The 57,671-nt window shown below is 57.7% G+C and carries 44 protein-coding genes and 1 pseudogene (1 of these 45 running past the window's edge); 40 read left to right on the plus strand and 5 right to left on the minus strand.

Going from position 1 to position 57,671, the window contains the following annotated elements:
• Window positions 1-499 precede the first annotated feature (499 nt).
• From E0E20_RS11625 to E0E20_RS11635, 3 genes are all read left to right on the plus strand, one after another.
• The gene (locus E0E20_RS11625; RefSeq protein ID WP_130838361.1) at window positions 500-2,005 is read left to right on the plus strand and encodes a radical SAM protein; all 1,506 of its coding nucleotides are present in this window, start codon (window positions 500-502) and stop codon (window positions 2,003-2,005) included.
• 301 nt (window positions 2,006-2,306) lie between these two features.
• Entirely contained in the window at window positions 2,307-3,011 is a 705-nt protein-coding gene (locus E0E20_RS11630; RefSeq protein ID WP_207302873.1) for a sulfatase/phosphatase domain-containing protein, read from the plus strand.
• 246 nt (window positions 3,012-3,257) lie between these two features.
• Window positions 3,258-4,676 (plus strand): family 43 glycosylhydrolase, encoded by a 1,419-nt coding sequence (locus tag E0E20_RS11635; protein WP_130838363.1) that lies wholly within the window; start codon window positions 3,258-3,260, stop codon window positions 4,674-4,676.
• Here E0E20_RS11635 and E0E20_RS11640 read toward each other — a convergent pair.
• Entirely contained in the window at window positions 4,646-6,850 is a 2,205-nt protein-coding gene (locus E0E20_RS11640; RefSeq protein ID WP_130838364.1) for a hypothetical protein, read from the minus strand. The genes E0E20_RS11635 and E0E20_RS11640 overlap by 31 nt on opposite strands.
• Before the next feature lie 108 nt (window positions 6,851-6,958).
• Here E0E20_RS11640 and E0E20_RS14650 point away from each other — a divergent pair.
• The 21 genes and pseudogenes from E0E20_RS14650 to E0E20_RS11740 all read left to right on the plus strand — a co-directional run.
• Window positions 6,959-7,042: pseudogene (locus E0E20_RS14650) on the plus strand (LacI family DNA-binding transcriptional regulator); the annotation flags it as partial.
• A gap of 121 nt (window positions 7,043-7,163) precedes the next feature.
• Window positions 7,164-8,027, plus strand: a complete 864-nt coding sequence (locus E0E20_RS11645; RefSeq protein ID WP_242622777.1) for a substrate-binding domain-containing protein — start codon at window positions 7,164-7,166, stop codon at window positions 8,025-8,027.
• Between the two features lie 127 nt (window positions 8,028-8,154).
• Window positions 8,155-9,066: an ABC transporter permease subunit gene (locus tag E0E20_RS11650; RefSeq protein WP_130838365.1), complete on the plus strand. Its 912-nt coding sequence runs from the start codon at window positions 8,155-8,157 to the stop codon at window positions 9,064-9,066.
• Window positions 9,067-9,080: 14 nt separating this feature from the next.
• On the plus strand, window positions 9,081-10,007 hold the full coding sequence (locus E0E20_RS11655; protein WP_130838366.1) for a carbohydrate ABC transporter permease: 927 nt from the start codon (window positions 9,081-9,083) through the stop codon (window positions 10,005-10,007).
• 117 nt (window positions 10,008-10,124) lie between these two features.
• Window positions 10,125-11,897 carry a sugar ABC transporter substrate-binding protein gene (locus E0E20_RS11660; RefSeq protein WP_130838367.1) on the plus strand — a complete coding sequence of 591 codons (1,773 nt, stop codon included), beginning with the start codon at window positions 10,125-10,127 and terminating at the stop codon, window positions 11,895-11,897.
• A 222-nt stretch (window positions 11,898-12,119) separates the two neighbouring features.
• On the plus strand, window positions 12,120-13,622 hold the full coding sequence (locus E0E20_RS11665; RefSeq protein ID WP_130838368.1) for an alpha-N-arabinofuranosidase: 1,503 nt from the start codon (window positions 12,120-12,122) through the stop codon (window positions 13,620-13,622).
• A gap of 176 nt (window positions 13,623-13,798) precedes the next feature.
• Window positions 13,799-15,442 (plus strand): spermidine synthase, encoded by a 1,644-nt coding sequence (locus E0E20_RS11670; RefSeq protein ID WP_130838369.1) that lies wholly within the window; start codon window positions 13,799-13,801, stop codon window positions 15,440-15,442.
• 89 nt (window positions 15,443-15,531) lie between these two features.
• Window positions 15,532-16,512 (plus strand): serine O-acetyltransferase EpsC, encoded by a 981-nt coding sequence (gene epsC / locus E0E20_RS11675; protein ID WP_130838370.1) that lies wholly within the window; start codon window positions 15,532-15,534, stop codon window positions 16,510-16,512.
• Between the two features lie 72 nt (window positions 16,513-16,584).
• A complete protein-coding gene (locus E0E20_RS11680; RefSeq protein WP_130838371.1) occupies window positions 16,585-16,842 on the plus strand; it encodes a heavy-metal-associated domain-containing protein in 258 nt (85 codons plus the stop codon).
• 160 nt (window positions 16,843-17,002) lie between these two features.
• Window positions 17,003-17,548, plus strand: coding sequence for a glutathione peroxidase (locus E0E20_RS11685; protein WP_130838372.1), 546 nt, complete (start codon window positions 17,003-17,005; stop codon window positions 17,546-17,548).
• Window positions 17,549-17,593: 45 nt separating this feature from the next.
• On the plus strand, window positions 17,594-18,025 hold the full coding sequence (locus E0E20_RS11690) for a MarR family winged helix-turn-helix transcriptional regulator (RefSeq protein ID WP_130838373.1): 432 nt from the start codon (window positions 17,594-17,596) through the stop codon (window positions 18,023-18,025).
• 36 nt (window positions 18,026-18,061) lie between these two features.
• The gene (locus E0E20_RS11695; RefSeq protein ID WP_130838374.1) at window positions 18,062-18,991 is read left to right on the plus strand and encodes an NAD(P)/FAD-dependent oxidoreductase; all 930 of its coding nucleotides are present in this window, start codon (window positions 18,062-18,064) and stop codon (window positions 18,989-18,991) included.
• A 213-nt stretch (window positions 18,992-19,204) separates the two neighbouring features.
• Window positions 19,205-20,995 (plus strand): ABC transporter ATP-binding protein, encoded by a 1,791-nt coding sequence (locus E0E20_RS11700; protein ID WP_130838375.1) that lies wholly within the window; start codon window positions 19,205-19,207, stop codon window positions 20,993-20,995.
• An 8-nt stretch (window positions 20,996-21,003) separates the two neighbouring features.
• Window positions 21,004-21,966, plus strand: a complete 963-nt coding sequence (locus E0E20_RS11705) for a LysR family transcriptional regulator (RefSeq protein ID WP_130838376.1) — start codon at window positions 21,004-21,006, stop codon at window positions 21,964-21,966.
• A 9-nt stretch (window positions 21,967-21,975) separates the two neighbouring features.
• Window positions 21,976-23,889, plus strand: coding sequence for a sensor histidine kinase (locus tag E0E20_RS11710; RefSeq protein WP_130838377.1), 1,914 nt, complete (start codon window positions 21,976-21,978; stop codon window positions 23,887-23,889).
• Window positions 23,807-24,550, plus strand: coding sequence for a response regulator transcription factor (locus E0E20_RS11715; protein WP_165444097.1), 744 nt, complete (start codon window positions 23,807-23,809; stop codon window positions 24,548-24,550). Before E0E20_RS11710 ends, E0E20_RS11715 begins: the two co-directional genes overlap by 83 nt.
• Before the next feature lie 209 nt (window positions 24,551-24,759).
• Entirely contained in the window at window positions 24,760-26,145 is a 1,386-nt protein-coding gene (locus E0E20_RS11720; RefSeq protein WP_130838379.1) for an ABC transporter substrate-binding protein, read from the plus strand.
• A 148-nt stretch (window positions 26,146-26,293) separates the two neighbouring features.
• Window positions 26,294-27,190, plus strand: coding sequence for a carbohydrate ABC transporter permease (locus tag E0E20_RS11725; protein ID WP_130838380.1), 897 nt, complete (start codon window positions 26,294-26,296; stop codon window positions 27,188-27,190).
• Window positions 27,191-27,452: 262 nt separating this feature from the next.
• A complete protein-coding gene (locus E0E20_RS11730; protein ID WP_130838381.1) occupies window positions 27,453-28,313 on the plus strand; it encodes a carbohydrate ABC transporter permease in 861 nt (286 codons plus the stop codon).
• 76 nt (window positions 28,314-28,389) lie between these two features.
• Window positions 28,390-30,420, plus strand: a complete 2,031-nt coding sequence (locus E0E20_RS11735; RefSeq protein WP_130838382.1) for a glycoside hydrolase family 31 protein — start codon at window positions 28,390-28,392, stop codon at window positions 30,418-30,420.
• 66 nt (window positions 30,421-30,486) lie between these two features.
• A complete protein-coding gene (locus E0E20_RS11740) occupies window positions 30,487-31,764 on the plus strand; it encodes a DNA polymerase Y family protein (protein ID WP_130838383.1) in 1,278 nt (425 codons plus the stop codon).
• Window positions 31,765-31,769: 5 nt separating this feature from the next.
• Here E0E20_RS11740 and E0E20_RS11745 read toward each other — a convergent pair whose 3' ends face one another.
• Window positions 31,770-32,717, minus strand: coding sequence for a helix-turn-helix domain-containing protein (locus E0E20_RS11745; protein WP_130838384.1), 948 nt, complete (start codon window positions 32,715-32,717; stop codon window positions 31,770-31,772).
• Between the two features lie 174 nt (window positions 32,718-32,891).
• Here E0E20_RS11745 and E0E20_RS11750 point away from each other — a divergent pair, with 174 nt between their 5' ends.
• The 5 genes from E0E20_RS11750 (at window position 32,892) to E0E20_RS11770 (ending at window position 39,451) form a co-directional block, all read left to right on the plus strand.
• Window positions 32,892-33,938, plus strand: a complete 1,047-nt coding sequence (locus tag E0E20_RS11750) for an NAD-dependent epimerase/dehydratase family protein (RefSeq protein WP_130838385.1) — start codon at window positions 32,892-32,894, stop codon at window positions 33,936-33,938.
• Between the two features lie 174 nt (window positions 33,939-34,112).
• On the plus strand, window positions 34,113-35,480 hold the full coding sequence (locus E0E20_RS11755; protein ID WP_130838386.1) for a hypothetical protein: 1,368 nt from the start codon (window positions 34,113-34,115) through the stop codon (window positions 35,478-35,480).
• 12 nt (window positions 35,481-35,492) lie between these two features.
• The gene (locus E0E20_RS11760; RefSeq protein ID WP_130838387.1) at window positions 35,493-36,662 is read left to right on the plus strand and encodes an aminotransferase class V-fold PLP-dependent enzyme; all 1,170 of its coding nucleotides are present in this window, start codon (window positions 35,493-35,495) and stop codon (window positions 36,660-36,662) included.
• A 25-nt stretch (window positions 36,663-36,687) separates the two neighbouring features.
• Window positions 36,688-37,047 carry a hypothetical protein gene (locus E0E20_RS11765; protein ID WP_207302874.1) on the plus strand — a complete coding sequence of 120 codons (360 nt, stop codon included), beginning with the start codon at window positions 36,688-36,690 and terminating at the stop codon, window positions 37,045-37,047.
• Window positions 37,007-39,451, plus strand: a complete 2,445-nt coding sequence (locus E0E20_RS11770) for a glycoside hydrolase family 31 protein (protein WP_242622782.1) — start codon at window positions 37,007-37,009, stop codon at window positions 39,449-39,451. The genes E0E20_RS11765 and E0E20_RS11770 overlap by 41 nt, the downstream gene beginning before the upstream one ends.
• Window positions 39,452-39,456: 5 nt before the next feature.
• On the opposite strand, the gene E0E20_RS11775 is transcribed toward E0E20_RS11770, so the two are convergent.
• Genes E0E20_RS11775 through E0E20_RS11785 form a run of 3 tightly spaced genes read right to left on the minus strand, consistent with a single transcriptional unit; the run spans window position 39,457 to window position 44,635 of the window.
• Window positions 39,457-40,212 carry a response regulator transcription factor gene (locus E0E20_RS11775; protein ID WP_130838389.1) on the minus strand — a complete coding sequence of 252 codons (756 nt, stop codon included), beginning with the start codon at window positions 40,210-40,212 and terminating at the stop codon, window positions 39,457-39,459.
• Between the two features lie 4 nt (window positions 40,213-40,216).
• Window positions 40,217-42,748, minus strand: a complete 2,532-nt coding sequence (locus E0E20_RS11780; protein ID WP_130838390.1) for a glycosyl hydrolase family 95 catalytic domain-containing protein — start codon at window positions 42,746-42,748, stop codon at window positions 40,217-40,219.
• Between the two features lie 18 nt (window positions 42,749-42,766).
• A complete protein-coding gene (locus E0E20_RS11785; RefSeq protein ID WP_130838391.1) occupies window positions 42,767-44,635 on the minus strand; it encodes a cache domain-containing sensor histidine kinase in 1,869 nt (622 codons plus the stop codon).
• Window positions 44,636-45,053: 418 nt separating this feature from the next.
• Here E0E20_RS11785 and E0E20_RS11790 point away from each other — a divergent pair, with 418 nt between their 5' ends.
• The 11 genes from E0E20_RS11790 to arfA form a co-directional block, all read left to right on the plus strand.
• On the plus strand, window positions 45,054-46,517 hold the full coding sequence (locus E0E20_RS11790; protein WP_130838392.1) for an ABC transporter substrate-binding protein: 1,464 nt from the start codon (window positions 45,054-45,056) through the stop codon (window positions 46,515-46,517).
• A 29-nt stretch (window positions 46,518-46,546) separates the two neighbouring features.
• Window positions 46,547-47,431: a carbohydrate ABC transporter permease gene (locus E0E20_RS11795; RefSeq protein ID WP_242622778.1), complete on the plus strand. Its 885-nt coding sequence runs from the start codon at window positions 46,547-46,549 to the stop codon at window positions 47,429-47,431.
• Window positions 47,428-48,249 carry a carbohydrate ABC transporter permease gene (locus E0E20_RS11800; RefSeq protein WP_130838393.1) on the plus strand — a complete coding sequence of 274 codons (822 nt, stop codon included), beginning with the start codon at window positions 47,428-47,430 and terminating at the stop codon, window positions 48,247-48,249. The genes E0E20_RS11795 and E0E20_RS11800 overlap by 4 nt, the downstream gene beginning before the upstream one ends.
• A gap of 41 nt (window positions 48,250-48,290) precedes the next feature.
• Window positions 48,291-49,085 carry a Crp/Fnr family transcriptional regulator gene (locus E0E20_RS11805; RefSeq protein ID WP_242622779.1) on the plus strand — a complete coding sequence of 265 codons (795 nt, stop codon included), beginning with the start codon at window positions 48,291-48,293 and terminating at the stop codon, window positions 49,083-49,085.
• Window positions 49,086-49,312: 227 nt separating this feature from the next.
• Window positions 49,313-50,053: a pyruvate formate-lyase-activating protein gene (gene pflA / locus E0E20_RS11810; protein WP_130838394.1), complete on the plus strand. Its 741-nt coding sequence runs from the start codon at window positions 49,313-49,315 to the stop codon at window positions 50,051-50,053.
• A gap of 178 nt (window positions 50,054-50,231) precedes the next feature.
• Window positions 50,232-52,496 (plus strand): formate C-acetyltransferase, encoded by a 2,265-nt coding sequence (gene pflB / locus E0E20_RS11815; RefSeq protein ID WP_130838426.1) that lies wholly within the window; start codon window positions 50,232-50,234, stop codon window positions 52,494-52,496.
• Between the two features lie 223 nt (window positions 52,497-52,719).
• Window positions 52,720-53,709 carry a LacI family DNA-binding transcriptional regulator gene (locus E0E20_RS11820; protein ID WP_130838395.1) on the plus strand — a complete coding sequence of 330 codons (990 nt, stop codon included), beginning with the start codon at window positions 52,720-52,722 and terminating at the stop codon, window positions 53,707-53,709.
• 192 nt (window positions 53,710-53,901) lie between these two features.
• Window positions 53,902-55,239, plus strand: a complete 1,338-nt coding sequence (locus E0E20_RS11825) for an ABC transporter substrate-binding protein (RefSeq protein WP_130838396.1) — start codon at window positions 53,902-53,904, stop codon at window positions 55,237-55,239.
• A gap of 111 nt (window positions 55,240-55,350) precedes the next feature.
• Complete coding sequence (locus tag E0E20_RS11830) at window positions 55,351-56,238, plus strand: carbohydrate ABC transporter permease (protein ID WP_130838397.1); 888 nt, start codon at window positions 55,351-55,353, stop codon at window positions 56,236-56,238.
• Complete coding sequence (locus E0E20_RS11835) at window positions 56,235-57,071, plus strand: carbohydrate ABC transporter permease (protein WP_130838398.1); 837 nt, start codon at window positions 56,235-56,237, stop codon at window positions 57,069-57,071. Before E0E20_RS11830 ends, E0E20_RS11835 begins: the two co-directional genes overlap by 4 nt.
• 80 nt (window positions 57,072-57,151) lie before the next feature.
• On the plus strand, window positions 57,152-57,671 hold the 5' portion of the coding sequence (gene arfA / locus E0E20_RS11840; RefSeq protein WP_242622781.1) for an arabinosylfuranosidase ArfA. It continues 1,010 nt past the right edge of the window; only the first 520 of its 1,530 coding nucleotides appear in the window; it begins with the start codon at window positions 57,152-57,154; its stop codon lies beyond the right edge, outside the window.

A 57,671-nucleotide genomic window follows, 5' to 3' on the forward strand; every position in this document is an offset into this window, starting at 1 on the left:
AAGGTATAGTATTTCAGATATAATCATTATACTATATAGTACCATAGTACGCAATGTAAGAAAATAAATTTGACACAAAAAATAAAGTCCTGCAAGGCTTTGCGGACTTTGGGGTGTTAAAAACCCGGGCTGCCCGGATAAAGATCCCGGATCCATCATGGATGAATTTTGCAATCTTCGTCGGATCATCGAAGAAACTTTCCTGGATTTGTACCAGTTCAGGAATCCCGCTCTGGCCAAACTGTAGTATACTTTCAAGCATAGGGGGTACCTCTTTTCTGTGCCGGATTGTTGTGTGGTGCATTAATCTTAGCACAAAAGGGGGTATCCCTTTTTATATACTGTATTCCTACGAAAACTTTACACTAGCTATAATGACCGACAGTTCAACTAGTCTCACAAATTCCGCTATTTGTCCCGTGACTTTGCCGGCTTCGGCCGATACAATGCAGACATAAGATAAAGAATATTGTGTCTGCGGGCAGGGAGGAAGGAAAAAATGGCGAATATTGCAGAGAGTGTAAGTCATGCGGCGGAACGGAAAGCGGTCAGCCTGTTGATCGATCAGTTTCTGAAGCACAGGGAAACGGCGGAAGACAGGAATAAGTTCTATCTGCAGATTCTTGATTTCGCGCAGACCTTTTATGGAAAAGCGGCAAAAAAGGAGACGCTGGAGGCGATCCGTGCGGCGATTACCGATCCGGATAACCGATGGTTCCGCTTCATCAATAAGGTAATCGACGAGGCGGATCCTCATTACGCGAAGATCACCCTCCTGAATCTGGGATATGAGGCGTTTTTCCGCGGGACGAAGACGATCCGCGCGAACCGGGAAAAGTACCACTGCAATATCCCGTGGCTCATCCTGTTCGATCCCACGACAGCCTGCAACATGCACTGCGTGGGCTGCTGGTCCGGAACCTACGGGCCCAAGCACAACCTCTCCTACGAGGATATGGACAAGATTGTCACGCAGGGCAAGGAGCTCGGCACCTATCTGTATATGATGACGGGCGGTGAACCCACGGTCCGCATGAAAGACATCCTGCGCCTCGCGGAGAAGCACAATGACTGCGAGTTCGCCCTGTTCAGCAATTCCACGCTGATCACGGAGGAGCTCTGCAAAAAGCTTGTGGAGCTCGGCAATATCACGTTCCTCCTCTCGATTGAGGGAACGCCGGACACCAATGACGCCCGCCGCGGCATCGGTCATTACGACGCCGTGATGAATGCCATGGATCTGTTCCGGAAATACGGTATCATTTTCGGAACGTCGATCTGCTATACCCGGGCCAATATCGAGGCGGTCACCGACGAGAAGTTCCTGCGCTTCATCGCGTCGAAGGGGGCGCGCTACGGCTTCTACTTCCACTTTATGCCGGTGGGGAACAATGCTGTGCCGGAGCTGATGCCGACGCCGGAGCAGCGCAGGCTCATCATCGACCGGCTCCGGTATTACCGCTCAAAGGAGTGTGATCTGGAGTTCTATCCGATGGATTTCCAGAACGACGGCGAGTTTGTCGGCGGCTGCATCGCGGGCGGACGCAATTATTTCCACATCAATGCGAACGGCGATGCGGAGCCCTGTGTGTTCATTCATTTTTCCAACGCGAATATCCACAGCAGCTCGATTCTGGAAATGCTGCAAAGCCCTCTGTTCATGGCGTACCATGAGGGGCAGCCGTTCAACCGCAATCATCTGCGCCCCTGCCCGATGCTGGAAAATCCTGAGCTGCTGCGCGAAATTGTCGAAACGACGGGTGCGCAGGGCACAAACCTCGAGTCGGAGGAGTCCGTGGAGCATCTGTGCGAAAAGTGCGACGAATACTCTAAGGTGTGGGCGCCGGTCGCGGAGGAGATCTGGGCGGGCCAGACGCACAAGCATCCCTCCTATGAGAATTTCACGAAAGAAAAGAGAGAGCATCCGGAGCTGGCGGCGTTTGAACACGCCGACGGCAGCCGTTCCATCGATCTGAGCCCGGAATATGTGGAGAGCCAGTTCTGACACCGGAGGTTCGGCCCGGCCGCGCGCGGCAACGTTCATCGCGCGGCCGGGCTGTTTTTTTATTCCCGCGTAAAAGACGCTGTTGTCTTGCCATCACGCGCAATGAGATTGCCCGTTTGCTGGAGTTCACGCTGCCCACCATCAGCACCAGCATTCAGGAAATGATCAATGAGGGATTTGTGGAGAGCGGGAGCGGCCGCATCAGAAGCAGCCGCAACAAGGACTGGAACGGGAAGCGGCCGGCGAGCTGGGGCAGAATGCGATACGGGCCGTCACTTATCTCGGGATTGCACTGTCGCAGGTGGTCAACATCATCAATCCGGGTCTGGTCGTGGTGGACGCGGCTATTTTTTGCAGCGAGGAGCGCTGGCGCGAGGTCATCACCAAATTCTGGGGGTATATCACGCTGATCGACGACGCCATCGGGGACTTTCTGGATTTCCTTGAGGAAAACGGCCTGTACGGGCAGACCTTTATCGCCCTCACGGCGGATCACGGCGACGCCATGGGAGCCCACCGCATGATTGAAAAGGGCGAGTTCATGTTCGACAGCACCTATCATATCCCGCTGATTATCAGGGACCCTGCCTCCGGACGGAGCAATGTGCGCGACGAAAATCTGGTCTATCTGCATGATCTGACGCCGACGGCCTACGACGCCGCGGGCAAGGCCATCCCGGAAAGCTTTGAAAGCCGGTCACTTCTGCCCATCGTAAGGGAGGGCGCGGATAACGGGCGAAAGGGGGTACTGTGCCAGCTCGCGGGGCACTTTGTGTCCTTTGAGCAGCGCATGTGGCGGAGAAAGGATTACAAGCTCGTATTCAACGCGTCCGATCTGAGCGAGTTATACGATGTCGTCCGGGACCCCGGCGAGCTCGACAATCTGTTCTATGATCCGGACTATGTGGCGGTGAAAAAGGAAATGCTGGAGGAGATGCGGACCGAGATGGAGCGCATCGGAGATCCTCTGGAAAACTGGCTGTATCGGGTGATTGAGGAGATATAATACACGGAAATATGATCAACGAAATATGAGCAGACGCAGGGAGCATCGCCCGCTTAGACGGGTGATGCTCCTTATTGCGATCAGTCGATCCGATCGAAAAAAATAGGAAGTTTATCGTTTTACCTTGTAAAAACAAAAGAAACGCGGCATGATAAAGAGCAGAGAGGAAACGGGGGACGCCGGCGCGCCTGCGCGGATTTTGCGCCGCGTGCCTCGCAAAAAAACGCTTCGGCATTGGGGGTATTTATGAAAAACAGGAAGCAGGTTGTGAATCCGTATCTTCCGTCGTGGGAACATATCCCGGACGGCGAACCGTATGTGTTCGGGGACCGCGTCTATGTGTACGGCTCGCACGACAAATTCGGCGGCGAGCTCTACTGCATGCTGGACTATGTCTGCTGGTCGGCGCCCGCGGACGATCTGGCCGACTGGCGCTGCGAGGGCGTCATCTACCGGAAAGATCAGGACCCGGGAAACGGCGACCTGCAGGGGAATCTCTATGCCCCGGCCGTCACGGTCGGGCCGGACGGGAGATATTATCTGTATTATGTGCTCAGCAGCTGGGGCGTGGTATCGGTTGCGGTCTGCGACAGTCCGGCCGGCGCGTACCGCTTCCTCGGCTACGTCCATTATAAGGATGGAACGCGTCTGGGAGAGCGGCCCGGCGATGAGCCGCAGTTTGACCCGGCGGTGCTCACGGAGGGGGACAGAACCTATCTGTACACGGGCTTTTCGGCGGTCGGGGATACGTCGAGGCACGGCGCGATGGCGACGGTGCTCGGGCCGGATATGCTGACGGTGGAGGAGGACCCGGTGTTTGTTGCGCCGAGCGAGTCGTACAGCGAGGGGACGGGCTTTGAGGGACATGCGTTTTTTGAGGGCCCGTCGATACGGAAGAAAGGCGAGGAATATTTCTTTATCTATTCGTCGCAGCTCTATCATGAGCTGGCCTACGCCACAAGCCGCAACCCGGTCGGAGGGTTCCGCTACCGGGGCGTGCTGGTCAGCAACGGCGACCTTGGCATCGACAGCTACAAGCCCGCCGGGAAGCCGATGTGCTACTGCGCGAACAACCACGGGAGCATGGTGCGGATCGGGGACGACTGGTACATTTTCTACCACCGTCATACGAACGGCACCAATTACAGCCGGCAGGGCTGCTTTGAGAAGCTGACGGAGAGGGAGGACGGAGGCTTTGCGCAGGCGGAAATCACATCCTGCGCCGGGGCGGCGCCTCTGCGCGGCGAGGGAGAATACCCGGCCTATCTGGCCTGTCACCTCTTCTCGGAGCTGGATGTGACCTATATTCCGTGGTCAGGCTGGATGGACGACCGCTTCCAGAAGATCACGCAGGAGGAGACGGACAGCGGCGAAAGCGTCAGCTATATCGCCAACATGCGCCCGGGAACCTCCGCGGGCTTCAAGTATTTTGACTGCCGCGGCGTGAAAATGGTCGCGGTCAGCACGAGAGGCTATGCCTCCGGTGTTCTCGAGGTTCGCACGGCGTGGGACGGCGAGCCCATAGCCGGGATTCCGGTCGGCTATGCCAACGTGTGGAAAACGACGTCGGCGCCGTGCCGGATTCCCGACGGGGTGCAGGCTCTCTATTTCACATTCCGCGGAGAGGGACATCTTCAGTTCCGTTCGTTTACGCTCGTCCGGTAAATGCGGTTCCGGCGCTGCCGCTCCGGGAGGCTTTGCGCCTCGGCCTCGTCGATCTCATAGACGCCGAAGAGATCGTACAGTCCGGCGGTGGGCTCGGCCTCCACAAAGGTGCACCACGGGAGCCAGTGATAATGACTGTTCACGGTCTGCGTCCAGAAGCCGGAGGCCTCGTGGCCGAGGGCGGGCATGGCATAGCCGGTTTTTCCCCCGACATCCGTCGACTGCTTGGTGTTTTTGTGGAGAAAACGGGCAAAGTCCAGATAATGGCGGTCGCCGGTGCTCAGATAGAGGCGGTAGTAGCTGAGCGAGCACGCGGCCATGTAGCAGTCCGCGCCGCCTCCGAGGTAAATGATGCTCTGCCCGCTGATGGAATACTGATTGAACGGGTGCTTTTTCCATGGGGTCTTTACGGGGAAAGACCATACATAGGTCCAGCTTTCCGTGTAGTCGGCGGCCTTTTGGGCGGCGTCCAGCCATTTCGCATCGCCGGTCAGATCATGGAGAGCCATCATTCCCCACATGGCGTAGATGCCGGCCTCCTTGTCCTGCACGTCGGCGTTGTCGCAGGTTCCTCCCCGGTATTCCAGCGCGGGGACGGCCTGCGTCAGCGTCCATTCGCCGGCGCGCAGCGCCGCATCGCGCAGGGCTTCCTCGCCGGTCTCGAGAAAGAGCTCAATGAGGAAGCGTATGATGGCCGGCGTATTGGCCCGGGAGCTCATCCGCACGGAGCTGTCGGGATAATAGGCGCGGAAATAGCTGCCGTCCGGGTTCTGGAGCCGGACGAGACGGCGGCCGGTCTTCTCGCAGAAGCGGAGCCACGCCTCCTTTACCGTGCCGTGCTCCTTGAGGAGGCGATAGGCCCGCAGGATCGCCTCCATGCCGTCCGCGAGCATGCGGATATAGACCGGATAGGGCTCAAAGCCGGACATGGACGGGTTATAGCACAGCGGCGGCAGACCGGACTCCGTGTCGGCGGCGCGCGTCCAGAAATCGAGGATATCCGTTCCGGCCCGCAGGAAATCCTCCCGCTTCTCCAGAAGGCCGTAGCGCAGGCACAGACCGCCGATCGCCGGCTGCTGGCCGACAAAGCCGAACTGGAAAGAAACGGAATTGATATCCATATCCGGGAGCTGCGCGGCGAAAGGGAGGCCGACGGAGCCGTCCGCAAAGCGCTCCGTGTAGCGGAGAAAAATATCCATGCAGTCCCGAAAATGCTGCTCTGCGCTGACCGCAAAGAGCGGCGCGCGCATCCTGTCGTAGACGCTCCGCCAGCTTTCGCGCAGGAAGCCATAGTAGGAGCTGTGGTATTCCGGCGAGACGGCGATCGAGTACTCCTGCGCAAAGCCGGGGGTCACCGGATGGTAGAGGCGGCTGAAGCCCATGGGCCGGTTGTGAAAATCGAGCCCCGCGTAGGCGCCTGCATAGAGAAACTGTCCGTCGCTTCCCGGGTAGACGTAATCGAGAGAAAGACCTCTTTTCTGTGCGGGAGCCGGGTGTGAGACCTCGTAGCCGTAGTAGGTGTAGTTGAGCGTCCGGCCCGGCCGGCGGCTGACGCCGAGGCCGCCGATGGTCAGCAGCGGATCGGTGCTGTTTTCCGACAGATTCTGTTCCAGATTCCGCAGGGTGATATCCGGCGCCCAGCGGGAAAAGACGAGGCTTTCGCCGCTGTCCGGGTTCCGCACGCCAAAGAGCGGGAGCGCGCAGTGCGTCTCCATGAACCAGATGAAATCCATGTCCGGCGAGCTGCCGATGGCCTGCGCCGGAGCGAAGCGGTTGTGCAGATAGTAGCAGCCGGGGGCGAAGCCCTCGATGTCCTCCATGCTCTTTGCCCCGCAGAGAACGAGGCTGAACAGGGAGGCGAAGCCCTTTTCCGTGCCGGCCTCCTCCACGGCGACGCGGCGGCGGAGCCGGATGTCGGTGCCGGAGAGCAGGTAGTCGTCCCGGAAGCAGAAGCGGCTCCCGCCGGGCGTGGACAGTGAGCCCTCGCAGCGCACGCCGTCGGAAAGCGCCGAGACGCTCTCGTAGATTCCGTCGCAGAACTCATTGGAGACGGCCTGTGTTTTGAGCTGGAGGGACAGCGGGGCCGGATTGGCGTAGAGCATGCGGTCCCCGCGGAAGACGGCGATGCCGCCGTCCTCAAAGAAAAAACGATAGGAATGACAGAAAATATTCATAAGAATCCTCATTCCGAAGCACTTTGCGGCGCGCAGAACAGTTAAACGTTATATGAAATTATAAGAAATCCGGAGAGAAAAGACAATTCCGGATATGGGAGAGGCTGGATGGTCACACTCAAGGAAATTGCGGAAATATGCGGCGTTTCAGCGACGACGGTGTCCAATATCCTGAACGGAAAATGCAAAGCGAGCGAGGAGACGCGGCAGAGAGTGCTCGCCGTCGTCGGAGAGCAGGGCTATCGCCCCAATTATGTGGCGCAGGGACTGCGGCGGCAGAAGACGCACACCGTTTCCATCATCGCGGAGGACATTGCGCAGTTCACTTCGCCCCCCCATCATCGAGAGCATCATGGAATACTGCGAGGCGCAGGGCTACCGGGTGACCGTGCACAATCTCCGCCTTTATGCGAGGTGGGCGGACACATGGTACAACCAGGAGGAGGCGTATCACTCGATACTTGATCCGGTGCTGAGCGATATTCTGTCGGCGAGGGCGGACGGCGCGATCTATATTGCGGGACACGCCCGCGTCATTCACTGTTTTGACGAAAATTTCCCGATTCCGGCGGTCATGGCCTATGCACGGTCGGGCGCGGCGGGGATTCCCTCGGTCGTCATCGACGATGTGCGGAGCGCGCGCGAGGTGGTGGATTGTCTTCTGGGAATGGGGCACCGCAGAATCGGCTTTATCGGCGGACGAAAGGACAATCTTCACACGCAGCTCCGTCTTCAGGGCTACCGCGAGGCGCTCGAGGGAAAGGGGATTCCCTTTGATCCGGAGCTTGTCTATTACGGAGACTGGAGCCGGGGCTCAGGCTGTCAGGGCGCGCGGACGCTGTCGGAAAAGGGCGTCGGAGTCTTTTTCAGCATTTCGGATCAGATGGCCGGAGGCATATACGATTATGCGGACGAGGCGGGAAAGGAGATTGGAAAGGATATCTCGGTGGGCAGCTTTGACAATCAGGAAATTGCGCAGTTTTTCAGACCGGGGCTTACGACGACGGCGCTGCCGCTTACGGAAATCGGCAGGGAGTCGGCAAAAATTCTGATCGGAAGAATCGAGTGGCAGAGGCAGAAAACGGGGCCGTCGGGGGAGAGAAAGCTAGTGGAGATCCCTTGTACGATGGTGCGGCGAAGCTCCATAGCTGATGCAAGATGCACAAAAACGGGATGAAAAATTCTACTGATATCTACAAAGTTGAATGATAAAGAGCAAAAGCTGTTGACAGCGGACGGGCAAAAGGGGAAAATATTAGCATCATAGGTTAAACGTTAAACAAAAACAAAGGAGGCTTTGCTCCGTGACGAATAAAAAGAAACTGTATTCGATAAAGCTTTTCCTGCTGGTTCTGCCGTTTATCGTTCTGGTCCTGCTGTTTGCCTATTATCCGCTGTACGGCTGGATGTACGCTTTCTATGATTACAAGCCGCCGAAGACGCTGGCGAACAGCCCGTTCGTGGGATTCAAATGGTTCCTGAGTCTGGTCCAGAACGACGTCAAGATCAATCAGCTCCTGCAGGTGCTCAAAAATACCTTTGCCATGAGCGCCCTGACGCTGGGGACGAGCTGGCTGCCGATGATTTTTGCGGTGTTTCTCAATGAGATCCGCTGCCTCCCGTTCCGGAAGTTCGTGCAGACCGTGACGACGCTGCCGAACTTTGTGAGCTGGGTCATGGTGTATTCCATCGCGTTCAGCCTGTTCAACAGCACGGGCATGATGAATTCGTTCCTGCTGAAGCTGGGGCTTATCGACACGCCGATTCTGTTTCTTCAGTCCACCAGCCATGTGTGGTTCACGCAGTGGCTGTGGCTCACATGGAAGAATCTGGGCTGGGCCGCGATCATGTACATCGCGGCGATCTCGGGGATCGACGACGAGCTCTATCAGGCGGCCAAGGTGGATGGGGCGTCGCGGATGCAGCTGATCCGCTACATCACGATTCCGAGCCTCCTGCCGACGTATTTCGTTCTGCTGATGCTGAATGTCGCGAATTTCCTCAACAACGGCATGGAGCAGTATTACGTGTTCCAGAACTCGTTCAACAAGGATTTCATTCAGGTTCTGGATCTGTACGTCTACAACATGGCGATGGGGAACGGCGGCTATTCCGTTTCCGTTGCCGTCAGTATGCTTAAGAGCCTTGTGAGCGTCGTTCTGCTGGTGGCGGTCAACGGGCTGTCCAAGCTGCTGCGCGGAGAGAGCATGCTGTGAGTCGGAGGTGGCGTATGAGTCGTTTGAATGAACCGAAGAACCGGATCCGGATGAGCGCGGGCGACCGGATGGTCGGCGTGGTCTGCTATATCGTGTTTGCCGTGGCGGCGCTCCTTTGTCTGTATCCGTTCTATTATGTCGTGATCAATACCATTAGTGCGAATGATATCAGCGCCAGAGGCGACGTTCTCTTCTGGCCGCAGGAGATTCATTTTCACAACTATATTTCGGCGTTCCGTATCGACGGGCTGCTTCAGTCCTTTAAGATATCGCTCCTGCGCACGGTGATCGGAACCTCGCTCACGGTCTTTGCCTCCGCGTTTCTGGGTTTCATGTTCACGCAGGACAAGATGTGGCACAGGAAGTTCTGGTACCGTCTGATCGTTGCGACGATGTACTTCAACGCCGGCATCATTCCATGGTTTCTTGTGATGAAGAATATGCACCTGACGAACAACTTCTGGGGCTATATTCTTCCGGCGATCGTCTCGCCGTTCAATCTGATCCTGACAAAAACCTTTGTGGAATCCATTCCGAAAGAGCTGCAGGAGGCGGCGGAGATCGACGGCGCCGGAATACTGAGCGTCTTCTTTCGCATCATCGCGCCGGTCATCAAGCCGATCATGGCGACGGTGGCGATCTTCTCGGCGGTCGGCCAGTGGAATGCCTTTCAGGACACGCTGCTCCTCATGACCGATACGAAGCTGTATCCGCTGCAGTTCGTACTGTACCAGTATCTGAATCAGGCGAGCTCTCTGGCTTCTCTGGCGCAGAGCACCACAAGCACCACCTCGCTGGCGGCCGCGGCGGCGACGACGCAGACGACGACCAGCGTGCGCATGACGATCACCGTGATCGTCGTACTTCCCATCATGCTGGTGTATCCGATCTTCCAGAGATATTTTGTCAAGGGAATCATGATAGGGGCCGTCAAGGGCTGACGGGCAGTTCGCTTAGTGCAGCGGCCTCTATACTGCATTTTTCTGCGGCGGCAGGCAACGTCGCTCCGGGACAAGGCGCCCGGAGTGTCTTTCATAAAAAAGAAGGAGGATCATTTTATGAGAAAGAAACAGTTCCTATCTCTCGCGGCGGCGTCCGTGCTTGCACTGTCAGCACTGGCCGGCTGCGGAAACACGGCAGCTGCGCCGGCGCAGAATGGAGGGGCGGACACCCCGGCTGCGGCGGAAACCGGCGAGGGAGCCGCGGAGACGGCCGCCCTGCCGGAGGCGAATCATGACGAGCTCTATACCGTCGACTTTTATGATGTCGCGGCGAACTTTCAGGGGATTCAGCCGGGCTGGTACGGCAAGATCGTCAAGGACAAGTTCAACATGGAGCTCAACATCATCTCCCCGCAGGTGTCGGGCGACGGTGCGGCTCTGTATCAGACGAGAACGGCGGCGGGCGCGTTGGGTGATCTTGTGATTCTGGACAATGCGCAGATGCAGGAGTGCGTCGACGCGGGACTGATCTATGATCTCAGCGGGATTATTGAAAAGTACCCGAATCTGATGAAGTTTGACGCGCAGATCGACGCGTTCAACAAGCTCCTCGGCGACGGAACGAAGACCTATGCGATTCCGCTCGAGATGAACAACAACGGCCCCACGGCGTTCAGGGATCTCCATGTGTATTCCTATCCCAGAATGGGCTGGGATATGTATCAGGAGGCCGGCGCGCCCGATCTGAAGAACATGGATGATCTGCTTGACTGCCTTGAAAAGATTCAGAAAGCGCATCCCATGAACGAAAAGGGCGATCCCGCTTATGCGATCAGCCTGTGGCCAGACTGGGACAGCCAGTTCAGCGAGAATGTGGCGCAGATCGCAAAGTGGTACGGGCAGGAGGTCAATGGCTCGGTTCTGATCGGAACGGACAACAGCATTGTTCCGCTGACGGACGAGGCCGGTTCCTACTACCGCATGTGCAAATTCCTCTTTGATGCGAACCAGAGAGGTCTGGTCGATCCGGACTCCGCGACGCAGGACTGGAACGCGGTCGTGTCCAAGATGCAGGATAAGCGGATCTACCTGTACTGGTACAGCTGGCAGTACGGCTTCTGGAACAGCCCGGCGAGAGGGGAAGAGGGCGTCAATTATGTTGAGATTCCGGTGGCTGATACCAATCTCTTCCAGACCGGCAATACCTACTACGGCGACGGCCGCGTCATCGGCGTCGGCGCACAGGTCAGCGAGGAGAAGCTTGCCAGACTTATGGAATTCCTTGACTGGTATGCCTCTCCCGAGGGTGCGCAGATTCAACATGCAGGAACTGAGGGCCTGATTTATACCGTGGGTGATGACGGCAAGTATGTCATGACCGATGCCGGACTTGTGCGGTTCGCGGAGGAAGTGCCTGTTCCTGAGGACCAGGGCGGCGGCAACTGGAATGACGGCAACAACATGATCAACCAGTGGATCGTGGCGGGCGTCGATGTCAATCCCGATACGGGCGAGCCGTATTCCGGAGATCTCTGGGCATCCACCATCAGGAAGAACCAGACCAAGACCACAAAGGAGTGGTCTGAGAAATTCGGTGCACCGGATGATGTGCATTATCTGGCAGACAAGGGCCTGATGACGACAGTGGCCAGCATCAACATTCCGCTTGACGTCGACACCACCGACATCAGCCTGATCCGCAAGCAGTGCGGTGATCTCATCAAGGACACCTCATGGAAGATGGTTTTTGCGGCGAATGAGGAGGAGTTCAAGAGCCTTTGGGAGGATATGTGCACCAAGCTCAATGGCTTCGGCTGGGACGAACTGGTAAAATTTGATACCGAGAAGTATACGCCCGTGATCGAGGCGAGAAAAGCAGCGGCGAAGTAATTCGGAAGCGCTGTGTTCTTTGAAGAATTCGGGGAGGCCGGCAAAACCGGCCTCCTTTTTCAGGAAAAATAAAACCGCCTGCGCGGACCTTTCAGCAAACGAAAAATGCTGTCAGGTAAAGGGACGGCACGAGCCGCTTTGCGGCTCGGCACCTTGTGCGCCGGCGCAGGGTGCTTTGCGTCGCGTGCCTCGCTGGGAAACGCTTCGGCATGGGGGAACAGTATGAAACTATATATCAATGAGAATCACAGACAGGGACATATCCGGCCGGAGATATACGGGCATTTCTCCGAGCATCTGGGGAGATGTATTTATGAGGGCATCTTCGTGGGAGAGGATTCAGAGATTCCGAACGTGAACGGCATGCGCCGGGATGTGGTGGAGGCGCTGCGGGAGATATGGATTCCGGTGCTGCGCTGGCCGGGCGGCTGCTTTGCGGATGAGTACCACTGGCGGGACGGCATCGGCCCGAAAGAGAGCCGCAAGCGGATGATCAACACGCACTGGGGCGGCGTCGTCGAGGACAACAGCTTCGGCACGCATGAATTTTTTGAGCTGTGCCGGCAGCTCGGCTGCAAGAGCTACGTGAACGGCAATGTCGGCTCGGGCACCGTGCAGGAGATGAGCGAGTGGGTCGAGTATATGAGCTTCGACGGCGTATCGCCGATGGCGGAGCTGCGCCGGAAAAACGGGCAGGATGCCGCGTGGTGCGTCGATTATTTCGGCGTCGGCAATGAGAACTGGGGCTGTGGCGGCAATATGACGGCGGCGCAGTATGCGCAGGAATATCGGCGCTATCAGACCTATGTTCGCAATTACGACAGGAACGCGCCGATTTTCAAGATCTGCGGCGGAGCGAATGCGGATGATTACGAGTGGACGCGGACGGTGATGGAGGAGTGCTTCCGGAGCCCGGCGCCGGAGGAGGCGCACGGCTATATGGACGGCTATTCGGTTCATTACTATGTCGGCGTTGAGAAAGGGGAGCACAAGGGGAGCGCGACGGAGTTCGACGAGAACGTCTGGTATGAGACGATGAAGCGCGCGTTCGGGATGGAGGAGCTGATTTCACGCCACGGCGCGATTATGGATCAGTACGATCCGGAGCGCCGCGTCGGCATGATGGTAGACGAGTGGGGCTGCTGGCATGATGTGGAGCCGGGCACCAATCCGGGCTTCCTGTATCAGCAGAATACCATGCGGGACGCGGTGGTCGCGGGCCTTACGCTGAACATCTTCAACCGGCGCTGCGACAGAGTCCGGATGGCCTGCATCGCACAGGCGGTCAATGTGCTGCAGTCTGTTCTCCTGACGGACGGGCCGAGGATGGTGAAGACGCCCACATGGTACGTCTTCCATATGTATCGCTTTCATCAGGACGCGGATCTGGTGTACAGCTGGCTCTCCGGAGCAGAGGAGACGGGCCTCGGGGAAAACCGCGTGCCGGGCATTGTGGAGTCCGTATCGGCGGACGCGCAGGGTATCATTACGGCGACGCTCAGCAATCTGTCCCTTGACAGGGATGAGGAGCTGGAAATCGTGCTCACGGAGAAGCGTCCGCAGTCGGTGCAGATCACGCGGCTTTCGGGAGCGATGAATGCGTACAACAGCTTTGAGGAGCCGGAGAAGCTGAAAGAAGAGGAGATCCGGGAATATGAGCTGACGGAGCGGGGAGTGAGACTGACGATTCCCGCGTGCAGCGTCACCACGGTGCGGATCGCGTAGAAAGCCGAAGAACACAGCGGGGAGGGACGCGCGGCCCTGCTTTGCCCTGTCTGCGGAGGAGGACCTCGGCGAGGAGCTCCGCGGGGGCGAAATCATTATGGAGGCGGAGGACGGCGGCCTGTGATACAATAAAGCGGCAGAGCATTTGTGGCCTGCATGAAAGGAAGACGACCGCTATGACAGAGCCGGGAGGAAACAGGCTGCTTCGCAGCAGGAGCTATCTCTATATCACGGAATTTTTTGCCGGAATGGGAGTGATGGCGGTGGAGCTGGGTGCGAGCCGTCTGATGGCGCCGTATTTTTCCTCCTCGCAGATCGTGTGGACGATCATCATTTCGACGATCATGATTGCGATGGCGCTCGGCAATCTCTACGGAGGCAGGGCCGCGGACCGGGACGGGAACCCGGACCGGCTCTACCTCCGTATTCTCATTGCCGCCGTGTGGATCGCGGCGATCCCCGTGCTCGGAAAATATGTGATCCTCGCCGTCTCCGCGGCGCTGATCTTCACCGTGTCTGAAAACCTGCTGATCGTCGCGGCCTTTGCGGCCTGTATGCTGATCTTCGTGTTTCCCTGCTTTCTGCTGGGGACGGTCACGCCCTCGCTCGTGCGCTTCGCCGTGAACCGCCTCGACAACAGCGGCAGCACGGTCGGCCGGCTGAACGCGTTCAATACCGTCGGCAGCATACTGGGAACCTTTCTTCCGACCTTCGTCACGATTCCGGCTGTCGGGACGGCGGTCAGCTTTCTCATTTTCTCGGGGATTCTTCTTGCTCTCGCCCTGATTTACTTTGCGGCGGGACGCACGAGGCGGAAGAGCTGCGCGGCGGCGGTGCTCCTGTTTCTTTTCTGCACGGCGGCCGGAAATGACGGCAGCTTTGCGTTTTGGGAAAAGGGACTCGCCTATGAGGGCGAGTCGATCTACAACTATCTTCAGGTAAAGGAGGATGAGCATACGACGGTGCTCTCCACCAATGTGCTCTTCGGCGTGCAGTCGATCCTGCGAAAGGACGCGGCACTGACCGGCATGTATTACGACTACGCGATGGCGGCGCCGATCATGGCAGGGCTCCGGCAGGCAGAGGCACCGCGGACGGTGACGGGAAAAGAGACGGACAGGCTCACGCTCCTCGTGCTCGGCATGGGGACCGGAACCTACGCGCGGCAGTGCTCCCGCTATTTTGAGGATATGGAGATCACGGGCGTCGAGATCGACCGGAAGATCACGGAGCTCGCCCGGACATATTTTGATCTGGAGGAAGCGATCCCCGTCGTGACCTACGACGGGAGAGCGTACCTGCAGGCCGACCGGGGGCGATACGACGTGATCATGGTGGACGCCTATCAGGACATCACCATCCCGTTTCAGATGTCCTCGCTGGAGTTCTTCCGCATCGTGGAGGAGCACCTGAACCCCGGGGGCGTCATGATCGTCAACATGAACCTGCGATCCGGCTCGGAGGGTTCGATTAATCAGTACCTCGCGGATACGATCGCAGCTGTTTTCCCGTATGTGTATACGGCGGATGTGCCGGGCAACACGAACCGCGAGCTCTTTGCCTCGCGCGAGGTGTTCGACCGGGATGCGTTCGAGGCGTATCTTGCGGCGCGGGGCCCGGGAGCGCTGCGGGAGGTTATGACGGCGGCGGCCGCGGGGCTCGTGCCCTATGAAAAGGGAGACTATCTTCTCACGGACGACCGGGCGCCGGTCGAGCTTCTCGGCATGCGGGCGATCGATGAAATCATCCGCGAGGAGGTGGAGATATACAGAAAACGCTTTGAGGAGCAGGGGTTTTCGGGAGTTCTGGACGCCCTGTGAGAATCCTGCGGGAGCCACGGCGACGCCGCCTGTGTTTGCGCCCGGGCGGAAAGCGTCTTATCATCAGAGGAGAACGGGGGCCTTGAATTATGGGAAGACTGGAAATGGAAATGCAGAGCGTCGTCAGCGACATCCTGCGGGACTATGACAATGGAAGAACAATCGACAGCCTGAATCCGCTGCTGGAGCCGAATAAGGAGATTATTACGGGGATGCTGGAGCAGCTCTTTCACATCGTATATCCCGGATACTTCAAGGACGGAACCTACCGCTACTATAATATTCAGAACATGCTCGCCGCGTCGATGGAGGACATCGCTTTTCATCTGAACCGGCAGATCGGCATCGCGCTCCGCGCCGAATGCGGGGGACGCAATCAGGGCTGCCGGGAGTCGGAGTGCACGATGGCGGAGAGTATCGACGCCCGCGCCGAGTGCATGACCATCCAGTTTTTCCGCCGCATCCCGGAGGTCCGGGCGATGCTCTCAACGGATCTGGAGGCCTTTTATGACGGCGATCCGGCGGCGGAGAATGTGGATGAGATCATTCTGGCCTATCCCGGCTTCTATGCGATCACCGTGTACCGTCTGGCGCATGTCCTGTACCTCCTCGGCGTTCCGCTGATTCCGCGCATCATGTCGGAGCATGCGCACAGCCGCACCGGCATCGACATCAACCCCGGGGCGAGCATAGGGCGCTACTTTTTCATTGATCACGGCACCGGCATCGTGATCGGCGAGACGACCTCGATCGGCGAGCATGTAAAGATCTATCAGGGCGTCACGCTCGGCGCGCTCTCGACCCGCGGCGGCCGCCAGCTCCAGAACAAAAAGAGACACCCCACCATTGAGGACAACGTCACGATCTATTCCGGCGCGTCGATACTGGGCGGCGATACGGTCATCGGCCATGACTGCGTGATCGGAGGAAACGTATTCATCACCGGTTCGGTGGAGCCGGACACTCGGGTCAGCGTCAGAAGTCAGGAGCTTCGCTTCGACAGGGAGCGGAATACGGTTGAGGCGGTGGAGTCGGCGGTGATGGACGCGAGCTGGTGTCAGGAGCTCTGAGCCCGCGGCGGCGGAGCGGAAACGAGGCCCGCAAAGAGGCCCGGAGGAAGAAAGACGAAAGGAGGACAAACGATGTACAGAACGACAGTGAAGATCGACGGAATGGCTTGCCCGATGTGCGAGGCGCATATCGCGGAGGCGATCCGCAGGGGGATTCCCGCGGCATCCGGGGTCTCTGCCTCCTTTAAGAAGAAAGAGGCCGTTTTTCTCAGCGAGGAGCAGCCGGAGGAGGAGACGGTCCGGGGCGTGGTGGACGCGACCGGTTACCGCTATCTTTCCTCAGAGAGCGTGCCGTATGTGAAAAAAGGGCTGTTTGGCTTCCTGCACTGAGACGGGTGCCGCCGGCATTCGGCCGGATCGGACGCCGCGCGAAAGAATGTGAAAAATAATTTTGATTTAAGGCTTGACAGGGCAAATATATTGTGTAAAATATAGTTGTAAACGATATTAGTAGGGGATTTCACAAGGTGCTTCGGCATGGAGGATTGTTATGGCAGGCTTTTATGATTATTCCGTATCGGACAGCAAGGGCGGCGAGGTCTCTCTGGAGCGGTACCGCGGCAAGGTGGTCATGGTGGTGAACACCGCGACGGGCTGCGGCTTCACCCCGCAGTACAAGGACATCGAGGAGATGTACGAGCGTTTTCACGAGCAGGGCTTCGAGGTGCTCGATATCCCCTGCAATCAGTTTGCAGGGCAGACGCCCGGAACGGATGAGGAGATCCACGAGTTCTGCACGCTGAAATATCACACGCAGTTCCCGCAGATGAAAAAGAGCGATGTGAACGGCGAGACGGCGCTTCCTCTGTACGGCTTTCTCAAGAGCCGGCAGGGCTTTCAGGGCTTCGGCAAGGGCGCGCAGGCTCTCATGATGAGCGCCATGCTCAACAAGATCGACAAGGATTACAGGAACAATCCGGAGATCAAATGGAACTTCACGAAGTTCATTATCGACCGGGACGGGAACGTCGCGGCGCGCTTTGAGCCGACGGCGGACATGGCGGAGGTTTCGGCCTTTGTGGAGAAGCTCCTGTAAGGGAGCCGGAGCCGCCGGAGCCACGGCGGAGAAAGGGAGACGGATATGACAAAGGGGCAGGATGAGCGCTTAAAGCTGGATCATCAGCTCTGCTTTCCCCTGTATGCGGCCTCGCGGAATATTGTGAAGCGCTACACGCCTTTCTTCAGGCCGCTGGGGATCACCTACACGCAGTACATTGTGTTCATGGCGCTGTGGGAAAAGGACGGGGAGACCGTCGGCGAGCTCGGGGAGCGCCTCTTTCTCGATACCGGGACGCTGACGCCGCTTTTGAAAAAAATGGAGCAGGCGGGCTATCTTACCCGGACGCGGGAGAGCCGCGACGAGCGGGTCGTCACCATCCGTCTGACGCAGCAGGGCCGTGATATGAAAGAAAAATGTGCAGAAATTCCGGAAAAGATCGGAGGTTGCATCCGGCTTTCTCCCGAGGAGGCCGGAGCGCTGTACCGTCTGCTGCATAAGCTGCTGGAGACGTAACAGGCGCCGGGCAGAGCCTGGGAAAGGATGGGAACTATGGCGGACAACAGATATGATATTGTGATTGCAGGAGCCGGCCCCGCCGGACTTTCCGCTGCGATTTACGCCCTCCGGGCCGGCAAGAGCGTCATGCTGCTCGAGGCGGCGCAGTTCGGCGGACAGATCGTCAACACGCCCGAGGTGGAGAATTACCCCGGAATCAAGCATATTTCCGGCTTTGATTTTGCCTACGGCCTCTATGAGCAGGCAATGGCTCTCGGCGCGCAGATCGCGTTTGAGCGGGCGGAGTCCGTGGAGGATCTCGGGGACCGGAAAATTGTCCACGGTGTCAAAAATGATTACGAGGCCGGGGCGGTGATTCTTGCGACCGGCGCGAAGAACCGGCCGCTGGGACTGGAGGCGGAGCAGCGCTTTATCGGTCACGGCATCTCCTACTGCGCGACCTGTGACGGCGCGTTCTTCCGCGGCAGGGTCGTGGCCGTGAACGGCGGAGGGAATACGGCCATTGAGGACGCCGCGTACCTTGCGGGGATCTGCGAGAAAGTTTATCTCATTCACCGCCGGGAGCAGTTTCGCGGGGAAGAGAGAGCTGTCGAAGCTCTCCGCGGGCGCGGGAACGTCGAATTTGTCCTGAACGCGACCGTGACCGATCTTTTCCCGGATGAGGCGGGAGAGCGGCTCGGCGCGGTGGAGGTGACGGATAAGAACAGCGGGGAAACGCGGCGGCTGGACGTCGCCTGCCTCTTCGTCGCCATCGGTCAGATTCCGGAAAACAGCGGCTTTGCGGATGTGGCAAGGCTCGACGAAAAAGGCTATATCGCGGCGGGCGAGGACTGTCTGACAGGGACGCCCGGCGTTTATACCGCGGGAGACTGCCGGACCAAGACGGTTCGCCAGCTCGTGACGGCGGCATCCGACGGAGCGGTGGCGGCGCTCGCTGCGGCGTCGATGCTTGACGCGAAATAAAACGGGCGGGAATAAAAAACGAACAGAAAACGGGAAATGTGATTTGCCGGCAGGCGCCGAATCGGGCGTCCGCCGGTATTTTTTTCGGGAAAAAGAATGCGGAAAAAACGGAGCGGTGTACAAAGAATGCTTTAAGAATGTTTTTCTGCGCTGTCCGCCGTCAGGTTTTGCGGTAGAATATCCGTATAGCGGTTTTAAGTCAGAGGAGGAGTAATGTCACGGACGATTACAAAAACCTACGGCACAGGGGAGCTGATCAGGAGATTTCTTCCCTATCTCATGAAGTACAGGAAGCTCCTGCTGCTTGATCTGGGCTGTGCGTCTCTCACCACGCTCTGCGATATTGTGCTGCCCCGCATTATGTCCACGCTCACCAATACGGCCATGTACCGCCCGGCGTCTCTGACCGCGGGGCTGATCGGGAGGCTCGCGCTGCTGTATACCGTGCTGCGTCTGCTCGATGCGGCGGCGTATTACTATATGTGCTCGCAGGGACATATCATGGGGGTGTATATCGAGACCGACATGCGAACCGATGCGTTCCGGAAGCTCGAGACGCTGAGCGACAGCTATTACAGCAATACCAAGATCGGGCAGATCATGGGAAGAATCACCGCGGACCTGTTTGACATAACGGAGTTTGCGCACCACTGCCCGGAGGAATTTTTCATCGCGGCGATCAAAATTACGGTGAGCTTTGTGATTCTGTGCTTTGCGTCGGTGCCGCTGACGCTGATTATTTTTGCCTGCGTGCCGTTCATGCTGCTGGCGTCGGTCAGGCTGAACCACCGCTTCCGGTCGACCACCAAGAGCCAGAGAGTGGAGCTCGGAGAGCTGAATGCACAGGTGGAGGACGCCCTGCTTGGCGAGCGGGTGGTGAAAGCGTTCACGGCGGAGGACGAGGAGCTGCGGAAGCTGGAAGCCGGCAATCAGAAAATGCAGAACATCAAGAAAGAGCGCTACTATGCCATGGCGGACTTCAACATGTCCACACGGTTGTTTGACGGTCTGATGTACTCGGTGACGATCATCGCCGGCGGGCTCTTTCTGGTGCGGGGGAGGATACAGGCCGGTGATCTTGTGGCCTATATTCTCTACGTGACGACGCTGATCGCGACCATCCGGAGGATCGTGGAATTTGCGGAGCAGTTTTCGCAGGGAATCACCGGCGTGGAGCGCTTTCTGGAGATCATGGATACGCCGGTGGACATCACGGACCGGCCGGGTGCCCGCAATCTGGTCATCCGGGGCGGGGACATTCTCTTTGATCATGTGACCTTTGAATATCCGGACGATCACAACCGGGTGCTGCACGATCTCTGCCTCGAGATTCACCCCGGGGAAAATCTGGCGCTTGTCGGCGAGAGCGGGGGAGGGAAGACGACGCTCTCCGCGCTGATTCCGCGCTTTTATGACGTCACAGATGGGGCGGTGCGGATCGACGGGCAGGATGTCCGGGATGTGAAGCTGTACAGCCTGCGGAGCCAGATCGGCATCGTGCAGCAGGAGGTCTATCTCTTCTCCGGCACGGTGGCGGAAAACATCGCCTATGGAAAGCCCGGGGCCTCCCGCGAGGAAATCGTCCGCGCGGCAAAGCTCGCGGGGGCGGATTCGTTCATCCGTGACTTGAGAGACGGCTATGATTCCTATGTCGGGGAGAGAGGGATCAAGCTGTCCGGGGGCCAGAAGCAGCGGATCTCGATTGCGCGGGTCTTTCTCAAGAATCCGCCGATTCTCCTGCTGGATGAGGCGACCTCGGCGCTGGATAACGAGAGCGAGATCCTGATCGAGAGGAGTCTTAGGGATCTCTCCGAGGGGAGAACCACGCTGACGATCGCTCACCGCCTCACGACGATACAGCACGCCGACCGCATCGTAGTGCTCGGCAAAAGCGGGATCGAGGAGGAGGGGAGCCATCAGGAGCTTCTTGCGAAGAAAGGCACCTACTACCGCCTGTGGAACGGCGTTCTGACGGAAGACGAGGCAGAGAGAAAGGCAATATAGAAAGAAGAATGGATTTTCGCACACTGCAGTATTTTGTCACGGCCGCCCGGGAGCAGAACTTCACCCGGGCAGCGGAGAAGCTGGGCATGAGCCAGCCTCCGCTCAGCAATCAGATCAAGGCGCTGGAGGAGGACCTCGGCGTGCAGCTCTTTGTCCGCGGGAAACGGCGGGTGCAGCTCACGGAGGCCGGAGAGCTGCTTCTGCGCCGCGCCGGGCAGATTCTGGCGCTCTGCGATAAGACGAGAGAAGAAATTGAAATCATGGGGAACGGGCTCTCCGGCCGGATCACGCTGGGTATGGTCGAGGGCCGGGCTCCCTATATGGCGGCGCGCTGGATCGCGGGCTTTCGGAAGAAATTCCCCCGAGTCCGCTTTGATCTGTGGAACGGCTCGGGAGACGATGTTCTGGATCAGCTCGCGAGAGGTCTGGTGGACATCGCGGTGATCGCGGCGCCCTATGACAGGGAGCATCTGGCGGGGGTAACTATAGCCAATGATTACTGGACGGCCATGATCCCGAGGGAGCACCCGCTTGCCGCGCGGCCGGGCAATGAGATTCCGCTGCGGGAGCTTGCGGGCTGGCCGCTGGCGGTTCCGAGCCGCCCCTCCCGCCGCGCGGCGATCGAGCGATGGTTTGCCGATATCGGCTGCGAGCCCGCTATCGTGTGCACGCTGTCGAATTATGTCGATGCCGTCGCGCTCGCGGAGCAGAATGCCTGCATCAGCATTTTTCCGCAGACCAGCTTTACGGGAAATGAGCATGTGGTTTCCAAAATCATCACGGAACCGGCCAAATTTGCGCAGTACGTACTGGTGTGGAACAAGGAGCAGAGCCCGGCGGGCATCGTGCGGACGTTTGCGGACTATGTAAAGGAGGCGGCAAGGGAAGAGAACCCGGCGCCGGAGACAGAGACAGGGCAGCCAACGGGCGAGCAGGTGCCGGGGCGCACGCACGGGGCGGAGCTTCTGTGAGCCGAGAGCATGAGACGACTGATCCACTATGCAAAGCATCATATCGTAGTCGGGCTGCTTTTTGGGATGACGCTGCTGGTGGGCGTTTTTGCGCTTATTTTTGGCGGGTTTCTCCGGGAGCAGAGCTATAAGTACATGGTCGATAATATTTACTACACGGAGGAGGCAGTGCTCCATGTAGTCAATAAGGATATCCGGGGCATACTGTCGCCCATTATCGGCTTCGGCATCGAAAGCGCCGTGTCGACGCAGATGGCTGCGTCGGTACAGGAGTATGAGGCCGACCCGGACGGTATGACGATGCGGCTTACCTCTCTCCTTAAAAGCTATCAGTTTCCGGATGATGTGGCGGCGATTGCCGTTGTGGGGGAGAAGGGCGTCATTGCGGAGTATGACCGGTACCGGTATACCACCAGAAGCATTTCGATGTGGAACGAGGGGAATGCGGAGCTGCTGGGAGATCTTTACCGCGAGGCGATGACAAAATATTCGGATTTCCGGTCGCTCAATATGCCGAAATATTTCTGCGTCAAGGAACCGGCGGTGCACCCGGCGCATTCGTGGATGCGGGTGTTTCATATTGTGTTTCCCGTGCTCCAGACGAACGGCGAGGAGATACGCTATATCCTTATCATGACGGTCAAGCGCAATGCGCTTGAGGACGAGCTGGCCATGGTAGAGGCGCAGCAGAGGGATGCGGCCTGCGCGTTTATCGTCGACGGGGAGGATGAGATCGTCTTTTCCGGAGCCGAGGCGGTGATCGGGGAAAAGATCGGCAGGGTGAAAGCGCTTTATCCCGGGATGGATCGCCTCATGGTGCGTGATATCGGGCTATTCGGCTGGAAGATATATGTATATCTCAATGAGGGGAAAATACGGAAGAGCGTCGACGAGATTTATGAGAGAAGCTATTACCTGTATGGTCTGCTGCTTCTGATTTTTGTCCTTTTTGCCGTTCTGTTTACACGCCGTCTCTTACGGCCGGTTAATGCGATCCGGGCGGCGATGCAAAAGCTCAATTACGAGGAGGAGCCGTCGCTCATCGAGATCCGAGGCTCGCATGAGCTGTGGCAGCTCACGGCGGAATACAATTATATGGTGAAGCGTCTTGAGGAAAAAACGCGGGAGGTCGAGGCGCAGCACCGGGAGGCGATACTGTCTCTCGAGCGTGCCTATGATGCGGAGAGAGAGGCGCTGGAATCGCAGATCAACGCGCATTTTCTCTGCAATACGATCGGCGTCATCAACTATGAGGCGATCGAAGCGGGAGACCGCAGGGTGTCGCTGCTTCTGAAAAAGCTGTCCAATATTCTTCGCTACACCTTTGAGCGGAAAGCGCAGATTGTCTATATCGGGCAGGAAATCGCGTGGACGGAGCAATATCTGTATCTCCAGAAAGAGAGATTCGGAGAGCTGTTTGACTATTCCGTGGAGACGGATGAAACCTATGATGACTGGCCGGCCTGCAAGCTCATGCTGCAGCCCTTTGTGGAGAATTCCATTCTGCATGGCTTTCGGGGAAGAAAGCAGGGCGGAATCATCCGGATCACGACGGAGATCGATCAGACGGAGAGACTCTGCCTCACGGTTTCCGACAACGGCTGCGGAATGTCCGGGGAGACGCGGGAGCGGATCCGGGCTTCCATCGAGGCGGTGAAAGGGGAAAGAGTGCAGAAAGAGAAGCCGGCAGAGACAGAGCTGTCCGGCGTGGGGATACGGAACGTCCTCACCCGGATGTCCGCATTCTACGGGCCGGAGCTTGCGGTGGAATTTTCGTCGGATGAGGAGACGGGGACCCATTTTGCGTTCCGTCTCCCGTATCCGGAGGAGGGATCGGGCCATGAGAATCGTGATTGCAGAGGACGAGGCCCGCGCGATGCGGGGGATGAGCCGGCTGATCCGGATGGCGGGGGAGCCGTATGAACTCGTCGGAGAGGCGTATGACGGCAGAGAGGCGCTTGAGCTTTTGGCAAAATGCAGACCGGATACCTGCATTACGGATATCCGTATGCCCTGTATGGACGGTCTGGAGCTGATCCGCGCGGCCCGGAGCCGAGGGTACCGGACGCGCTTTATCATTGTCAGCGCCTACGAGGAGTTTGATTTTGCGAGGCAGGCCGTATCACTGGGCGTTGAGGATTATCTCGTCAAGCCGGTCATGGAGGAGGAACTGAAACGCCTCCTCCTGTCAATCGAGCAGGGGCGAAAAGGAATGATACTGCCCGCGGCGCAGGACTCGCTTCTCGAGGAATACCGCGAGGTGCATCCGCTGGTCAGAAAGATGCTCCGCGTCATTGAGACCTCTTATTCTGTAAAAATCAGCCTGAAAGAAATGGCGGAGCGTTTCGGCGTGACGCAGGAATATCTGAGCACGCTGTTCTCGCAGAATATCGGGCAGGGGTTTGCGAGATTTGTGAAAAGCTATCGCATCGCAAGAGCAAAGGAGCTGCTGCGCGCAGGGTGCACGCCGGAGGAGACGGCGCAGCGCTGCGGCATAGAAAATGTGAAATATTTTTCATCTGTTTTCCGGGACGAGACGGGAATGACGGTCACGGAATTTCTCAGAGAGGACGATGTGATGTGAGACGTCCGGGGGCGGCTGCGCTTACCGGAGATTTCCGGACGCAGAGCAGGAAATGATGAAAACAATCTTAAAAACACTGACTTTTTTTATATTCATGTCTTTTACAAATCGTTCATTCAAACTATATTCAACTCACACAATGAAACATTAAAACAAAGTCGGTGCAGGATCATTATGCACAAAAACGCGTGTACGGGAGGAGGATTTCTATGAAAAGGAAACAGATGACAGCGTTGCTTGCTTCGGGCGTAATCGCCGCGTCGCTCCTTGCGGGCTGCGGCGCCGCCGCGCCGGCACAGGAGGGGGCCGAAACGGCTCCGGCTCCTGCAGAGACGGCGGAGGAAACCCCGGAGGCCGGGACGGAGACAGCGGAGGTTTCCGCGGACGATATTGGCGAGCCGAACGGCGGCGCCCAGGTCACGCTCTGGCATTATTTTGAGGGCGAGGCGGATGCGCTCAACAAATTTGTCAAGGACTACAACGAATCGCAAAACGAGATCTACATTGTTCCGACGTTCGTCTCCCGCGAGGAGCTGATGAAGCAGTACACCATCGGCGCGGTTTCCGGGGATCTGCCGGACATCGGCATGGTCGATTCGCCGGATATGGCGTCCTACATTTCGCTGGGCGTATTCGCGGACATCGATTCCTACCTGCAGGAATGGGGCGAGCTGGACAATTTCTATGAGGGACCGCTCTCCTCCTGCCGCGGAAGTGACGGACATCTCTACGGTCTGCCGAACAATTCCAACTGCCTCGCGCTTCTGTGCAATATGGATATGCTGAAGGAGGCGGGAATTGACAAGGCGCCGGACACATGGGAGGAATTCGAAGCGGCGTGCGCGGCGACTTCGGATCCGGAAAGCGGCGTCTACGGCTTTGCTATGTGCGCTGTCTCCAATGAGGAGGGAACATTCCAGTTCATTCCATGGCTGTACGGAGCGGGAGCCAGTATCGCGGATGCGGATTCTCCGGAGGCGGTCCGGGCGTTTTCGTTCCTTGCGGAACTCGAGAAGAACGGCTATATGAGCAACGAGGTCGTCGGCTGGGGACAGGGCGACGCGCTGAACGCGTGGGCGGCCGGCAAGGCGGCCATGATGGAGGCCGGAACGTGGATGATCGCGCAGAATCTGGATAACGCGGATTCGATCAAAAACAATGTCACATGGGAATATGAGTTTGTTCCGATGCCCTCGGACAACGGAAACCGGGCCACGGTTATCGGCGGAGAAAACTTTGGCGTCTGTTCGTCCTCAGAGCATGTCGAGGCCTGCGCGAAGTTCCTGATGACGATGGAGACGGCGCAGAACAACGCCGATTGGTGTGAGCTTGCAGGCAAGCTCCCGGTGAGAGGCGACGCAGTCGGACTGAAAGATTTCTGGACGGCGGACGAACGCTACAAGGTATTCAACGACTCCATGAACTTTGCGGTGGCGCGCGGGCCTCATGCGCAGTGGCCGACGATCTCCGAGGCGCTCTGGACGGCAGAGCAGGCGGCCATTCTCGGACAGGCGGATGCGGAAACAGCGGCAGCGCAGGCTGCGGCAGTGATTGACCCCATTCTTGCCGAGACGCCGCTCCCGTCCGGGAACTGATGTCAGTCGGCGAGTGATACGGCCGGAGGATTCGCCGCAACGGACAGACGGCTGCCATCAGGATACCCGCCCCTGCGGCGGGGGCTGGCGGCAGCCGTTTTCATTCCTGACGGACGGCTTTCCGGTGTATTTTCAGAATGGGGGCAGTATGAAAAAGCTGACAATGCAGCAGAAGAAAAGACGGGAGGGTTATGCGTTCATCCTCCCCGGCTTTGCCTATATGGTCGTGATACTGGGCTATCCTCTTCTGTATAATATCGTTCTCAGCCTTGAGAACGTGAATGTGAAAACCTTTGCGGGGAAAAGCTATACCTTTGTCGGGCTGCAGAATTATGCGGCGCTGTTTCACAACGCGACGTTTCTGCTGATTCTGAAGAACACTTTTGTTTTCACGTTCTGGTGTCTGGTGTTTCAGTTCACCATAGGGTTTCTTCTGGCTCTGTTTTTTTCAAAGCGCTTTACGCTGGCGGGGCCGATTCGGGGTATGATACTCGTCGCCTACATGATGCCCATGTCGGTTACGGCGCTTCTGGGGAAGAACATGTTTGACAAGTCCAGCGGCGTGATCAATGATCTGCTGCTGCGGACAGGTCTGCTCCATGCGCGCGCGGACTGGCTGCTGCAGCCGGGCACGGCGATGGCGGCGGTCATAGTGATGAACTGCTGGGTCGGGATTCCGTTCAATATGCTGCTGCTGACCTCGGGACTTACCGGGATCTCCGGGGATATTCTTGAGGCGGCGGAGGTGGACGGAGCGAATCACTGGCAGAGGTTCTGGAAAATCACCGTTCCTCTGCTCCGGCCTGCGATCATGGCGGTGCTGATGCTGGGATTCATCTATACGTTCAAGGCATTTGATCTGATGTTCATTATGACCTCCGGGGGGCCGCTGAATTCGACGGATGTTCTGGGGACATACGCGTACAATCTTTCCTTTAAGCAGTACGAGTTCTCGATGGGATCGTCCGCCGCCATGGTTCTTTTCTGCATACTTTTTGTGATCGGACTTTTTTACCTGAAAATGGTTGCGGCAGAGGATCAGTGATCGCCGGGAGGGAGGAATAGTGTGAAAAATCACGCGGATGCGCTGAGTTGCTCCGTGAGCGAAACGTGCTGTTACGTAGTGGGACGGCATGAGACGCGAAGCGGGTCGACACTCTACGCGTCGGCGCAGAGATTTTTCACACAGCTATTTGTGCCGAAGCCCAAATAGCTTCTGATCGCAGCCGTAAAACCGCCTGCGCGCCGGCGCAGGGTGCTTTTACGGCGCGTGCCTCGCACAAAGTGCTTCGGCATGGTGATTTTTTATGAAACAGAAAATCAAAAAGGGAAACAGAACACCGCGGGAACGGAGGAGGAATTTCCTGCTCTGTCTGGGTGCGGTTCTTATTGCGGTCGTTTTTCTGTTTCCGCTCTACTGGCTGATCTCCATGTCTTTCAAGACGGACGCGGAGTCTTTCGGTAAAATCGTGACATATTATCCGCACAGCTTCACACTTTATCCGTGGAGAACGAACTTTTCGGATCATGAGTTTCTGTCGTCGCTGAAAAACAGCTTCGTCATCGCGCTCCTGTCGATGCTCCTGTCCATAGGCTTCGGTGTTCCCTGCGCCTACGGCATGGGGCGCTACCGCGTTCCCGGCGGGAGGGGCTTCATGTTGGCCTTTCTGGTGTCGCAGATGCTCCCGGCGTCGCTGATGCTGACGCCCATGTATCTTATTTTCAACAAGCTTCACCTTCTGGGAAGCTATCTGGGGCCGGCGATTGCGATTTCATCGGGCTCGGTGCCGTTTATCGTCGTCACGCTGCGGCCGTATTTCAAGAGCATACCGACCTCGCTGGACGACGCCGCCCGTATCGACGGCTGTACCGTGCTGCAGTCCTTTGTGCAGATCATGATTCCCGCGATCAAGACGGGGATCATCACGGTGCTGGTGATCTCCTTTCTGGGAGGCTGGAATGATCTGGCCTACTCCATGACCTTTAACGTGCAGGCCGACATGCGGCCGCTGACGGCGAATATTTACAAATTTCAGAGCAAGTACGGAACCAAATGGAACTGCATCATGGCCTACGGGACGATACTGGTTCTGCCGGTTGTATGTATGTTTATTTTTCTGCAGCGCTATATCGTGGGCGGCATGACGGCCGGCGCGGTGAAGGAGTAGAATATGCGGTGAGAGCGCACCGGAGCTTTCGTTCGGAGCTTTCATCATAATGCCTGGGGGGCAGGGGAGGAAAACGATGATCAGGATGGAGGAGGACCGGCTGGTCCGGCGATTTGATAAGGAACTTCTTGTCGTCGAGGCGTGGGGGAGAAACGGCCTGCGCGTGCGGGCGACGCAGCGTCATGCCTTTGAGGAGGACGACGGCGTGCAGGCGCTGCTCCCCCGGCCGAAGCCGAAGGGGGTCAGGATTTACGAGGCGGACGGTGTATGGAGCATCGAGAACGGCAAGATACGCGCTGAGCTCACCGGCAGCGGAAAGCTCCGCTACTACAATCAGAACGGAAAGCTTCTGCTTGCCGAATTTCAGCGGACCCGCGAGATGTATGAGGAGGGACACCGGGAATTCAATTCTGCGCTGGAACTGTACCCCAGAACGTTCCGCCCGCATCCGGGAATGGATAATTTTGAGCTCACAGCCCGCTTTGAGGCGGTCTGCGGCGAGCGGATCTTCGGCATGGGGCAGTACCAGCAGCCCTATCTGGATATGAAAGGCTGCGTTCTGGAACTGGCGCACCGGAATTCACAGGCCTCCGTGCCGTTTGCGCTTTCCAGTGAAGGCTACGGCTTTCTCTGGAATAATCCCGCAATCGGCTCGGTCGTCTTTGGGAAGAATGTGACCGAGTGGAAAGCGTCCTCTGCCAAGCAGCTCGATTACTGGATCACGGCGGGGGATACGCCGGCGGAGATCGAGGAGAGCTATGCGGACGTGGCCGGAAAGGTTCCGATGATGCCGGAGTATGGGCTCGGCTTCTGGCAGTGTAAGCTGCGCTACAAGACGCAGGAGGAGATTCTCTCTGTGGCGCGGGAGTACCGCAGGAGAGGACTGCCGCTTGATGTTATTGTCGTGGACTTTTTCCACTGGCCTTATGAGGGGGACTGGACGTTTGACAGGGATTACTGGCCGGATCCGAAAGGAATGGTCGAGGAGCTGAAAGAAATGGGAATCCGCCTTATGGTCAGCATCTGGCCGACCGTGGAGCAGGATTCGGAAAATTACGCCGAAATGAAGGAGCTCGGATATCTCATGCGGACGGAGCACGGGAAGCGTCTCGGTGAGCTCGGAGGTGCGGCGGTCATTGATGTCACCAATGCGGACACCCGGCATTATGTCTGGGATAAGATCCGCGAAAATTATTATAAGCTGGGCATCCGCATCTTCTGGCTGGATGAGGCTGAGCCGGAGCTGAACGGCGAGCCGGGCTACGGTGGTTATGAGTATGAGCACTATCGGTATTTCCGCGGCGCGGACATGGAGATAGGGAATATCTTCCCCCGCGAATATGCGCGCATGGCCTATGAGGGCATGCAGGCCGAGGGCCAGGAGAACATCGTAAATCTTCTGCGCTGCGCATGGGCCGGCTCGCAGCGGTACGGCGCTCTGGTCTGGTCGGGGGACATCGATTCGTCCTTTGCCTCTCTCCGCAACCAGCTCCGCGCCGGGCTGTCCATGGGAATCGCCGGCATTCCGTGGTGGACGACGGATATCGGCGGATTCCATGGCGGGGACATTCGCGCGCCGTGGTTCCGGGAAGTGTTTGCGCGGTGGTTTGCATTCGGCGCGTTCTGCCCGGTGATGCGTCTGCACGGCTTCCGCGAGCCGATCGAGGAGCCGATGAGCCGCGAGCGGGGAGGGAAATGCCCCAGCGGTGCGGCAAACGAGGTCTGGACCTACGGAGAGGAAATCTACGAGATCTGCCGCCGGTATCTGCAGCTGCGCGAGGCGATGCGCCCCTATGTCCGCGAGCTCATGCGGGAGGCGCACGAAAAGGGCACGCCGGTGATGCGGCCGCTGTTCTATGATTTCCCGGAGGATGCGCAGGCGTGGGGCATCGACGATCAGTACATGTTCGGCCCGGATCTTCTGGTTGCGCCGATTTTGTATGAGGGCGTGACAGAGCGGGAACTGTATCTTCCGGAGGGAAGCTGGAGAAGCCTTGCGGACGGAAGCATACAGGAGGGCGGGAGGCGCATCACGGTGCCCGCGCCGCTCGACATTCTGCCGGTGTTTGCAAGAGCGGGCAGGCTGACGGAGCTGACGCTCACATAAAAAGAACATATGTTCTGCCCCGGGATTCTGTGATATAGTGAAAGAAAAAGGGGGCGGAGCGGCGCGATGGGAGTGCAGAAACAGAGACTGATCTTTCATGTCGATGTCAATTCGGCATTTCTTTCATGGACGGCGGTGCGGCGTCTGGAGGAGAATCCGGAGGCCGTGGATCTGCGGACGATCCCCTCGGTCATAGGAGGGGATCGGGCGACCCGGCACGGCATTGTGACCGCCAAGTCGATACCGGCGAAGCGCTACGGGATCGAGACGGCAGAACCGGTCGCGCAGGCCCTGAGGAAGTGCCCGCAGCTCGTCGTGGCGCAGGGAGATTTTGCCACCTACCGGCGCTTTTCCCATGCGCTCATGGATATTCTGCGCCGCTGGTCGCCGGTGGTGGAGCAGGCGTCGATCGACGAGGCGTATCTGGATATGACGGCGGCGGATCTGTCTGCTTTCGGAGAAGTGAAAGAGGCAGAAGAGGAGGCGGCCTGCCGCGCGGCCGATGCCATCCGGCGTGAGGTGCGGGAGGAGCTCCGCTTTACGGTCAATGTGGGCGTCTCCCGCAACAAGCTCCTTGCCAAGATGGCCAGTGATTTCACCAAGCCGGACAGGACGCACACGCTTTTTCCGGAGGAAATTCCCGCCAAGCTGTGGCCGCTGCCGATCGGGAGCCTCTACGGCTGCGGAAAGAAGACGGCGGCGCGTCTACGGGACGTGGGAATTATAACAATCGGCGATGCCGCGGCGGCGCCGCCTGCCATGCTGGAGGCTCTTTTCGGAGAGAAGTGGGGACAGTATATCCGGCGGGCGGCGAATGGGATCAGTACGGGCCCGGTGTCGGATGTGCGGGAGGAGGCCAAAAGCTACTCAAACGAGACGACGACGGCAGTGGACGTCACGGCGGAGAATGTGGAGACGCTGGCGGTCCCTCTTCTGCGGAAGCTGTGCGGCAAGGTTGCGTCGCGGCTCCGGAAAGACGGTGTGCGCGCCGGGACGATCGGTGTCATGGCAAAGACCAGCGACTTCCGCAACCGGTCGATGCAGCAGACCGTGGAGGATCCTCTGGATCGTGAGGAGGAGATATTCCGGACGGCGGAGACGCTGCTGCGGCGGCTCCTCCTTGGAGAGAACGGGCATCCGGGGCTGCTCGGAGAGGGCGGCGTGAGGCTCATCGGCGTATCGGTCTCCCACTTGACCGGCGATTCATTCCGCCAGATGACGCTCACCGATTTTGCGGTCAGTCAGAGAGAGGCAGAGCACCGCGCCAGAGAAAGAAAGCTGTCGGAAATGGAGGACAGCATACAGTTAAAATACGGAGACGGGGCGCTCCGGCGGGGCGTCTGAGCGGTTCAGTGCTCGTCCAGCAGCTCGGTGCCGGAGGAGAGACGGATGCGGTATTCTGTTGGCGAGCAGCCGGTGTATTTGTGGAAACACCGGTAGAAGCTGGTGATGTTATTGAAGCCGGTGCGGTAAGACAGATCCGTGATGGAAATGTCGTCCGTGAGGAGCTTCTGCGCCACACGGATCCGGGTGCGGAGCAGGTAATCGTGGAACGTCGTTCCGATCTGCCGCTGGAAAATGCGGGAGAAGTGGAACTTGGAGAAGCCCATGAAATCGGCTGCGTCGTCCAGCGTGATATGCTCGGCGTAATGCGCCTCGATATAATTCAGGAGGCAGGCGAATTTTTCATAGTTTTCACGGCTTCGACTGGTCTCGTTCATGTCGTCTTTCTGCAGGCGGGAGAAGTGCTCCTTGCCGATCAGGCAGTACAGCTTGAGAAGATGGCCGTAGATGGACATCTCCCACATGATGTCGTTCCGGAAATAATCGTCGATGATCTGCATCAGAAGCTCATATGCCTCCGGGTAGATCGCCGGGTGTGTTTTGGGTGTGCAGTGATATGGCGAGAGAAACAGCGGGTCGAGCACGCTTGCGTCCTGTATGACGCGGAGGAGCTCCGTATCGATGAGCAGGACAAAGCGGGCCCCGGCCTCCTCCGGCTGATCGCAGGTCAGGCGGTGCTGGAGAAAGGGCGGAATCATGATGATATCGCCGGGGTTCAGACCGTAGGAGGCGTCCGCGGTGTAAACCGTATAGTGCGTCTGCCGGGAGATGATGATCTCCATGGCGGTGTGATGGTGGACATCAAAATTCCGGGACTGGTTGTTGTAGATAATTTTTACATGCGCCGCCGGGGAATAAGAAGCCGTCCCCTCGCCGCCGGTGGTGATTCGGCCGGTGTAGCTGTGATCCGGCTGCTGGTATTGTAAGGGAATTGCGCTGTCGTTTGTTTTCATAATAAATATATTCTATGTTCTTTCGGGGCAATGGAGAATAGACGGGGGAGAAAAAAGCAATAAATGTAATAAGAACGACTATTTTTGTAAAGAAATGTGTGATCCATCTTCCGCGCGGTCTGCTATGATGAAGCTGCAGCAGTGAAAGCAGAATGCACAGGAGGGCAAGTTCATATGCGCAGAGCACTGTTTATCGGGGGAACCGGAACGATCAGCACGGCGATTGTGAGGAGGCTTACGGCGGAGTATACGGACTGGGAGGTCTATGTCCTGAATCGCGGAAACCGGAGCGGAGCGTTGCCGGAGGGCGTGCACCGGATCACCGCGGATATCAATGATGAGGAAAAGGTGCGGGAGGAACTGGACAAGCTGCCTTTCCGCGTCTTTGATACGGTATGCGAGTGGATCGGCTTTGTGCCGGAGCAGGTCGAGAGGGATTTCCGGCTTTTCCGGGGGCGCACGCGTCAGTACATGTATACCTCGAGTGCCTCGGCGTACCATAAGCCGCCGCGGAGCTGCCGGATCACCGAGGGAACGGCGCTCGCGAATCCGTACTGGGAATATTCGCGGAACAAGATCGCCTGTGAGGAATTTCTGATGAAGCAGTACCGGGAAACGGGGTTCCCCGTGACGATTATCCGTCCGAGCCACACCTATGACGACCGTTCGATTCCGGTGGGCGTTCACGGAAAGCAGGGGCCGTGGCAGGTGATCCGGCGCATGATGGAGGAAAAGCCGGTCATCATTCCCGGGGACGGAAGCTCGCTCTGGACGGTGACGTTCCATACAGATTTTGCGGTCGGCTATACCGGGCTTATGGGAAATCCGCATGCCATCGGCGAGGCGTTCCAGATCACCGGGGAGGAAACGCTCACATGGAATCAGGTTCATGAGGAGATTGCGGCAGCAGCCGGCGTTCCGCTTCATGCGGTGCACGTATCCAGCGAGTTTCTTTCGCTCGCGGGGGACCGGAAGTACGGTTATGACTTTAACGGCTCGCTCATCGGCGACAAGGCGGTTTCTGTCCTGTTTGACAACAGCAAGCTGAAGCGGGTGGTGCCGGAGATGTGCACGCGCGTCCCGTTTGCACAGGGCGTCCGCATTGCGCTGAAGAATATTCTGGAGCATCCGGAGCTTCAGAGAGAGGATCCGGAGTTCGACGTCTTTACGGAGAGCGTCCTCGCCGCGAGAGAGGCGGCGCTGGAGGCGCTGAACCGGTAGAGAGGAACTGGAAAAATAGTGCAAGCGTTCCGGCAGGAAAGTGCATGGCTTTCATTGGATCGTCCTGTTAGACTTTGGGCTGTGTAAGGCGCATTTGTTCGTGTTCTGACGAGTACAGTGTGCCGGGAGCAGGGGCCGCGGTCCGTAAGAAGGCGCGCCGGCAGGAGGAACGGGATGAAAGCAAAGGCAATGGATGTGAAGCTCGTCGTGCGCCCGATCATAGGGTGCCTCACCCATACGCATTTCTGGGAGGGCCCCTGCCGGGCCGGGCGCCGCGAGGATATGACGGAGGAAGCGGAGAGCGCCGCGGCAGACCGGGCGTTCGCTGAGAGCTGCGGGGAGCTGGAAAAGCTGACGCCAGAGGTGCGGCTTCTGGAGCCGATCGACTGCCGCTATACAGAAAGGTTTGTCGTTTCCGGAGAGGATTTCGAGCGCATCGAAGAGGACCTCGACAAGGTGGATTTTTTCCTCTGCATGGGGTGGCGTATCCCAAAGCTCGAGCGTTACCGCAAGACGGTCGTCATCATGCAGAACGGCAATGAGGGAATCGACTTTGCCGCGTACTGTCGTTCCATCGGCATCGAGGCGTACGTCTGCATGGATATGGAGGATGTGAACCGGCTGGCGCATTATCTGTGGGTGAGAAAGGCGGTTGCGAATACGCGGGCGCTGGTGCTCACCGCCGGTTCCCAACCGACGTTCGGCATCCAGAGTCTCATCCGGGATCCGGAGATCATCCGCCGGAAATATGGCCTCGAGGTCGTGAAGCTCCCCTTTGACTCCATCATACCGTATATGGATGAGATCACGGACGAGGAGGCTTGTCCTCTTGCGGAAAAAATGCTCGGAGGAGCGTCGGAGGTCAGGGTAAACCGGGAATGGTTTCTGAATGATATCAAGTATTATCTGGCGGCGCGGAAAATGATGGATGTCTATGACTGCAATGCGTTCAGCACGGCCTGCCATGAGCTTTGCACCTCGGAGATTCCGCAGAATCGGAAATTCACGCCCTGCACCTGCCACAGCCTGATGAAGGACGAGGGGATTCCGAGCGCCTGCGAGGAGGATCTGAACGCCCTGCTTGCCATGTGCATCATGCAGTATATGGCGAACCGCCCCTGCTTTATGGGAAATCCCAATCACGAGACGGACGAGCTGCTCCGGATTCATCATGCCGTTCCGCCGCTGTGCATGAACGGCTATGGGACAAAACCGCTCGATTACAAGCTCTGGGCCTTTACCGGGCAGGGCTTCGGCGGGAAGCTCCAAGTCGATTTTGCACAGAACGACAACGATTATGTGACGCTCGGCCGCTTTAATCCGGCGGGAGACACGATGTGCGTCAAGGTCGGGAGGGTGCTCCGCTCCGAGTATGACGAGGTATACTGCAGTCCGTACTATTACATCGGCATGGACGACGCCCGGACGTATATGCACCGTCTGGCCGGCTTCGGCCATCATCAGGTGCTGATTTTCGGCGACTGGCTGCAGGAGCTCAGGGAGGTTTCGGAGCTTATGGGCTTCCGCATTCTGGAGGGGTGATTTTCGCTCGCGATGATTTATCTGAATCAGGCAGCAACCACATATCCAAAGCCGCAGAGAGTGCAGGAGGCGCTCGCTGCGGCTTTGCGTCTGCCGCCGCCGGGGCAGTACCGCGGAGGAGGGGGAGGCGCTCCGGATGAGCTGTTTTCACAGTGCCGGAAGAACATGGCCCGCATTCTGGGATTGTACGGGGAGCCGAGCGCGGAGACGGCGCCCGAGGAACGGATCTTTTTCACTTCCGGAGCGACGGATGCGGCGAACCGGCTTCTCTACGGCCTTTTTCCGGAGAAAAAGGTCTGCCGCATCGTCACGACAGCCACGGAACACAACAGCGTGCTCCGGCCGCTGTATAACCTGCCGCGCTTTGCAGAGGGGCTCCGCATCGTGCCCTGCGGGAGCTCGGGGGAGCTTGTGATGGAGGCGCTGGCGGACGCCGTGACGGAGGGAACCGACGCGGTGATTCTGAATCACTGCAGCAATGTCACGGGGGCGGTGCAGAATCTTGGCGAGGCGGCGCGGATAGCGCATGAGAGGGGGGCGCTGCTTCTGGCGGACTGCTCTCAGAGCGCAGGCTGCATGGAAATCGACGCGGCGCGGGCAGACGTCGACGCGCTGATCTTTACGGGGCATAAGGGGCTGTTCGGCGTGCAGGGAACCGGCGGCTACTATCTGAAAAGGGGAATCCCGCTCCGCCCTCTTCTCTATGGCGGGACGGGGCGGAATTCCCGCCAGCTCGTCTATGACGGGGATTATGAGTACGAGGTCGGGACGCAGAACGGCATCGGTATTGCGGCGCTGCGGGCCGGGACGGAATTTGTTCTGGAGGAGGAACCGGCCCGGATTGCGGCGCGGGAGAGAGAGGAGATGGAGTATCTTTCCCGGGAGCTTCAGGAGATTCCGGGGATCGCCGTGTATGGCTCGCGGGCGCTCTGCCGGGGACCGGTGCTTTCCTTCAATCTGACGGATATGGAAGCGGCGGATACGGCCTATGTGCTGCAAAACGGCTATGGCATCGCCGTCCGTGCGGGACTCCACTGCGCGCCCCTTATTCACGAGCGGATCGGGAGCGGGCCGGGGGGAACCGTCCGCGTGAGTATCAGCGCGCTCACGGAGCGTGCGGAGCTGGATGCGCTTCTTGCCGCGCTGCGGGAGATCGCAGAGGCCCGGCGTGCGGCTCGCTGAAAATGGATCGGGGATGGAGAGGGTTATGAAGATACGGGACAGAGCGCCTTCGCGCGAGCGCTGCGCCGAATCCGGCTGGTATGCCTGTGATTTTCTGCTGGACGGGCCGATGGACGAGGCGTTTATCCGGCGCATCCGCGGCTTCGGCGGATCGTTTTTGTTTCTTTCGTCGCTCCGCAGACCGTTCTTTAAGCTGGAGTCGGAGCGCTATGTGCTGAAAGGCTGTCTGGGGGATCCGTTCTTCCGGATGGCGGCGGACGGGGCGCATATGGAGGAGCTGGACCGGCTGGAGGCGTATCTTGCGCCGGAGCAGGATCTGTGTTCGGGAGGTACGGTTTATCGTGATGGAGAAAATAACGAGAAGCGGCATGCACCTGAGGCTTGAGGTGGCGCGCAGTAATATTCTGCATATATCGGCGGGACTGTCGCCGCTGCCGGAGAGAATCGCATCGGATTTCATCCGGCAGGAGCTCTCCGTCTGGGAGGGGGAGATGGAGCTCCTTGCTTCGGCGGATGAGGACGGAGCGCTTCGCTTCTGCACGGCGGAGGGCGGGACGCTTCTTGCGGAAAAAGGAAAAACGCTGGAGGAGATACCGGTCTGTGTCTACACGGCGGAGGGCGGAGAGCCTGTGGTTGACCGGGTAAAAACGGTGGATGGGGAGCGGAGCTTTGTCCGGAATCTGAAATGCGTGGAGGATCACCGGGCATATCGCGCGGCATTGGATTTTTATTTTGGCGAGGACGAGAGGATTTTCGGCTTCGGGCAGGGAGAGGACGGGATTCTGGATAAGCGGCATCACACGACCTATCTCTATCAGCACAATATGCGCATTCCCATGCCCTGCTTTCTGTCGAGCCGCGGCTACGGCGTGCTGGTGAACTGCGGCGGACTGATGGTCTATGAGGAGACGGAGGAGGGCGGGCGCCTCACGCTCGACTGCGTCCCGTACCTCGACTATTATCTGATTTTCGGTCCGTCCGCGGACCGCATCGTCGAGGGATTCCGTTATCTCACCGGTAGAGCGGCGCTGCTCCCCCGGTGGGCGTTCGGCTATATCCAGTCCAAGGAGCAGTATTACAGCGCGGCGGAGCTCGCCGGGGTGGCGGCAGAGTACCGGCGTCGGGAAATTCCGCTGGACGGCGTTGTGCAGGACTGGAATTCGTGGCGGCCGGGCCAGTGGGGAGAGAAAAGGCTCGACCCCGCCCGTTATGCGGATATGGAGGCGCGTGCGGCGGAGCTCCGCGGTATGCATGTCCACGCGATGGTATCCGTCTGGCCGAATATGAATCAGACGGCGGAGGACTACCGGGAGCTGTCTGCGGAGGGGAAAATACTGAATGATCTCTCGACCTACGACGCGTTTGACGAGAGGGCGCGGGAAATCTACTGGCAGCAGGCGAAGCGGGGACTGTTTGACCGCGGCTTTGACGCGTGGTGGTGCGATTCGACCGAGCCCTTTTCCGGGCCGGACTGGAGCGGAGAGGAAAAGCGGGATGAAAAGGAGCGCTACAAGCTGGTGGGAGCAGAACATATCCGCTACCTGCCCCGGGAGAGGGCCAATCTGTTTGCGCTCGCGCACGCAAAGGGGATGTATGAGAATCAGAGAAAGGAGACGCGGGAAAAGCGCGTGCTGAATCTCACGCGGTCGGGCTATGCCTCCGGGCAGCAGTACGGCGCGCTTTTGTGGTCCGGCGACACGGCGGCGACATGGGAGACGCTGCGGCAGCAGATTGTAGAGGGGCTTTCCATGGGCCTTTCCGGCTATCCGTGGTGGACGCTGGATGCGGGAGCCTTTTTTGTCGTAAACCGGAACTGGAAAGCCCGCGGCTGCGGCTGCAGCGGGGATTCCTCGATGAAGTGGTTCTGGAGAGGGAGCTTCGAGAACGGGATCGAAGACCCTGCGTACAGGGAATACTATGTCCGCTTTCTGGAGCTTGCCTGCTTCCTGCCGGTGTTCCGATCGCACGGGACGGATGTGCCGCGGGAAATCTGGAATTTCGGCGAACCGGGCGGGCTTTTCTATGATGCCATCGCGGAGACGATCCGTCTGCGCTACCGCCTGCTTCCCTATATTTATTCTCTGGCCGGCGCCGTCCGGCAGTCGGACTTTACGATGATGCGGGCCCTTCTGTTTGACTTTCCGGAGGACCGGCGCGCCTGCGGGACAGAGGATGAGTTCATGTTCGGCCGGGGACTTCTTGTCTGCCCGGTGACGGAGCCGATGTATTATCTGCCGGCGGAGCTTCCCGCGGAGGGAAGAGAGATCACACCGCGCCCTCTGCCGGAGGAGAGGGAAAAGGCGAGGGAGTGCTATCTTCCGAAATCGCCGGACGGCGGGGGCTGGTACGATTTCCGGACGGGCCGGCGCTATGAGGGCGGGCAGACGGTCATGGCTGCCGCGCCGCTGGACCGGATTCCGCTCTTTGCTCCGGAGGGGACGATTCTCCCGGAGAAGGAGGGGCTGCAGTATGCCGACGACGGGGCTGCCGCGCCGCTCGAAATCCATGTATTTCCCGGAAAAAACGGGAGCTTTCTGCTGTACGAGGATGAGGGGGACGGATACCGGTACGAAAGCGGAGCCTATGCACAGATCCCTCTCACGTGGACGGAGGAGACGGGGACGCTTCTCATGGGAGAACGCAGCGGCTCGTACCCCGGCATGAGGAGTGAGGTGACGGTAAAGCTGTATCTTGTGAATACGTATATCAGAGATGAGATCTATGACGGCCGCGCGCTGGCCGTGAAGCTCTCTGCTCCGGAGCGCGGGAATTCGCTTTCGCCGCTGTGAAAAAGCTATGAGGAAAGAGCTTCCCGGTATTCCAGAGGGGAAAGGCCGGTCTGTTTTTTGAATATGCGGGAAAAATAGGCCTGCTCGGGATAACCGACAGCTTCTCCGACCTGACGGATATTGATTTCCGGATGGTTTGCGAGGAGCTGTTTTGCTTTTCGGATCCGAAGCAGAATCAGAAAATGGCCCGGCGTGGTTCCATACTGCTGATCGAAAATTTTGGTCAGGTAGCTCGCGCTGTAATTCATCTGTGCGGCGATGAGGTTGAAGTTGACATCCTCATGGAAATGAGCGCAAAGATATTCCCGGAGAAGCGCGGCGATCTGCTCCGGAGGTTTTGCGGAAACGGAGCGGGAAAAGGCCTGCGCCATCTCGTGCTGCCGCGCCAGATTCCGCTCCTGCAGGCGGTGCAGGGCGGCGAGGAGCGCATCCTGATCGATGGGCTTGAGCAGATATTCCAGCACCTGATAGTGGAGTGCGGTCCGCGCATATTCGAAATCGGAGTAGCCGCTGACGACGATGCAGTCGAGGTCGGGGTGCGTGTCCCGGATCTTTTCGATGAGCTCAAGACCGGACATGACCGGCATGCGGATGTCGGTGACAAGCAGATCGGGAGCGTTCTGCTCTATGAGCGCAAGCGCCTGCACGCCGGTCTGCGCCTTCCCGACGACATGGAAATCCGTGTCGGAGGCGTCGATTTTCTTTGCGAGATTTTCGAGGAGGAGCGGCTCGTCCTCTGCAATAATGACGGAATACGGCATACGGTCATTCCTTTCCGGGAGGAGCCGGCGTAAGGAGGAGCGTTTCGCCGGCAAAGGTGTCTGTGCGGAATATCGCGCCGTCGGACAGGCGTTCGGCGCCGGTCTGCTCACAAACGGCGCGGATGCGGCGGCCGGGCCATGGATTTTCAAGGGTGAGAGCGCGGCCTTTTAGGCTGGTTATTTTCACCTCTGCGATTTCGCCCGACCGGAGCGCCGCGCTGACCTCGAATGCCCCGCAGGCCCTGAGGCACCGGAATGCAGCGTCGGGATGCTGACGGCGCGGCCATACGGGGAAGATGCGGAGCAGCCGGTCATGGCTCTGGAGCATCATTTCCTGCACGGTGACGGGGACGAGGCTCAGATTCTCGATCCCGTGCGGGTTCTGGCGGAAAAAGCCGTTGGGGAGACCCCGGTGCACAAGCCGGTCCTTCAGCTCGGCCCAGATGATTTCGGGATCATAGCCGACCCGGACGGCGGCGGGAAAGAAGAGCGCGTTGAGATTCATGGAATTCCATGCGCCGGTCTTATAGAAATGGGGATCAGCGTCTTCTCCCGCGGGGACGTTGAAATCCCCGACGATTCCGGAGGCGTCCGTCGCGTGCTGCTCTTTTTGGAGGCGCTTAGCCAGCGCATTTTCCATCAGTGAGTGGATGTGGATGGTATTCCGGGCGGTTTCCAGTTCTTCGGGATTCGAGGAAAGACCGATCGCACCCCCGGGATAGATGTGCATGATGTTGCCCGGGAAATGCAGGGACCAGCGTCCGCCCTTTCCCTCGTCGTAAAATACCGGGCGGTCCAGCCATTCCTCCGGAACCAGCTCGGAGAGGGGGACGTCCGCCTCGGCCCAGAGCGTCGGATTGTTTTCGATTTCCCGGATGGTACCCGCGGGCCACGGGGCGAGCTGCCCGGCGATGTCCCGCCAGCGGGGGCGGCGCGCCTCATCCAGACCGAGATCCTCGCTGAGTTCTGAAAGAGAGGTAAAAAAGGTTTTCAGATAACCGAGTGTGTTCACCGGATCCTCCGGAAGACCATGCCGGGCGACATCCGCGGAGACGCGCTCATGCATGCCGTCGCCGACGATATGATAGCCGTCGCCGCGGAGAACCAGCTCCTGCTCCCAGAAATCCGCAACGCTGAGGAGAAAAGGATAGACTCTGCGTCCGTAGGCTTCATCCAGCGTCAGGGAATAGCGCAGCAGCATATTCAGCGCCCCGTGCACCGCCGGCGATTTCATGTGGAGAAGCAGCGCCTCGCTGACCATGCCGTGAGGACCGAGGCCGAGCGGGTAGTAGGCTCCGCTGTGCCCGAGGAGACGGAGAGACATTTCACGGGTGATATCCAGCAGATCCAGATAGGGGGCGTCATGGGGATCGGCCTGTTCAAAATGTCCGGAGACCGGCAGGCCGAGATAGGGGGTCTGGTGGTTGTAATTGATTTTGTAATTGCCGTTCCACGCAGGGCGGTCAAAGGTGCAGATGCCGAAGATATCGGGCGGATAGTCCGGATTGCGGGAAAGGCTCCCCATCATATACTGTGACAGATAATATCTTTGTTCGATGACAGGGTCATCCAGAGAGACGTCGGACACGGACCAGTAGGAACGCCACCAGCCAAGGTGCTGTTCTCGGAGCTCCGCAATGTCGGAGGCGGAAATCCAGCGTGCTCTGGATTCGGCATACTCCAGAGGACGCGACACCTGTCCCAGCGTTCGGACGGGGAGCACAAAGACACGCCGTTCCCCGGCGGGGATCGTCATGGAAAGACTGTGGCAGGAGAGACAGGACGCGGCAAAGCCGGCCCGTACGGTCATATCCGTGTGATCGGAAAATTCGCGGAAGCCGGAGATCACGCCGTCCCGTTCGCTTTTTACCTGCAGGGGCATGCCGCCGAGGAGCCCGGCGAACGTTCCGGAAAGAGAATCGGAGGAGGAAGCTCTCCGTCCGGTAAAGTCGATGCCGAGATCGCAGCCAAGCCCCGTTTCGTCCGGAAAACGGAACTCATAGCGGAGCGAAAGCTCCCGCTCGGAGACGAGCGAAACGATGAGAATATTTTCCGTTGCGGCGACGTAGGAATCCATATGGCAAACGGCGCCGTCCGGCCATGTGAATACGGCGGCCGTCGTAGCGGTGAAAAAGTCCTGCTCGGCGCGGAACGATGTATTCTCGAGAGCCGGAATATCAAAGACGAGCCGCCCGATGGGCCGGGGGCTTCCGAGGCAGACCGGAGGATCAAAGCGGGCGGCGGCATTGTCGTGGAAGAACTCCCAGTTTGCCGCGCTCTCCATCTGCCAGAAGTCATTGGTTGAAACCCAGAACTGCGGGTAACGGCAGGGGCCGGCGAACGCGGCGAGGAGATCCCCGTTGCCCAGTATGGGGGCGTCGATTTTTGTGCCCGCGTACTGCCATACGCGCCAGCGGCCGTTGCCGGAAACGTCGCAGTCCCCGGCGGGTACGGCCCCGGGCACACGGTCGAAGACGGCGCGGCAGCGCGCCGCGGTGGGGACGGGCGTCTGCGGGTCTGTGTCAGATCTTTTCATGTTTTGATTTCTCATGGTTTATACGAGCCTCCCGAGACGGACAAAGGCGTGTCCGTCCGCTGTGTTGCCGAATTCAAAAACGGCATTGTTTCCGCAGCATATTTTCCAGCGAAGATAGACGCTCACCAGTCCGAGGCCGCCGATCCGGAGATCGGGGAGGCCCTGACGGCGGTCCAGCTCGCTGATTTTTTCCTGTAATGTCCGGATGGCGGCCTCGGAAAAGCCGTTCCCCGAATCCTGCACTTCGATGATCCAGCCGTTTTCCGTGCGGAATCCGCGGATGCGCAGCTCCCAGGGGGGAAGACAGTCCGTTCCGTGGCGGATGGCATTTTCTGCAAGCGGCTGAATGATCAGCCTCGGGATGGATTCCTCCAGCAGAGAGGGCTCGATATCCATTTCGCACCGGAGACTGTCCTGATAGCGCACCTTCATGCAGTAGAGATATTTTCGGACATATTCCAGCTCTGTCCCCAGAGAGACGAGGGAGCTTGAGGTATCGGAGATATAGCGCATACACTGGGCGAGGACGAGGCAGAGCTTCTCGATTTCCCGGTTGCAGCCGTTTTCCGAGAGGATGGAGATGCAGGAGAGCGTGTTGTAGTAAAAATGCGGATTGACCTGCGCCTGCAGCGCGCTGGCGCGGGAATTGAGCTCCTGCTGGCGCGCCTCGAGCAGCTCGTCCATGGAGACTTTCAGCTTTTCGCTCATCTTCTGGTATTCGGCGTACAGCTCGCCCAGCTCCTCGTAGGACGGGTTGTAGTTATCGGTTTTTTCCACGCCGAGATTCCCGATGCTCAGGCGCTGGAGAATATGCTTCAGATGCTTCACCGGCTTTACCATGGAGCGGGAAACATACCATGTGATCAGAAGCGTAAACGCCAGCAGCAGGATCAGGAGAAACACGAGAGAGGAAAGCACGCGGTAAAACGGCGCCAGAATAATGCTCTCCTGCTGCACGGTCAGATAGGTCCAGCCGCTGTATGGGGAGACCTCCTGCGCGTAGCGGACCCGCCTGCCGGTCAGGGGGTCGCGGGTGAGCGTCCCAGAGGAGGCGGTCAGCGAAACGGAGGCCGCGGCCTTTTCGATCCGCACCCGCTCCTCGGAGGATAGATTGTACGGATAGACGAGGACGCCGTCGGTGTTGAGGATATAGACGGAGGCGGAAGAATCATCCTTTCTCTGATAGGAAAGGACGCTCCGAAAAATCTGACTGCAGCGCCGGACCGCCTCGGTCACGCCGGCATTTCTTTCGCTGCGCGAGGCAAAAAAATTCCGATACACGGAGAGATACCAGTCAGGACTGCCGCTGCCGGTGGCATAACGGCCGGTAAGACAGGGCGTGCCGATGAGGATGCGGCCGTCTCTTTCCGCAGTCTCTTCGTAGAAAAAAAGGGAGTCCGGATCGAGCTTTTCGTACTTTGTGACCTTGCCGATCCGTATGGTATTCCCGACCGGATCGTAGAAATTGATCTGATCGGCGCGGAGCGTCGTGCTGTTGATGGTGGCATAGAGATTGGAGAGGACGGGCAGGCTTGCGGGAGAGAGGCCGTCCCGGAGCGCCTCATCGGGAACCTCTTTTCGGATATTGACGTAATTGATGGTGGCGGAGACATAGTCGAGATCCGAAAGGGCGCTGTCCACCTGCTCCCGGAAAGAGGAGTTCAGCGTGGTCAGAGACTGTCTCGCCTGACGGAGCAGCACGGTGGAGGCGAGGTACCAGAAAAACGCAGTGAATACCGCGAGCAAGACACAGGGAACAATGAGATAGTAGCCGAACAGCTTGGACTGCAGCTTTCTGGGAGCCTTTTTCCCGGCAAAGCCTCTCCCCGCCGCCCTGGAATCCGGGGGACTACTCTCTGGAATTTTTTGGAGAAGACGGAAAAGCATAAGACCCAATACCTCGCAGAAAGAAAAACGGAATCAGTGCACTGCCCTGCGCAGAGCATTGGGCAAAACAGGGGGGTAAATGCAAGGACAGAATAGCATTGGAGCGGAATAATTACAAACGCACAGAGAGTTTTTTTGTCAGCTTTCAAAAAAGTGCAAGGGGGAGTCCGGGAAAATCCATAGAAACAGGCGAAACGCTTTGCTACGCTGTTCATGGTACAGGAGAAAACGCTTTTCAGAATCAAGTTCTCAAAATGAGAGGCCAGTGTGAAAAATCACGCGGATGCGCTGATTTGCTCCGTGAGCGAAACGTGCTGTTACGTAGCGGGACGGCGTGAGACGCGAAGCGGCGCGGCACATTACGCGTCTCGTACAGCCTCGTACAAAGTGCTTCGATAAGGAAGAAGGGAGAATTGTTATGAAACGTAACATGCTGGCAGTGATACTCAGCTACGTGTGTGCGGCGGCGCTGCTTTCCGGATGTGGCTCCGGAGGGGCGGCGAATGCGCCGGCGGGGGAGGCGGAAAGCGGCGCACCGCAAACGGAAGCCCCGGCGGAGAGCGCGGAGGAGGATGCGGAAGTCCCGGCAAAGGAAGGCGGAGCGGGGGAAAGCGCCCCGGCAGACGGCGTTGTGATCGAGGCGGTCGCAAATGAGGGACAGTTTGACGGCGAGGAGCTCAGCATCCTCGTGTCGGCTGGCTGGATGGACAGCCGCTATGACGCCGTGATCGCGCGGTTTGAGGAAACGTATGGCGTGACGGTGGATCTGCAGACGATTCCCGCCGACCAGTACAGCGATATTCTGCAGAGTGATCTGGCGAACGGAACCTGTCCGGATGTGTTCTGGATCCAGTCGAACCCCTTTGCCATCAGCTCGGTGATCGTGGATCCCGAGAATTACTGCATCGACTTCACAGGGGAGGCATGGGAGGCGGTCATGCCGAAAGCACGGCTCTCCTCCTGCACCAGCGACGGGAAGCTTTACGGGCTGCAGATATGGCACAACTCTCCGGAGTATGTCATGCTGTACAATAAAACGCTGTTTGAGGAGCTGGGGATCAACAAAACGCCGTCCACCTATGAGGAGCTGAAAGCGGACTGCAAGATCATTGCGGAGGCAGGGATCACGCCGTGGTTCATGCCGGGGGCGGACGGCTGGCAGCATCAGCTTGCGTTCTTCCAGATCGGAGGGAGCTATGAGGCGCAGCAGCCGGGGCTCTATGAGGCGCTGAACAGCAACAAGGCGGTCTTTGCGGGCAACGAGGGGATGCTGACGGTTCTGAAAGAATTCAAGGAACTCTCGGATCTTGGCTATTTCGGAGAAGACTGGATCGGCACGGATTCCACCAACATGTCCAACGAGTTCGGGGACAGGACCTGCGCGATGGCGATGGCAAACTCGAGCTATATCCAGCAGATCAAAGAGGACACGGGGACCGGCGACGAGTTCGGTCTGTTCCTGATTCCGCTGAACGACAACGACTGCTATCCGACCAATCCGGCGGGGCCTACGATGTTCGGATATAAGAGCACGCCGCACGAGGACCTGGTGAGAGCGTTCTTCACGTTCCTCTGCACGCCGGAGAGCCTACAGGAAATTCTGGACAATTCGCCCGGCTATACGAATCTCGATGTCAATACCGTGATTGAGCAGCACTGGCTTCCGGAAGAGGAGGAGTTTATGGCGTCGGTCGACAAGGCGAAGATGGAGACGCCTGTTCTGCAGACGGGAACAAAGTATACTAATGATTACTGGATGAATTTCGGCGCTGACATGGTGGCCTATTGTCAGGGGACGATGGAAGCGGATGAGGTGCTGTCCAACATGGATGCGCGCCGTGCAGAAGCGGCGGCGACGGCGGACGATCCCGCGTGGAAGTGATTGCTTTGGCGGAAAGGGCAGGGGCGTGTATGAATAAGAAAAAGCTGTATCCGATGTGGTTCGCGGCACTGCCCCTGACCCTGTATATCGCATTTTTTCTCTTTCCCAGTCTGATGGGCATATTCTACTCCTTTACCGACTGGGGCTCGAGAACCGCGGTGAACGGGCTGCATTTTGTCGGGCTGCAGAACTATTTTGAAATTTTTACTTCCCATGAGAATTACGGACAGGGGATCGCCAATACGCTCCGCTTCACGGTCATCTCCAATATCGTGAAGCTCGTTCCCGCACTGTTTCTGGCCATTATGCTGCAGGAGGGGCTTAAGGGAAAGGGAATCTACCGAACCATTCTGTACCTTCCTTCGATCCTGCCCTTTGTCATCATCGGACTGATTTTCCGCTCCGTGCTGAATTATCAGAGCGGGCTGCTGAATGCGGGACTTACCGCAGCGGGCCTCGGCTTTCTGAAGCAGAAGTGGCTCTCGGATCTCCATGTGGTGTGGGGATCGATCTTCGGTGTGGACGCGTGGCGCGGCATCGGCTATGTCATGACGATTTTTCTGGCGGGGCTCAACGCGATCCCGCATGACTATTATGAGGCGGCCATGATCGACGGCGCGGACTTCTGGCAGAAGCTTCGCTACGTGACCCTGCCGATGATGAAAGGGGCGGTCATGATCAATCTGGTGTTCGGCATCACCTACGGGCTCAAGGTGTTCGATATCGTCTATGTGCTGACGAACGGGGGACCAGGGCATGTGACAGAAGTGATCACGACCTATTCCTACCAGTTGTATTCCAGCGGCCGGTACGGGATGTCCACAGCGCTGAACACCATACTTCTTGTGATCACGGCGGCGGCGGGGATTGCGGTTGTCCGCGTGATGAGCAGGAGGGAGACGGAGGCGGCATGAAGAAGAAACGGATCCGTTTTGTGCTGAAAACGGCGGTGAGCCTTTTCCTGTGCTCGTTTGTGGTGCTCCCCTTTTACATGGTATTTATCAATTCGCTCAAGACCAGAGGAGAGGCGGCGCGGATGAGCATGGCGCTCCCCGCGGAGTGGCTCTGGGAAAACTACCTCATTGTGATACGGGAGGGGAGACTCGCGCAAGGCTTTGCGAGCTCGCTGTGCTACGCGCTGAGCTCAACGTCGCTCGGCGTGCTTCTCAGCGCAATGGGAGCCTTTGTTCTGTCAAGGCGGCGCACCGGCTTTCATAATTTCCTGTATTATTTCATCCTCTCGGGGCTGTTCTTTCCGGTCAATTATGTGACGCTTGTGCGGCTGTTTCAATGGCTGCATCTGACGAATACGCGGCTTGGCATCATTCTCGTTTTCACCAGCGCGATGATCCCGTTCTGCGTGTTTACGGTATACAGCTTCGTGCAGTCGGTTCCGGTGCAGATGGACGAGGCGGCGGTGATCGACGGCGCGGGGGCGGTCCACCTGTTTTTCCGTATCATTTTCCCTCTGATGAAGCCGACGCTGATCACCTGCTTTATTCTGCAGTTTATGGGAGTGTGGAGTGATTTTCTCACGCCGCTTTATCTCTCCAGCAAGAGCCGGCTGTTCCCGATGACGATGGCGGTCTATCAGTTTTTCGGAAAGAACAAAAGCTACTGGAACTATATCTTTGCGGACATTGTTCTGACCTGTCTCCCGGTCGTCATTGTCTATCTTGTTGGGCAGCGTTATATTATCGGCGGGCTCACGACGGGAGCGGTCAAGGAGTAGCCGGTTCTGAGAAGAGGGCGCGCGGTTGACGGGAGCCGAAAATGTCGTTATCGTGGAAGCATGCAGAGCGGCAGGAAAGCGGAACGGATACGATGACGGCATCAGAGCGGAAAACTTCGGAAGTGAAAACGATCATACAGAGCGGAACGGGGGCGGACTGCGCCGACTGTGAGAAATGTCACGGGCGGTGCACGGACAAGGTGGAATTTCTTCAGGGGCTTCCGGAGGATAAGCACCTCACGATGATGCGCCGCTCTCAGCACTATACGCTGGAAAAGGACAGCTTTCTGTTCGAGGAGGGGGATGAGGTTGACGGAATCTTTATCATTCTCCGGGGACGCGTGAAACTCTCCTCGATGGATGGGGAGGGAAGGGAAAAGATCGCCGGAATTTTTTCGGATCATGACACCATCTGGGAGGGAATTTTTCTGCACGGGAGTGTGTACCCTTACTCGGCGGTCTGCCTCACGGAAACCCGTGTGTGCAAGATATACCGCCGGGATTTTGAGGAGGTCATCCGGGATGCGGATATCGCGCTCAAGGTGATCGGCATGTTGAGCCGCAAGCTCCATGACGCCAATGAACGCAATCTGATTCTCGGAACCAGTGAGCCGAAAGCGCGTCTTGCGGGGCTTCTTTTGTATCGGAAAGAACGGAGTGCGGACCGCTTCGTGACGCTCCGTCTCGACGATATCGCGGCGAGCGTCAATCTGCGGCCGGAGACGGTGAGCCGCAAGCTCGGCGAGCTGGAAAGAGAGAAACTGATCCGGAAGCAGGGACAGAGCAGCTGGGAGATCCTTGATTATGAGGGGCTGAGGAATATGTTCGATCACTAGTCCGGAACAGGGTTGCACAGAGGAACAGGCGGCATATGCCGCTGCATCGAAAAAAGGCGCCGCCAATATATTGTGTTTTTGGAACAAATGATGCACAATATATAGGCACAACTTCATTCGATGCAGCGGCTTTTTGCGTGAACTTTGATCCTGGTCAAAGTAAACGCGCCGGAAATCCGGTATGGTAGCAGCAGACGACGGTGGGAACAGGAAAGAGAGGGGTGCCGATGGATGAAGTGAAGGGCAGGATACACTCCCTGGAAACGTTCGGCTCGGTGGACGGTCCGGGTGTGCGGTTTGTGATCTTCCTGCAGGGCTGCATGATGCGCTGCGCTTACTGCCACAATGTGGACACGTGGGGGCGCGAGACGGATAATGTGAAGACCGCGGATGAGCTTCTGGGTCAGGCGGAGCGCTACCGGAGCTACTGGGGGAGTGACGGAGGCATTACGGTCAGCGGCGGCGAGGCGCTGCTGCAGATGGATTTTCTGCTCGAGCTCTTCCGGAAAGCGAAGGCACGGGGGATCGGCACCTGCATCGACACGGCGGGACAGCCGTTCACGAGAGAGGAGCCGTTCTTTTCAAAATTCCGGGAGCTGATGGAAAATACGGATCTTCTGCTGGTGGACATCAAGCATATTGATCCGGTTCAGCATCGGAAGCTCACGGGCTGGGGAAATGAAAATATCCTCGATATGCTCCGTCTTCTCAGCGACATGGGGAAGCCGGTATGGATCCGGCAGGTGCTGGTGCCCGGGATCACGGACGACGATGGATACCTCCGGCAGACCAGAGCCTTTATCGAGACGCTGTCCAACGTGCAGAGGATCGAGATTCTTCCGTACCATGCGCTGGGAATCTACAAGTGGGAAAAGCTGGGGATTCCCTATACGCTGGGCGATACAGAGAGCCCGGCGCCGGAACGCGTGGCGAACGCGGAACGGATCCTGCGGGGAGAACGGGCGTGATGTGGAAAATAAAATTTCATAAAATTGATTATAGTCAAAGTTTTGCATAACTAACTCGGATAAACTGGCTCTGCGAGATGAGAAAGAAATATCCCGCGGGGGCGTTCCCCGGACCGCCCGCACAACGGCCGGAGGAATACAGACAGTGCGCATGGCACAGACAGAAAGGGTATTCGCGATGAGAGAGGAATGGAGAGGCTTTAAGGGCAATAAGTGGACGGATGAGGTAAACGTCAGAGAGTTCATTCAGAAAAATTATGAGCCGTATGAGGGAGACGAGAGCTTCCTCGCCGGGCCGACGGAGGCGACGGACAAGCTCTGGGGAAGATTGCAGGAGCTGCAGAAGGAGGAGCGCGCCAGGGGGGGCGTCCTCGAGTGCGAAACCGAGGTGGTCTCCGGCCTTACCGCATACGGGCCGGGCTATATCGACGAGTCAATGAAGGATCTGGAAAAGGTCGTCGGCATTCAGACCGATAAGCCGCTCAAGAGAGCGTTCATGCCCTACGGCGGCATCAAGATGGCGGAGGAAGCGGCAGAGACCTATGGCTACAAGGTCAATGAGAAGTTCCACAAGATCTTTACCGAGTATCACAAGACCCACAACGCGGCGGTCTTCGATGCCTATACGCCGGAGATGAAAGCGGCGAGACACAGCCACATCGTAACCGGCCTCCCCGACACCTACGGCCGCGGCCGCATCGTCGGCGACTACCGGAGAGTCGCGCTGTACGGCATCGACTTCCTCATGGAAGAAAAGAAAAAGGACTTCTCGTTCTGCGGCGACGGCACCATGACCGACGACATCATCCGCCAGAGAGAGGAGATCGCCGAGCAGATCCGCGCCCTGCAGGGGATGAAGGCCATGGCGTCGAGCTACGGATACGACATCTCCGGACCGGCAAAGAACGCGAAAGAAGCGGTGCAGTGGCTGTATTTCGGCTATCTTGCCGCCATCAAGACACAGAACGGCGCGGCGATGAGCGTCGGGCGCATCTCGACGTTCCTTGACATCTATATTTCGAGAGATCTGAAGGAGGGAACCCTCACGGAGGCGGAGGCGCAGGAGCTGATCGATCATCTGGTGCTGAAATTCCGTATGGTGAAATTCGCCCGTATTCCCTCCTATAACCAGCTGTTCTCCGGCGACCCGGTCTGGGCGACGCTGGAGGTCGCGGGCATCGGCATGGACGGCCGCAGCATGGTCACGAGGAATGACTACCGCTTTCTTCACACGCTGGAAAACATGGGACCGTCCCCGGAGCCGAACCTCACGGTGCTCTATTCGAGCCGGCTGCCGGAGAGCTTCAAGCAGTATGCGGCGAAGATTTCGGTGAACACCAGCTCCGTGCAGTATGAGAACGACGATGTCATGAAGCCGGTATGGGGCGACGATTACAGCATCTGCTGCTGCGTCTCCGCGACCCAGACCGGTAAGGAAATGCAGTTCTTTGGCGCCCGCGCGAACCTCGCGAAGTGCCTGCTGTACGCGATCAACGGCGGCAGGGATGAGAAGTTCTTCGATAAGAATGGAAATCATATGCAGGTGGGACCGGAGTATGCGCCGATCACCTCGGAGTATCTGGATTACGGCGAGGTCATGCACAAGTATGATCTGATGCTCGACTGGCTCGCCGGCCTCTATGTCAACATCCTGAATCTGATTCAGTACATGCACGACAAGTATTACTACGAGGCGGCCGAGATGGCGCTGATCGACACCGATGTCCGGCGCACCTTTGCAACCGGCATCGCGGGCTTCTCCCATGTGGTGGATTCCCTGTCCGCGATCAAGTATGCGAAAGTGAAAACCGTCCGCGACGCGTCGGGACTTGTGACCGATTACCAGATCGAGGGCGATTTCCCGAGATACGGCAACGACGACGAGCGCGCGGATGAGATCGCCGTATGGCTTCTCAAGGAGTTTATGAACAAGATCCGCAAGCACCACACCTACCGTAATTCCGAGCCGACGACCTCGATCCTGACGATCACCTCCAACGTGGTCTACGGAAAGGCCACCGGCGCGCTGCCGGACGGCCGCGAGGCGTATGCGCCCTTCGCTCCCGGCGCGAACCCGGCCTATGGTGCGGAGAAGAACGGACTGCTGGCTTCTCTGAACTCGGTGGCGAAGCTCCCTTACGAGTATGCGCTGGACGGCATCTCCAACACGCAGACCATCAATCCGGGCGCGCTCGGCCATTCCGCGGAGGAGCGCAAGGTGAATCTGGCGCGTGTCCTCGACGGCTACTTTGATCAGGGCGCGCATCACCTCAACGTCAACGTCTTCGGCGTGGAGAAGCTGAAAGATGCGATGGAGCACCCGGAGAAGCCGGAGTATGCGAACTTCACTATCCGTGTATCGGGCTACGCGGTCAAGTTCATCGACCTGACGAGAGAGCAGCAGCTCGACGTCATCGCCCGCAACGCGCACGAGAGAATGTGATGCAGGCAATGTCGGCAGAGTGGTAAATATAATAAGGGCAGTCAATATAATATAAATAAGGATCTGTAATCCGGCGCGGCGGTTCCCGGCTTCTGGGGAACGCCGCGCCGGATGTTTTTGGGGGGATGGGGCTCTGTTGTGGAAAAGAGCGGCAGTGCGGTAAAATACGAAGCAGGAATCGTGTCCGCCGGGCGCGACCGGGCGGCCGGCAGTGGGGGAATAAATGGTTACGACGAAAGATCTGGCAAGAGAATGCGGCGTCTCTCTTGCGACGGTGCAGAGAGCTTTGCATGACAATGGGAGAATTAACGCGGAGACAAAGCGGAGAATACTGGATAAAGCGGCGGAGCTGAATTACCACCCTGATCTTGTGGCCAGAACGCTGGTCTCCGGGAAGAGTATGACGATCGGAATGATCGTGCCGTTTCTTGACAACCAGTACTATCCGAGACTGTGCAATGCGCTTGCGGAGGTCGTGTCCCGCGAGGGCTACATTCTGAACATTCTGATCCATGAGGACGATAAGCAGCTGGAAAAAAAGATGGTCGCCATGCTACAGGGGAATCATGTCGACGGAATTATTCTGAATCCCATCAATAAGGGGAAAGAGCTGCAAAAAATCATGAAAAACATTCATACGAATTACTGCCTCCTCGGGATCGATGAAATGCCGGATTGTCCCTGCCCGTGCATCGGAAATGATGAGAAAGCGGCGGGAGCGGCGGCGGCGGATTATATTCTGCGGCGGGGCTACCGGGATATTCTGTTCGTCGCTCCGGCTCTGTATGATCGGGAGGGGGCGCGGAATTTCGGGCATCACAGACGGCTGGAGGGGATCCGTGGGAGGCTCGCAGGAGAAAATGTCAGACTGCATGTCATAACCGGGGAGGGATATGCGGAAGAGACGGCGGAACTTGCCGGGCGGCGCGCGGAAGACAGGCCGGCCGTGCTCTGCTCGGGAGAGACGTTTGCGACGGAGGTCATCCGGGACATGAACCGGAGAGGGCGCAGGCTGGGCGTGGATTACGGGCTGATGACATTCGATCATTCCGAAGCGTTCGGGCTGCTGAGTTCGAGTGTGGTTGCCGTTGATAATCATGTCGAACGCATCGGGGAGGCGGCAGGAAGAATCATCATGCAGCTGTGCGGAGGCGTTCCGGCAGAGCAGAAAACAGTCATACCCTTTGAAATTGTCCGAGGGAATACCCTGTAATTAAGAAATGACGGATATGGAGAGCATGTTTTATGTGTGCCGCATGATTTTGAATGATGGCGCACATATTTTTATTGACAGGAATTGATTAAAATATATAATAATAAATAAGCGGTCACGTAACCGCAAAAGCAAAATGACAAACAGAGAGATGCTTTTCAGGTGGCAGTGAAATTTCATAAGGAGGAGAAAATGAAAAAGAGACAGATCAGCCTGCTTCTGACAGGTACCATGACAGCCATGCTCCTTGCGGGGTGCGGGGCGGCGCCGACACCCTCGGGAGCGGGAGAGGGGGTCGGCACAACAGCAGAATCCGTATCAGAGGAAGCGAAAGAGGCAGGATCGGAACAGGAGGGATTTTCCGCAGCAGAGCCGGTTGAAATTTCATTCTGGTGTAATTTCACAGGCTCGGACGGCGATGTTCTCCGGGAGATCGTAGATGAGTACAACAGCACCAATGACGATAATATCAAGGTCGCTGTGGATATTATGGATTACGGCACATTGCTGGCAAAGCTCCCCACCGCAGTGTCTACGGGTACCGGTCCGTCCTTTATCCTCGCGGGAATCGAGCTGATCAACGAGTACGCAACCAACGGCATGCTGGAGGACATCAGTGATTTCTGGGATGCGACGGACATTGATAAAAGTAATTTTTATGACAACGTCCTCGAAAAGGGGGTAGTGGACGGCGTGCAGTACGGCGTTCCGATGCAATATAATCTTCAGTATCTGTATTATAACAAGGATCTGTTTGAGCAAGCGGGGCTGGATCCGGAGCTTCCTCCGGCGACCTTTGAGGAGCTGGCAGAGGCAGCCGGAAAGCTGACGGACAGTTCAAAGGGAATTTACGGACTGGCGCTTCCCAAGGATTATGGCGCCTATGTGCAGTATCTCTGGGGCAATGGCGGAGATGTCATTGACATCAATACAGATCAGAATCTGCTGGTGTCCGACGAGAACAGGCAGACGCTCCGGTGGTTACAGGAGCTTGCCGGGGAAGGCGTTTCTCCGGCCGGGCTTACCGCGGCAGAGGCGGACACGATGTTTCAATCCGGACAGGTGGCCATGAGCATGTCCGGACCGTGGAACATCAACGGACTGAATGCACTGGGGATGAATTACGGCATTGCAGCGATTCCGGCGGGAACGGCGGGCGCTTATTCCGCAGAGGGCGGATGCTGCTGGATGCTGACGAAGGGAGCGGATGAGACCGTCAGAGACGCGGTTTACCGCTTTATGGCATACTGGCTGTCGGACCCTGTTTTGAAAAAGTGGTCCGTCACCAATGGATTCCCGGTGTGGTCGAAGTCCGTGCTGAAAGACTCGGAGATCCAGAGCAATGAAATTCTCAGCGACGTGTCCGCGGCTTCTACCATAGGCCGTGACTGGCATCTCGGCTATTCCTACGGCAGCCAGATCGATTCGGACGTCATGGCGCCGCTGATGGAGAAAGTGCTTGCCGGAGAGGATGTGGAGGCCGCATTGCAGGAGGCCTCGGATACATTGGATTCCATCGTCGGCAAGTGAGGCATATCGGAGCAGGGCCGCGGCATCAAGGGCCGCGGCTCTGCCCGAAGAACAGGAATAAAAGGGTCACAGCAGCAGGCAGGAAAGAAAAATGCCGGATGGCGGAAAATAATGAAAACGAGAAAAATAAATACATATCATCAGAAAAAAGCATATCTGTTTATTCTTCCGGCCATGGCAGTCCTGACGGTCTTTGTATTCATTCCGCTGATCAGCGCTTTTGTTCTGAGCTTCCTGCGCATTGACATATATATGAATGATATAGGCTTTGCGGGAATTGAAAACTATGCCAGACTGTTTCAGGACGGGCGGATCTGGAATGCGGCGAAAAACACACTGCTGTTTTCCGCGCTGGAAATTCCGCTGCAACTGCTTCTTGCCCTTTTTCTGGTCATGCTGATGCTGGGAAACAGACGCCTTGACAAGTTGCTCCGCGCGACATTTTATCTTCCGTACGTCTGCTCCATGACGGCGATCAGTATTATCTGGTCCATGCTTCTCAATGCCAATTCCAGCGTCTTATCCTATGTACTGCGCCGTTTTGGCATGGCGATGCCGAATCTTCTGAACAGTGTGACAGGGGCGCTGCCGACGGTTGCGCTGATTACCGTTTGGAAAAATTTCGGCTATACCGTGACGCTCCTGTCCGCGGCGGCGCTGGATATCCCGGCGGCCTTGTATGAAGCGGCAGAGCTGGACGGCGCGTCAAATTTCCAGAAGTTCATCTATGTGACAGTTCCCTCGATCCGCAGAACGATCAGCTTCTGCTTCGTGACCATTCTCATTGCGGCATTTCAGGCCTTTGACCAGATTTATGTCATGACCGGAGGCGGTCCGTTAAACAGTACGGAAACGCTGGTCACCTATATCTATGACCGAGGATTTCAGACAACGCATGATCTGGGCTATGCTTCTTCCATATCCGTCGTGTTATTTGTTCTGATTGCACTTGTGACATTTGGCTTTAGAAAGCAGACGCTGGGGGAAGCAGAGGAATGAAAGTCCGAAAGAGAAAGCGGCAGGCGGGAAAGGCAGCCGGCGATATTCTTCTTTTACTGATTGCGCTGATCGTGCTGTTCCCGATTTTATGGATGTTGGTTTCTTCGTTCAAAACGGATGCGGATGTGATCCGCTGGCCTCCGTCCTTTTTTCCGCGGAGCTGGGTGAGCGATCAGTACCGGTATGTATTTTCGATACTGCCCGTGCTGAATATGCTTAAAAATACAGTGCTGTTTGCCGGGAGCGTCACGGTCATCAGTCTTCTGATTGACTCTCTGGCAGCGTACGCCTTTGCGCGGCTGCGATTCAAGGGAAAAGATATTATTTTCGGAATGATCCTGATCACGATGATGGTTCCGTTTCAGGTCATTATGATTCCGCTCTATATAGAAGAGTATAAGCTGGGCATATTGAATTCCTTTGCCGGTCTGATACTTCCGAGGATTGCGAGCGCTTATGGGATATATCTTCTGGCCTCCTTTTTCGGAGGGATCCCCAAATCACTCGAAGAGGCTGCAAGAATTGACGGGATGGGGGAACTCGGAATTTACGGAAAAATCATAGCGCCGCTCTCAAGGCCGGCCTTTATCAGCCTGGGAATCTTTCATTTCATGAACAATTGGAACGATCTTCTGTATCCGATGATGCTCACAAGCTCTGTGGAGATGAGAACACTCTCGGCAGGTCTTGCGATTCTCGTCGGCAATCATTCGATCAAATATGGCCCGACACTGGCGGCCACGGTGGTATCTGTCGCGCCGCTGATGATTCTGTTTCTGTTCGGACAGAGATTTTTCATGGAGGGAATTGCGACAACCGGGGTAAAAGAGTAAAGGCGTACCGATAAAATTAAAAATCCTGCCCGCTGGGGGCGGAGTGCAGAAAGGAGTCAGCCTCAGGCTGAACAGCGAATATGATGCAAAGTGCCAGAATCAAGGTGAACCGGAGCTTTCAGAAAGGCGAGATCAGCCCTTATATTTACGGGTCGTTTGTAGAGCATATGGGGCGGGTCGTCTACTCGGGAATTTATGAACCGGATCACCCTTGTTCTGATGAAGACGGTTTTCGTGGGGATGTGCTCGAAAAAATCAAAGGCATGGGAGTTACCTGTGTGCGGTATCCGGGCGGCAATTTTGTCTCCACATATGACTGGAGGGATGGCGTAGGACCTAAGGAAAATCGTCCGCGTAAGCGGACATTGGCCTGGAAATCCATTGAAACGAATGAATTCGGAACAGACGAATTCATGAAATGGGCCGGCAAGGCGGGAGTCATGCCTGTCTTTGCGGTGAATCTCGGAACCAAGGGGATTGAAAACGCGCTGTCCTTTCTGGAATACTGTAATTTGCCGGCGGGAACGTTTTACAGTGATATGCGTGCCGGCAACGGACATGCGGCGCCGTATGAAATACCGGTCTGGTGCCTCGGAAACG

Source organism: Lachnoclostridium sp. Marseille-P6806, from assembly GCF_900625025.1.
GTDB lineage: Bacteria > Bacillota > Clostridia > Lachnospirales > Lachnospiraceae > CAG-791.

What these genes read in the sequence shown, in the direction of transcription:
- E0E20_RS11795 (WP_242622778.1), top strand. Translation starts at nt 46,547, where the DNA reads ATGAATAAGAAAAAGCTGTATCCGATGTGGTTCGCGGCACTGCCCCTG.
- E0E20_RS11805 (WP_242622779.1), top strand. Translation starts at nt 48,291, where the DNA reads ATGTCGTTATCGTGGAAGCATGCAGAGCGGCAGGAAAGCGGAACGGAT.
- E0E20_RS11830 (WP_130838397.1), top strand. Translation starts at nt 55,351, where the DNA reads ATGAAAACGAGAAAAATAAATACATATCATCAGAAAAAAGCATATCTG.
- E0E20_RS11790 (WP_130838392.1), top strand. Translation starts at nt 45,054, where the DNA reads ATGAAACGTAACATGCTGGCAGTGATACTCAGCTACGTGTGTGCGGCG.
- E0E20_RS11705 (WP_130838376.1), top strand. Translation starts at nt 21,004, where the DNA reads ATGGATTTTCGCACACTGCAGTATTTTGTCACGGCCGCCCGGGAGCAG.
- E0E20_RS11690 (WP_130838373.1), top strand. Translation starts at nt 17,594, where the DNA reads ATGACAAAGGGGCAGGATGAGCGCTTAAAGCTGGATCATCAGCTCTGC.
- E0E20_RS11740 (WP_130838383.1), top strand. Translation starts at nt 30,487, where the DNA reads ATGGGAGTGCAGAAACAGAGACTGATCTTTCATGTCGATGTCAATTCG.
- E0E20_RS11770 (WP_242622782.1), top strand. Translation starts at nt 37,007, where the DNA reads ATGGAGAAAATAACGAGAAGCGGCATGCACCTGAGGCTTGAGGTGGCG.
- epsC (WP_130838370.1), top strand. Translation starts at nt 15,532, where the DNA reads ATGGGAAGACTGGAAATGGAAATGCAGAGCGTCGTCAGCGACATCCTG.
- E0E20_RS11625 (WP_130838361.1), top strand. Translation starts at nt 500, where the DNA reads ATGGCGAATATTGCAGAGAGTGTAAGTCATGCGGCGGAACGGAAAGCG.
- E0E20_RS11700 (WP_130838375.1), top strand. Translation starts at nt 19,205, where the DNA reads ATGTCACGGACGATTACAAAAACCTACGGCACAGGGGAGCTGATCAGG.
- E0E20_RS11730 (WP_130838381.1), top strand. Translation starts at nt 27,453, where the DNA reads ATGAAACAGAAAATCAAAAAGGGAAACAGAACACCGCGGGAACGGAGG.
- E0E20_RS11765 (WP_207302874.1), top strand. Translation starts at nt 36,688, where the DNA reads ATGAAGATACGGGACAGAGCGCCTTCGCGCGAGCGCTGCGCCGAATCC.
- E0E20_RS11745 (WP_130838384.1), bottom strand. Translation starts at nt 32,717, where the DNA reads ATGAAAACAAACGACAGCGCAATTCCCTTACAATACCAGCAGCCGGAT.
- E0E20_RS11735 (WP_130838382.1), top strand. Translation starts at nt 28,390, where the DNA reads ATGATCAGGATGGAGGAGGACCGGCTGGTCCGGCGATTTGATAAGGAA.
- E0E20_RS11655 (WP_130838366.1), top strand. Translation starts at nt 9,081, where the DNA reads ATGAGTCGTTTGAATGAACCGAAGAACCGGATCCGGATGAGCGCGGGC.
- E0E20_RS11800 (WP_130838393.1), top strand. Translation starts at nt 47,428, where the DNA reads ATGAAGAAGAAACGGATCCGTTTTGTGCTGAAAACGGCGGTGAGCCTT.
- pflB (WP_130838426.1), top strand. Translation starts at nt 50,232, where the DNA reads ATGAGAGAGGAATGGAGAGGCTTTAAGGGCAATAAGTGGACGGATGAG.
- E0E20_RS11825 (WP_130838396.1), top strand. Translation starts at nt 53,902, where the DNA reads ATGAAAAAGAGACAGATCAGCCTGCTTCTGACAGGTACCATGACAGCC.
- pflA (WP_130838394.1), top strand. Translation starts at nt 49,313, where the DNA reads ATGGATGAAGTGAAGGGCAGGATACACTCCCTGGAAACGTTCGGCTCG.
- E0E20_RS11760 (WP_130838387.1), top strand. Translation starts at nt 35,493, where the DNA reads ATGATTTATCTGAATCAGGCAGCAACCACATATCCAAAGCCGCAGAGA.
- E0E20_RS11710 (WP_130838377.1), top strand. Translation starts at nt 21,976, where the DNA reads ATGAGACGACTGATCCACTATGCAAAGCATCATATCGTAGTCGGGCTG.
- E0E20_RS11660 (WP_130838367.1), top strand. Translation starts at nt 10,125, where the DNA reads ATGAGAAAGAAACAGTTCCTATCTCTCGCGGCGGCGTCCGTGCTTGCA.
- E0E20_RS11715 (WP_165444097.1), top strand. Translation starts at nt 23,807, where the DNA reads ATGAGAATCGTGATTGCAGAGGACGAGGCCCGCGCGATGCGGGGGATG.
- E0E20_RS11785 (WP_130838391.1), bottom strand. Translation starts at nt 44,635, where the DNA reads ATGCTTTTCCGTCTTCTCCAAAAAATTCCAGAGAGTAGTCCCCCGGAT.
- E0E20_RS11820 (WP_130838395.1), top strand. Translation starts at nt 52,720, where the DNA reads ATGGTTACGACGAAAGATCTGGCAAGAGAATGCGGCGTCTCTCTTGCG.
- E0E20_RS11680 (WP_130838371.1), top strand. Translation starts at nt 16,585, where the DNA reads ATGTACAGAACGACAGTGAAGATCGACGGAATGGCTTGCCCGATGTGC.
- E0E20_RS11695 (WP_130838374.1), top strand. Translation starts at nt 18,062, where the DNA reads ATGGCGGACAACAGATATGATATTGTGATTGCAGGAGCCGGCCCCGCC.
- E0E20_RS11670 (WP_130838369.1), top strand. Translation starts at nt 13,799, where the DNA reads ATGACAGAGCCGGGAGGAAACAGGCTGCTTCGCAGCAGGAGCTATCTC.
- E0E20_RS11755 (WP_130838386.1), top strand. Translation starts at nt 34,113, where the DNA reads ATGAAAGCAAAGGCAATGGATGTGAAGCTCGTCGTGCGCCCGATCATA.
- E0E20_RS11685 (WP_130838372.1), top strand. Translation starts at nt 17,003, where the DNA reads ATGGCAGGCTTTTATGATTATTCCGTATCGGACAGCAAGGGCGGCGAG.
- E0E20_RS11635 (WP_130838363.1), top strand. Translation starts at nt 3,258, where the DNA reads ATGAAAAACAGGAAGCAGGTTGTGAATCCGTATCTTCCGTCGTGGGAA.
- E0E20_RS11750 (WP_130838385.1), top strand. Translation starts at nt 32,892, where the DNA reads ATGCGCAGAGCACTGTTTATCGGGGGAACCGGAACGATCAGCACGGCG.
- E0E20_RS11640 (WP_130838364.1), bottom strand. Translation starts at nt 6,850, where the DNA reads ATGAATATTTTCTGTCATTCCTATCGTTTTTTCTTTGAGGACGGCGGC.
- E0E20_RS11720 (WP_130838379.1), top strand. Translation starts at nt 24,760, where the DNA reads ATGAAAAGGAAACAGATGACAGCGTTGCTTGCTTCGGGCGTAATCGCC.
- E0E20_RS11665 (WP_130838368.1), top strand. Translation starts at nt 12,120, where the DNA reads ATGAAACTATATATCAATGAGAATCACAGACAGGGACATATCCGGCCG.
- E0E20_RS11775 (WP_130838389.1), bottom strand. Translation starts at nt 40,212, where the DNA reads ATGCCGTATTCCGTCATTATTGCAGAGGACGAGCCGCTCCTCCTCGAA.
- E0E20_RS11725 (WP_130838380.1), top strand. Translation starts at nt 26,294, where the DNA reads ATGAAAAAGCTGACAATGCAGCAGAAGAAAAGACGGGAGGGTTATGCG.
- E0E20_RS11780 (WP_130838390.1), bottom strand. Translation starts at nt 42,748, where the DNA reads ATGAAAAGATCTGACACAGACCCGCAGACGCCCGTCCCCACCGCGGCG.
- E0E20_RS11835 (WP_130838398.1), top strand. Translation starts at nt 56,235, where the DNA reads ATGAAAGTCCGAAAGAGAAAGCGGCAGGCGGGAAAGGCAGCCGGCGAT.